We start from the raw sequence: 57,671 nt of genomic DNA on the forward strand, positions 1-57,671 counted from the left end.
AAACAGAAATAATCACACTTGATATTGACATGGCCAGATTATAGTAGTCTAGAAGCTTTTTGCTTCTTTCTTGATCTTCCATATTAAGTTTATCATATTTCCTTTTTTTGTTTTCCCTTATTTCATAAAAGAAATCTAAAAATAACCTCAAGATATTTGTGTCACCATGTTTAAAAGCATAATCTAAAGCTGTTTTTTTTGCATTATCCTTTATATCAAAATTTATCTTTTCATTTAAAGTTTTCTCTCCGGTGCTGATTGTTAGGTAGAATAAGGCTTTAATAGCTTTTTCCCTTAAGTGCTCATTTTGTTTACGCTTTTCTAAAACTAACTTTTTCAAAAATTGACCTTGCTTAAAATCCTCATTTATAGTTTTTTCAAAATCATTATCACTCATTACAAGATAGTGTAATGCTGTTCTTCCAGATTTAGATACAACATTTAACATTTTCTTATTATAGGGGTAATGATTATCTTTCATAAAATATTCTATTAACTCAGCATTAAGGCTCATGGCAGCTAAATGTAGAGGTATAAGCCCTTGACTGTTTGTGTTAAAAAGTGGTACTGTGTTCCTAATAGTTGACTTAGCAATACTTTCAATAACATACTGAGAGAATTCTATGTCGTTGGCAAGAGCAGCCATGTGTAACGGTGTATTGTCATTTTCATCATATAACACTTTGATGCTAGCAGCCACCTTTTTACCTACAAGTTCTTTTGACACAAATTCAAGACATTCCTTATTGCCGCTCAAAATAGCTGCAAATAACAACTTTTTTTGTGTATTTTGTTCTAAAAAAATACCCTTTGGGCTTTTTTTTACCAAATACTTAACGCATTCTACTCTTCCACTGAGGATAGATAAGTGTAGTAAAGTTTGTCCATCCTTATTTTTCTTACTTAATATTTCTCCCACTCTCTCTTTTTTAAAAAGGTGCTCAAGGCATGATTTATTACCAACACGTGCTGCCATATGAAAGACGGTGTCACCGTTGCTATTCTCACGCAAAACCTCTTGATAAACGTCAAATTTCTTCTCTTCCAACTTTTTTTCTATCATGCTTAAAAACGATAAATCAAGTTGGGCAGCAAAATGTAAAGGGGTGTTTCCTTCATTATTACTCTTATTTACTTGCATGCTTCTGTCTATTAATAGACTCACACATTTTTTTCTTAGTTCTGTTTCTGTATTACTCGATAGAGCTAAGTGTAGGGCCATATTTCCTTTGTGTGTTTCTGTGCTTAAATCGTAATCAGGAAATTTCTTGAGTAAAGATGTTAGACAATCATACTTCCCGTACATTGCAGCTAAATGTACAAGATCTCTTCCATAATCACCTTTGGATTGAAGTATGCTATTTCCTATATTTTCATAAAATAGGTCTATACAATATGAATTACCATGTATAATAGCAATATGTAAGGGGGTGTTACCTTGTTTATTCTGAACAATTTTTGCACCTGATTGAGTAAACAATTTCATTAGCTGGTTATTTCCATGTTTTGCAGCTATATGCAATGGGGTGTTACCATCTACATTTTCTTGATTAATTTCACTTTTTAGTCTACCTAAAAATTTTAGATGCTCTATAAGAAAATTTATGGCATTTTCTTGAGTTTCTGAGTTACCTACAATCTTATGAAAAGGATTCTCATTATATTTATTTTTTAAAAATTGTACTTGATTATCAATGAAGAATTTTATGCACTCAGCATTTCCAGATTGCACAGCATAGTGTAATGCGTTATTTCCATATTTATCTGTTTTAATTTTCTCCCTATCAAAAATTCCTTTTGCTGTCAATATTTCTTTTAAATATTCTAGGAGGTTAGGACTTCCGCTTCTGGCAGCATAGTGTAACTCGGTTTTATTATTGGTAGTGCAACTAAAATCTGTTTCATTTTCTATGAGAATTTTCAAGCATTCTTTATTGCCAGATTTAGCCGCATAGTGTAGTGGTGTTTTACCATCTCTATCTTTATTCCTTACTGCTTCTTTAATGTCAAAATTAGAATTTTCTATCACAAAACATAAAATATCTTCTTTACCCGACTCAGCTAAATAATGTAGAAGTGTTTTATCATTACTATCTGCAAAATTCTCCAATTTTATAATCAATTCTCTGCCCATACTAAGAATTAGAGATACAGCTATTTCAACATGAATATCATAATTCCTATTTTTCTTTTGTTCTTTCCTAATTCTTTCAATAGCCACTGTTAATAGCGAAGAACCATCATTACTTATTATATTCCATCCATCTTGACGAAATTTTTCAGCTAATGAATCACTTATATTTTCTGCTAAAATCCTGCTTTTTATACAATCAAGATTATTAGTACATATATTATAGTTTTCTTCTTGAGTTACTTTATTAATATAATCATATATGATTATTAGGTCTTGCTTATTGACTTTATCTTCTGAATTGCCTTGTAATGAAGAGAGGTCTATCTCACTAATTGCTCTGGCCATAACAACGTTTCCCGCAACAAATAAACCTGAACTGAGTGTCTTTGCGCTTGTACTAGATTTAGCTTTGAAAACACTAATAACTGTGTCAAATTTATTTTTGAACATACTGTACCTCATAAATAATAATGCCGGTAAGGCTTTAGTAGATACCACTGTAATTTTTAAGCCTACAAAAATTCACCAGCGGCCGCATTATATAGTAGATAATTTTTTGTGCTAGTAATATTTTTCTAATTCCCACTTTGGCCTTGGTGCAAAGTCAAGAGAGTCTACATAGCTTCTCTGTAACCTTTCAATTCCTGTCCATCCAACCATCACTGCATTGTCTGTACATAAATTGCTTGGAGGAGAAAGCACGTTCAAGTCTATGTGCTTTTTTAATCTCTCTTTCAGGAAATTATTTGCTGCAACTCCACCAGTAATTACAAAATCATTGATTTTAATATTTAAAGATACAGCGATACCAATAGCATTTCTGACTCTATCGAGTAATATGTCGCTAATACACTCTTGAAACGAAGCACACATATCACACACATCCTGTTCACTCATTACAAATTCTCGTGCTAAGTTTTTTACCGCTGTTTTAATTCCAGAAAATGAAAGGTCACATCCAGAACGTTTTATCATTGCTCTTGGCAGCTTAAATCTCATACCATCACCTTTTTTAGCTAACTCTTCAATTAATGGACCTCCCGGATAGCTTAGACCCAGCGTTTTAGCGACTTTGTCAAATGCTTCTCCTAATGAGTCATCAAGCGTTTCTCCAAGTTTGATGTATTTACCTACATCCTGTGCAATTAAAAATTGGCAGTGACCACCTGATATCAGCAGGACTAAAAACGGAAATTCAACCTCATATAGTAGCCTAACAACTAACGCATGTGCTTCTAAGTGATTAACTGCAATAAACGGTTTTTGTGTTACGTGTGCAATTGCTTTAGCCATCATTGTACCAATTATTAATCCACCTATGAGTCCTGGTCCTGATGTTGCTGCAATTGCATCTAGATCACAAAAGTTAAGGTTAGATTTTTCCATAGCACTTTTTATTAAACCACTTAAATGCTTCATATGAGCACGTGATGCTATTTCAGGAATCACTCCACCGCACTTTTTGTGCTCTACCTGAGAAAGAATTTCGTTAGCAAGCACTTGCTTATCACTATTTACAATCGCAACTGCAGTTTCATCGCAACTTGTTTCAATCGCTAAAATGGTTTTCATATATATTTGAACTCTTTAAATTGCGAGAACTATAACTTGAAATGTTGAAGAAGTGAACTTTGTTCTGCTGAGCTAATTATCATCTTCAAATATAGAACCAATTTTTTTGCTTCCAGGAGAAAATTTATTAGTCCAACTGCTTTGTACTTTGTTTATATCTTTAAAAGCAGTTTTATCGCTATATTCCTTTACTTCTTTATCTATTCTCTCCATTATTTGTAGATCCAGGTAGCTCTTTTTCCATTGGTTAGTAGCAAGAAATACTCTGTTTAAATCTTGAGTGCGAATTAGATATTCTTTATCTTTAGGATAAACTTCCTGAGCCCAAGCAAACAGCTCAAAATAGCGTGCGAATAACTCAGACGCACGTGATTTTGGAGTTTGGTAAACTTGTATCTCCTTAAATATAATTTGACCAATAATTTTTTGTACCAGAATATTTGACTGCTTTAAGTTCTGCTCAATATCCTGATAAACTTTATAGAGAAATTCTTGCTCTAAGCTTAAGTTCAGTTCATTTTCAACCATATGTGAAAGTTCATGTACTATGATGTAAGGATTTGACCTTCTTAGCACAATAACATACTTATTTAAACCAGAAGAACGAATTGTCTTACACACTCCCTCTTCCATATCCACTAATCCTTCTTGATATATTTCAAACGAGAGTCTAGTTTGCTTTATTATTGACAAAGTGAGGTTTAATGTATTTCTAAACTTCTCAAATTGATAGAGATATTTGACATATTGTATTACGTTTTCACTATTTCCTACTTGAGTTGCTTGTTTTATTAAGTTCCTGATTAGCATGCTTCATTATTAAAGGAATTTTCTTTATGCTCAAGAATTATAAAGTGTTTTCAGGAAGTATAGCTAAAAAAGTTTAATTTACTTACATTCCGCTACTTATTATTAGCCAAGAGGTATCACGTCAGTATGACTTAGGAATGTACTAGATATAAAAGTGCAATATCAAATATATTTTACTAAAAATCAATCAACTTTTCACATGTTTGCTCTTCATAAAAGAAGCTCAATGTTATCGTAGTACCAAGTTTTGCTTCACTTTGAATGTTGAAAGTCCCACCCATTAACTCTACTAATTTCTTGCTTAGAGGTAATCCGATACCTGTGCCTTCGTTTCTATATCCCGAATCTGCTTGGCCAAAAACGGACATAACTTTATATATGTCCTGCTGCATTATCCCTATTCCATTATCATGAAACTCAATAGTTAATAAATTTTTTTCTATATTCTCTTTAATAATCATTCTTATTAAACCACCTTGAGGAGTGAACTTGATTGCATTTGATAACAAATTTATTATAACTTGCTTCATTCTTTTGGGATCGGCGATAACTAATAATTGTTTATCAGATATCTCTTTCTTTAAACTAATCCCTGTTTCTTTTAGTTTAGGTGATAACATTTTTAAGCACGAATCTATTATCTTATTCAGATTAAACTTCACTTTCTCTACTGTTAAACTACTTGATTCAGCTTTAGAAAAATCGAGCACATCATTAATCAAAGCAAGTAAATGTGTACCAGCATTATATATATCGTCTACGTATTCCTTGTATTTAGAGTGATCTACCGAACCTAAAGTTTCATTTTTGATCAACTTTGCAAATCCAATAATAGCATTAAGAGGTGTACGCAACTCATGTGTAACACTTGCAAAAAATTTTATCTTATTTGCATTTTCTTGCTCTAATGCCTCTTTAACCCTTTGTAATTCAATATTAGTTTTATGCTGCTTGGCTAGCATTTGGGTATTGGAAAAGTGCAAATAAAGCATTATTAGTATTAAGATAACCAGTAATAAGCCCATTAATATTGAAAATAGACTATATACCATAATATAAGAGTCATTATAGCTTTGAATGATCTTCAAAAAAAATGAAGGCTTAATGTCATCTTCATGAAATATAGGGAAAGTAGAAGTTAATGTATTTCCTGTAGCGTAAAATATTTCTTGATTGCTTAGCAATTTATCAATTTCATCATTTGTAAGCAACTGCTCATAGTCATGACCTTGAGTATTAAAATTACTGAAAATTACTCTGGCATTTTGATCATACAGTATTAAGCTAAAATTTCTTACTTTGCTTACTGATTGTAACAATTCAGCACGCAATTTTACCAACTGGTTTATGTAATCAAAACTGTTATATTTAATATGATGTTTTTCTATTAGTAAATAATGATATTTTTTTATTATACTATTTTCCAATAGATCTTTTAAGTTTGCATTTGAATTACGGTAAAAAGAAAGAAAATTATTCTTTAATGAATAACTGCGGTATATTGTGCCCAATAAAACCACAAAAATTAATAAGAATAGCGAGATAATTTTTGTATATCTATTTGTTTTTAGTGTAGTAAAAATTAATTTACTTAATTTATACATATTCTTCTCATTGTGAAATAACGTCTTTTATGGTATTAATAAAAAATTAGCATATCATACTTTTATGACAATTTCTCCTATCTTGCCAGTTTATTCTCCTGTTAACATAAATTTTTCTTATGGCAAAGGTATTTACTTGTATGATATCGATAATAAGCGCTATATAGATTTTCACTCTGGAATAGCTGTTAGCAGTTTAGGTCATGCCAACCCACGATTAACTGATGTCCTAAAATTACAAGGAGAAAAACTATGGCATATATCAAATACCTATAATATATCTACTACCAACAAATTTGCAGAAAATTTAATAAACAACAGCTTTGCTAATACTGTATTTTTTGCAAATTCTGGATCAGAAGCAGTGGAATGTGGACTTAAAATCGCTAGGGCCTATCAAAATGGAAAAGGTAATAAAAATCGCTATAGAATTCTAACATTTCATGGTGCATTTCATGGAAGGACATTTTTAACTTGTGCAACAAACGATAGACAGAAATTTTCTGAATTACTGAATCCTTATATTGACTGGTGTGATAACATAGAGCCCAATATTGAGAGTGTAAAGAAAGCAATTTCTAATGGCATAGGTGTTATATTAATAGAACCAATACAGGGACAAGGTGGTATTAAAGTAATGAGTGAAGTCTTCATGAAAGAGCTAAGAGAACTATGTAACGAAAACGACATACTGCTATTTTTTGATTGCGTTCAGTGCGGTGCTGGCAGGACAGGAAAGTTATTTGCATCTGAACACATAGGAATTAAGCCTGACATATGTGCTCTTGCAAAAGGAATAGGAGGAGGTTTCCCTCTGGGGGCTTGTCTTGCAACTGAAAAGGTTGCTAAGTACATGGCGGTCGGTATGCATGGTTCTACTTTTGGTGGTAATCCACTTGCAACTTCAGTAGGTAATGCTGTATTGGATGAATTGCTCAGCCCTGGCTTCTTAGAAAATGTTGAAGTTAGAGGTAAGTCTTTAAAAAACAAACTAGAGGACTTAGCAAGCAAGTTTCCAATGATAGAAGAAGTGAGAGGAAAAGGGTTGATGCTAGGAATAAAAGTAAAAATGAATAACCAAAAATTTGCAGAAGAGCTAAGTCACCGTGGTTTACTCACTGTTGGAGTAACATCAGATAACGTTGTAAGAATCTTGCCTCCACTCATTATCACTGAAAAAGAGATTGATGAAGGCATTGAAATCCTCACTCAGTATTTATCTGAAAAGTTCTAGTTAAAAACTAAACCTTCCTGCTCACTAGTTGTTGGCTGTATCAAAATTGCAGATAAAGCAGTAGATACAACTTTATCAGCTACTTCATTTGTACACTTTGCCTTTTCCTGTTCTCTTATCAGTGTAAGCTCATTTATATCACTTAGTGAGTCAAATTTTGTTATATCCTCAAATATAAACGATTGCACGGTGCTTTTCTCAACAATAAAGAGAAAAAAATCCCTACCATTTATCAATATTGTACCTAATAAACTCTGCATTAGACCTTTTCTAAAAACGCATTCGGACAATTTCTCTAGCAAAGGTTGCATTCCATACAAAAAGAATAATCCCCTTGTTAAATAGGTCGTTATTTCACATAACAATGCACCACACAAAAGTGCTAGTGGTCCAAATACTATAAAACCACAAAGTAAAGGCAATGGCATGTTCTCGCCTAATGATATTTTACCTATAAGGATCATAGAAGCCCAAAACCCAACGAATAGCATAGCTCCACCTAAGTATATCCTTTCTTTAGAGCGTTTGCTAAAGTTTTCATTACATAACTTACGAAGATCATTATTAACCCTTGCTCTAAAAATAGTATGGCTATTTTCTAACTGTGGTACCGACTTCACCTTTGTAAGCAAGGGAGTTGGATCATAGCGCTTTACTCCATGACGCCACTTATGGCACCTTACAATTTCATTAATTACCATACTAATTCGATCATTGATCTTGCATAATTTGCTTTCTTGATATAAATCTCCTTGATAATACTTTTCTCTAAATTTCACACAGTCTAATTTCTTTAAATCAGATAAAAAATCTTTAATTTCTTGTGCTATTTTATCAGTATCACCTCTGTAGCCTACAGCTTTCAAAATTGCTGCTAAGTGTTCATTTTCAATTTGAGCAATTGTTCTATCTAATGCACGTATATATTGCTTGGATTGAAAATATGAGATGATTTTTTCTTTACATCTATCCTCATTGCCTTCGTACAAACTATTTCTTTTGAAACTGCTGTCATGTTCTTTGGCAATTTCTAATGCATGAACCAATACATTTTGCGCCTTCACACTACTTTCACAGTGACAGTTTCTGATTATGTGTACATACGCTCTTGCACTGGTATCTCCAGATTTATCTATATTGTACGCTTTAGCCAAAAAGACTAAATAGTCAAACCCTGCCCAAAGATAATACATTACCTTTGTTATAGCACTCCCCACAGAAAATAAAGCTGAGCGTGTGCAAGATAATTTACCGTTGTTTTTAATTCTGTTCTCATATGAACGAAGGTATGCCTCTGTACTTTTTAAAATCCTATGTAAATCTTGTTCTGTCTTTTTGACATCAAAATCATTTATATCATGAACTTTTTCATACGTTTCTTTTATCAAATCACTAGAAAACTTCTTCAGAGCTGAATCATCAATATTTCCTAATGCATCAATATTTTTACTAATATAGATTTCTATTTTTCTTCCAAGTTCTTCTCCCATTCTATTTTTTAGCAACTTATTGTATTTATTAGTAGCTGGAAACAAAACTTTCTGACAAAATTTCTGTGGTTCCTTTTTAAAATTTGCTAAGATCTTATTCACAAATAGCTCAACTTCTTCACCTGCAGCAGCGAAAAACCATGATTGTCTGCTCTCATTACGCTCTCTATTTCTTCCAAGATTCTGTAGGGCTTCAGATGGATTATTGAACTGACTAACCGAATCTGCAAATATTGATGCAACATGATTATATTCACTATCAAATCCACGACCTTTCGATCCATCTATAACCGTTGTCAACGCATATTTAGCCAATGAATCAAAATCTCTTTTTTCATAATCACAATAAATAGTTCGATATTTACCTATTTGATTACGTATTATCGCTGAAAAGGGTCTATTTTCTCCAATACCAAGATCATTTTTCCCAATTCCTGCAAAGATACATTTATTTTGTTTGCAGAAATCAATGAGACTATGTAGTATACCTTCCTCTCTTTCCATGAGGTCATGGAGCTCTTTGCTTAAGCGCCAATTATCAACTATTAAGCTGCATTGCTCATTATCACTTTTACTCAGTGCTTCAATTACTGTCTTTATTTGCAGTAAGAGCTCATCTCTAGCAAATTGCTCACTAAAGCCTTTTCTCTCTAGGTAGCTTATAATATTGTTATCATTAGTGGTGCTAACATTCTTTTTAACATCTTCTATCAATTCACTCAAACCTTCTCTTCTTTTTTTATCTAAAGTAATATTATCACACTTCATTAAATATGAGAGAGTAAGATCGATCATTGAATGCATTACTCTATATTTTAGATATTCAGCAGTACTACTGAAATCCACCTTTTCTTTTAATTCAGATATCTGCTCTTCTGTCAGACTAGGATATTGCTTTTTAACGCAGCTTATAAAGTTCGCTTCGCGTAACTTGAGCCTATAGTCTTGATAAGATATCCCTTCAGGCTGAAATTTATTATACACTTCATAACGTGTACTACCTTCATATACTAAATTATCTCTACCCTGCAACGCAAAGTTAAGATTAACTATACTATTTACATCATCAGCTAAAAGCAGAGCACTTTCTCCAATTGGGCTTTGCACATTCCATCTTATAGAAGTTAATAAATCATCGGTATCAACAAGCTTATTGTAATTAAAAACTTCTTCGCTCTCTTCAACATATTCATGAGCTGGGCTCGATTTTTCTCTAGTAAATAAGCTACGCACGTTAGCAAGAAATCTAGAAAGCAGTTCTTTTGACTCTACACCAGTTGCTTTAGTTAGTACCCACCAAATTGGCAACATTACTATACCAAATATAAACATAGAAATTGTATAATATAAGTTTCCAATCAAAGCAGAATACAGCCAATAATCTGAAGTTAGACCAATTACAGCAGCAACATTACTATTTATAACAGGAAATAATGTAATCATAGGTATTATAGTAACAGCAATATTCACTACAAATGCTAGAGTGAAATTTGTTCTCCTATTGGTTTTTGCAATAACACTTGCTGTTTCGATGGCGTTTGCAATACAACGTCTACTCAATCTTGTCGGGCTGATAACTTTTCCGCATCTATTTAAAATCCTTCTCTTTGGTGTTGCAGTGAGGTAAGTCGTAGGATATTTCTCATCAAGCTTGCACATGTTCTCAAAATCCTGCTGCTTATTAATACTGTCTGCTTCATCAACACTAATCCACAACTTGGTATTTTGGTCTTTTAATTTCCGATCATTTTCTTGCTGTAATAGCAGGTCATGTGTTATTATAATTATTGTAGGTTCAGTTTCCTGCAGTGCATTTTTAATTTCCTCAGCAGTTTTGGGTGTCCTAATGTTTACAGTAAATGCACTACTCATCATTTTTTTAGCTTGGTTTACTAGATCACTGTTTGGTACTGCAACCAGATGATGAAACCCTGCTTGGGCTAGTACATGGCTCCACATTCCAATATCGTAAGTCTTGCCAAACCCAGTTTCTGCATCGATCAGAACATTACAGTTAGTAGTAGAAGGGTTGCGTAAATGTTCTAATGCCTCTTCAACAACAGGTTTACGACGTGCTACTATTATAGATTCCTTTGTATCATCAAGTTTTATAGATTCACCTTTTAGCTTGCAGTTGATTTTTTCTAAGCTACTTATAATACTTTGCTTTTCTTGATTGCTGATAGAACTCACACATTACCCGCTATAATTATTACAATATTAATTGTATGTTAATTCAGTAAATTGTCAATTCTATGGACAAAAAGCTGATTTCAACTATCATATTAATATGAATATATGCCTCGGAATAATTACTTCTCCTCATGGAATCAAAGGAGCTGTCAAAATAAAAACCTTTACTGAAAAGCCCGAAAATATTTTCCTATATGGTGAACTAATAATCGGAAGTGAAAATTATAAAATAAGCTTGGTGTCTGTTGTCAGTAATAATTTAGTAATAGCAACAATTAGCGGTGTGAATTCCCGTAATGAAGCAGAGCTTTTAAGAAATAAAAAGTTATATATAGAAAGAGATAAGCTACCACAGTTAAATGATGAGGATGAATTTTACCAAGATGATCTTGTGAATATGGAAGTAAGACTAGAGAGTAATGAATTATATGGCTATGTGAAGTCTGTGAATAATTTCGGCTCAGGGGATATATTAGAAATTTTGGTTATCAGCACAAAAAAAAACATTATGTTATCTTTTACTAAAGAAGTATTTCCATACATCAACATGAAGGAAAGGTATATAGTAATCAACATGCCAGAATTCATTGGCCAATAAAAATTTTGATATTTGTATAAAGTTATTTATAATAATCAGACCAAATTAAAAGTGTAATTATGGCAGAAAGGGCTAATGATATCAGGCCAGGTCAGGTACTAGAACATAACGGTGGATTGTTTTTGGTTGTAAGTATTATGCATACTCAACCTGGTAAAGGTGGTGCATATATACAAGCTGAAATGAAAAATATCCAAACAGGAGCAAAGTACTATGAGAGGTTTCGCTCTGATGCAACAATCAGAAGGGCAATTTTAGATGAAGAGGAATATGTTTATCTCTTTACTGAAGGGAATATCGTAAATCTTATGCATCCAAGTAGTTACGAGCAGATTGTTATAAATTTAGACTTATTAGGGGAAAAGAAGGCTTATTTGCAAGATAATATGAAAATTAAAGTAGTAACTTATCAAGATAAAATAATTTCTGCACATGTGCCTGATCACGTTACACTAACTGTAAAAGAGACAGAGTCTGTTATCAAAGGTCAGACTGTTACTGCTTCTTATAAGCCTGCAATTTTGGAAAACGGAATACGTGTTAACGTGCCTCAATTTATAAAAGAAGGGGATAAAATTGTATTACATACTCCTGATAACAGCTATTACGAAAGAGTAAAAGAGTAAATGGCCATTTCATCACCACGAATCAATGTGATGCTTGATTCTGTACGCAGTGCCTCCAAGCAGCTTATACGTGATTTTAATGAATTGCAAATTTCAAGCGTTAAGTCAGCAGACTTTATCAATAAAACTTATTCAAAATCCAAGCAACTTATATACGATTGCTTGAAAAACTACAACCAGAACTATGACTTTATTTTTGAAGACGATTTAGGCCAAGATCTAAAAGAAGGCAGTTATACTTGGTTTATTATGCCTATAGAAGGCAAGGAAAACCTTTTTAGTTGTATGGTTTATTTTGCAGTATCAGTTTGTCTCATTCATAAAAACAGAGTTGTAGCAGCTGTGATTGATGCTCCAGCCCTTAGAGAAACTTTCTGGGCAGAGGAAAAGAAAGGAGCTTTTCTTGAAGATTTCAAATCTCGCCATGTAAAAATGCGGATGAAAGCTCGTGAAGGGGGAATAATAGACATAAGTGGTAATTTGTTAAATAAATTACCACTTGACAATAATAATCTGCGCTCCCTTGGCTCAACGGTACTAGGTTTTGCATATCTTGCTGCCGGAAGATACAATGGAATAATTTACTCTGGAATTAATAAATATAAAACTTCACTCGGTAGGCTTTTTTTGCAAGAAAGCGGTGGGAGATTAAAGGAAGATAACGCGCTTGTCATTGCTGGAGATATAAACTAAAGTTCATTCAAAAGAGCAAAAGTCACGTAGTGAAAATAATAAATGGTCTTACCTACCCCTCATTGCAGCAGGGTGGCAAAATAAGATAGACGAGAAAAGACAACTATAGGAACAAATAGTCAGTGTGTGACAATGGCATCTAGTCCTTTTGCACAAAAAATGTTGTAAAGTAACTTAGTTGGATCCCAGTGTTAGCTACTTTCATGACAAGAAATAAAGCACTGATTTTGTACATTAACCATGCTTTTAAATAGATACCTTATTCTTGGCAACTTTAAACTCAACAACAGACACAAACAGATAATTTCTCAAAAACTTTTACAAGAGATTTTGTTAAATGCTCTATCATTTCATTTGTATGGTAAGGCGTAGGAGTAATACGGAAGCGCTCAGTCCCCTTTGAAACTGTTGGGTAATTTATATGTTGTACATATATTCCATACTCATCAAATAACAATTTTGATGCTTTTTTGGACAACTCAGGATCGCCAATTATGATTGGAATTATATGAGTTTCTGTTTGCATAAAATTCACTCCTGCATTTCTCAGTGAGTCTTTTACCTTTTCAACAGACTGCTTTTGCTTCTCTCTTTCAACATTGCTCGATTTTAAATGCTCAACGCTTGCCTTTGCTGCTGCTGCTAAAACGGGTGACATAGCAGTAGTAAAAATAAATCCTGGGGCTGAACTTCTTATTACATCCACCAAGCTCTTTGAAGACGCTATATATCCACCCATCACTCCAAAAGCCTTTGATAATGTACCTTGAATAACAGTTATTCTATCCATCAAACCTTCTCTTTCTGCAATTCCGCCACCGCGCGGTCCATACATGCCAACTGCGTGTACCTCATCCAAATAGGTAATTGCATTATACTGATCTGCTAGATCACATATCGCTTCAAGCGGTGCTACATCACCATCCATTGAGTATACAGATTCAAGTGCTATTATTTTCGGCGTTTTTATATCTATAGACTTTAGCAACTGCTCTAAGTGATCAACATCATTATGCCTAAATATGTGCTTCGGTCTTTTGCCTGACTTTATACCTTCTATCATTGAAGAGTGATTTTTCTCATCTGAAAAAATTACCACACCCGGAATAACAGACGACAAAGTGCTAAGCGTAGTTTGGTTGGCAAGGTAGCCACAAGCAAAAGTTAAAGCAGCTTCTTTTTGATGCAAGTCAGCCAAAGACTTCTCGAGCTCAACAACTTCCTTTGTTGTACCTGATATATTTCTTGTTCCTCCAGCACCAACAGATGAATTTTGAATAGCAGCAATGACACTATCGTTTTGTGACATTCCCAGATAATTATTACTGCACCAGACAATAACCTCTCTATTTCTTTCATAATCCATAATATAGGGAAGTTTGCCAGGTAATGACGCAAAATGCGTAAATTCACGATAGCGCCCTTCTTCTTTTATATCTTTGATTTTATTTAAGAATATTTCTTCGTAGTCTACCAAGTTTTTATCTATTAACAATCAATATAATTATAATAAATTATTAAATGATAGACTACTATATTTATTCATTATCAGCCACAACAAGGTGTACTTTTTTGTGTATCATCAACCTTTTTAACCTCATTATCCTCAACTAAGCTTTTAGGCCTATAGCAGTACGTAATTGTAGCTGCAATAAGACAACAAGCTGCAACTGCTACTCCTATTGCTAACATCTCTAAGTAAACTGCAACAGCTACTCCTAAGGCAATACCAGTTATTGCAAGCGCAGAAGCAGCTACAATATACTTTTTTGTGTTTTGTGGATTATTCTTTGAATTGCTTGGTACGGTTGCTGAATAGCCTAAAGATGACATAAATTCCAAAAATCCCTTATTTCCTCGTTTTTTTGCCATATCTAAAGAGCTTTCTTTCAAAAGAGTATCTGATGGTTTATTAATAATTGGATCGTTTTCTAAATACGGGCTTGTACCATTGTCTATTAGCAATTTTGCAGATTTTTTATGCCCTTCATTTATTTTTCGATTATAAGCTATAACATGCAACGCAGTACCAACATTATTGCTTTGCATATTAACATACCTTTCTTTATCTTCTGCTGCACTTATTAAGATGGCAACTACATCAGAATGACCATTATCAGCAGCTAAGTGCAATGCAGTTTCACCATTATTATTCTGTAAATAAAGATCTTCATTGTTTTGTAAAAGTAATTCCACCATTGCCGAGTTACCTTCTGCAGAAGCGTACATCAGAGGAGTAAAGTTATGCCGATCTTTAGCATCAACTGTTGCACCATGCTCTATTAACAATTTTGCAACATCTAAATGTCCACTATATGCTGCTTCATGTAAAGGAGTTACTCTGCTGCCTGTACTGCTCACTGAGTTAACATTTGCACCGCTATCAAGTAAAAGCTTCACAAAATCTTTATGACCATTTCTAGCAGCTAAATGAAGTGCAGTGTCACCACCTACTTTTGTTTTTGATTTAATCTCAATATTTGCACCACATTCTAGTAAACGCCTGCCAAGCTCAACATCACCTTTTTGTGCTGCAACGTGTAAACGAATAAATCCATCATTATCATAATCTGTGAAACGTTCATTAATATCGTCTAGTAAACTTTCCCTACCAGCTTTTAATTCCTCAGGAATGATAAGTGTTACTTTACCATTTTCATACTCTACTTCACCATTATGAAATTTAAGTGTGAATCTAAGTAAACTGTCTAATTCACATATCTCCTTCTCTGGCTCATCAGAATTGCGTGCCACCATTGATGACTTATAGTTAATGCGTACATAATTCTCATCAGAACAATCGATGTACATGATCTTCTTGTAAGAATCGCTAGAAAGTACCTGATATTTTATTAATATACTATGTATTCGGATAGCAAGGAAAGCCATATACCCCGCTTGATTACAACTTGTGGTTAATTCCTCTATGAGGGAATCATTCGGAACCTCTGCTTTAGCATGTTTAAAAATTTCCGTAAAAACATACTTTGCAAACAGACGTTTATCATCTCCCTCATTATATTTATCATATAACCCTTTAATGAAACTATTATCTATAGTGCGATCATTGATTACAAAAAAATCCGTTCTATATAGGTCTTGATAAGCTGTGTTACCAGACTTTACATCTTCATTATTCTCATTTGCCTTTACTTGACCCAGCAGAGATTGTGTTAGCTGAAATTCTAACGTAGTTACTTCACTAGATTGAGTATCAGAATTATTAACGCCAGATTCCTCTTGACTTTCATTACCTGAATCCTCAGAACGACGGCGCTCTTTTTCCTCTCGTTCTAAAATTTCAAACCCTTCTTCAGTTCCTGAATCCCTAGAATCTGATTTCTTTAAAATTTTGTTTGATTCCTGTGATACAAAATCTGAACCTAACATGTTTTTCCTCACTAATTAGTAGCTAAGCTAAGTGTAGCATTAAATGGCAATTTTGTCAACTTAGCAAGCATCTCTTCGTAGTCTACCAAGTTTTTATCTATTAACAATCAATATAATTATAATAAATTATTAAATGATAGACTACTATATTTAGTATACAGACCTTTCCTTGAACACAATCTCTGCAGGCTCACCATTCTCAATTAAGCTTTTAGGTCTACAGCAGTATGTAACTGTAGCTGCAATAAGACAACAAGCTGCAACTGCTATTCCTACCGCTAACATTTCCAAGTAAACTGCAACAGCCACCCCTGAAACAATACCGGCTATCGCAAGCGCAGAAGCAGCTACAACATACTTCTTTGTATTTTGTGGATTTTTTTTGAGGCCACTTTTGCTGCTTTGCTCATTAATTCTTGGCAATTCTGTTTTTGGCTGTCCATTTCCGTTAGCAACTTGTTCTACATGCTCAGTAGGTTGATTAACGTTAATATCATTATTAATATCTTCAATTTCAATCGAAAGAAATTCATCTTCATCATCACTTGTTAATTCTACTCTTAAAGTACAAGGAACAGAATTACTAGAAACAGTACCATTAGCTGTTGCTTCAGCTTCCACTGTGTCAATTACAGATATTCTTGTTTCATGACCTTCTTCACTAATTTTTTCAAATGGAGAATTACTATTAGAGTCTGAGGAAGTTCCGGCAGAGCAATCACTTTTATTACCTTCAAGTTTAGAAAAATCATCCTCCTCAGAACTCAGTGATGGTGAGCTTTCTTTAGACTCTACCAAAGGAGCTTCTTGGCTACTTGCAGCAGCTTCTACATTGTTGTCTACTGGTAATGTAGTAGCAGTGTGCTTGAGCTTATGTTCAAGAAATAGTATTATTTGTTCAAGAGCCTCTTTTTGCTCACCCTCTTCCAAATTTGTAATTTTGTCATTTGCTTGACTCAAGAGCTTCTGTAAAGTGGATTTATATACACTATCATCTAATTTCTTTAATAAATCTATCATAGTATCACGATTGATTCTATCGACAGCATCAGACAATTTTTCTCCTATAATGTTTTCATTTCCAGGCATTTTACCCTCCTCACAATTATTACCTATAGCTTCTTCTATTGAAGCCTCTTCATTATTCATAATATTCTCTACTTTATCAACAATGTTTCTTTGCGGCTGTTGATTATCAATATTTTTGGATTCTGGATCTTTTTTAATATTTAAATGCAAAGGTGTTTTATCATCTAAACCTTCAAGAAATTTTGTGATTTTTGATTCACTAGAAGATTTTTCCCTGTTTTCTTCCCTTACCAAATATAAACTTTTCGTTCCTACCAGATCTAAAGCTGTTTTGCCATCTCTATCTTGAATGTTCCAATCAGCTCCCTTGTTTACAAGTAATTTTACTATTTCAAATTTATCATGGTAAGCAGCCCAATGTAAAGCTGTTCTGCCATGCCTCTCATCTTGAACATCAACATTAGCACCATTTTCAATAAGTAAGCTTATTAGTTTAAAATTATCACGTGCTACAGCATAATGCAAAGGTGCAATTCCAGAATTATCTATACTATTAATATCAACAACTTTACGATTAACAATTACCTCTGCCGCTTTACTTTCAGGAGCTAAGTGTATAGCATAGTGCAAAAGTTTAGATGAAAAAATAATTCTACCTTCAGCCTCAGTATTCTTAAACCTATTTAGTATCACTTCTACGCATTTCTGATTACCAACAAAAGATGCCCTTTCAAGTTTTTTACATATACCATCCAAAAACATAGTATGATTCGGCTTATCCAAATGCTCTAATAAAAACTTAATATAGCATTGTCCACCAACACCAATAAGTAGCCTATCGAGCTCTTCATCTTGCGTAAATAATATACTTTTATGCGTTTCTGCATATCTTTCCACAAGCGTATCATTAGCTGCAATGGCTAGTAGTGAAAGCTCTTTTACTGAATGATTATAATAACCATTTGTTTCATCATAACTATTATTCAACAGCACATTGTGCGTATGATCAGTCAAATTAAGCTGTTGAGAGCAAAAATCCTTCAAATTACCACAATTTAAATCAGTAATAAATCTATCGCTTTCCTCTATATTATTTATAGTTTTATCTAAATCTGCATAATCACCATAATTTTTTGCTTTATTTATAACGTCTATTAATCCATCAAAGGTTAAATTTTTAGGGGTAATGGTAAATTCTTCTTCATTATGCCTTGGTTCTATATTAACCTGATCTTGAGGCCAAAATAACTCTGTTGCTACAACTGCTGTAACTTCTGCAACACCTACCAATACATTCGCAACATTACCTAAAATGCCTGGATCAGTAACTACTTTGTTTGCTACTTCACTACTATCAGATGAACTCTCAGTAATAGACAAGTCTTCAGCAGCAAATGACTTAGGTCCTTCATTCATATTTTTCTCAAGAGTCTCTGTAATTCTATTATCCTCATCTTCGAAATGCCTATTTATTTCATCTAACAAACTTTTGCCATCAACTTTGTAATTCTCTAATTGTTCAGGAATAGCAAGTGTTACTTTGCCGTTTTCATACTCTACCTTACTATCTCGAAACTTAAGGGTGAACTCTAAAATAGCATCAACCCTGCATATTTCCTTATTTGTATCAAGTTCTCTAACAGGCATACTTGGACAATACTGAATATTGAGAGAACCTTGGCTATTATATACAATACTTATCTTTCTATCGTTGGCATGAGGCAAGCTTAGTTTATGCTTAGAGAATATAGGAGAGAGCTGCATTAACAAAGAGCCATCATACCCAGCCTGATTGCAATTAGTAATTAACTCTTCTAATATATTGTCATTTGGAGTTTCTGCCTTAGCATATTTAAACATTTCTGTGAAAACTTGCTTAGCAAACAGGCGGTAATTTGCATTTTCACTCGAAATTAAGTGATTGTGCTGGCAATATGACTCGTGAACATACGCTTTGCTTATTGTTTGCCCATTAATTACAAAATCCATTCTTTCCAAATCAAGTTGTGCTTGCTTGCCAGAATTTGCATTCCTATTATTCTCACCTGCCTTTACTTGACTTAGCAAAGATTGTGTTAGCTGAAATTCCAATTCAATTGCTCTGTTAGTATTTTGTCCTTCCTCAACCTCTGAACAATTGCCTGAATCTCCAGAATGACGATGCTCCTTAATTTCTTCTTGTTCTAAAACTTCAAATTCTTCTTCAGCACCTGAATCTCTGGAATGGCGACGCTCCCTTTCTTCTGCAGTATCTACTGCTGGCGGCATGAGCCCACCAAGTAAATTCCACCCCATGTTTTACCCCCTAATTATTAGCTAAACTAAGTATAGCATTAAATAGAAATTTTGCCAAGCAAGTTATTGAGCCTTTTAGCAAATAGACTTACGTCTTCCATCTCTTCACCTTCCACTATACAAGCTTGATAGAACAATAAGTAAATCATATCTCCAAGTGTTGGATTTTCACCATTTTTAGCGTGAGATTCCATTATGTTTCTTATCAAAGGATGCTTAATGTTAATTTCAAGTACTTTTGGCGTGCGGTAATTTAGCTGCTTCTGTTCACGTAAAAAACGCTCCATACGGAGATCCATAGTTCCTTCATCAACTGCTAGACACACAGGACTATCGGTTAATTTCTTAGAGATCTTTACACTTTTTACTAAGCTTCCAAGAACCTTGGTGAAGTATTCGAGTATAGAATCCGCGTTTTCTTCGCTTTTGTTTTCATCTGATTTATTTTCTTCATCTTTCTTGCCTTCTTCTGAAGAAAATTTTTCTAAATCAACATCAGCGCGGGTCACAGACTTAAATTTTTGATCTTTATATTCATGAATCACGCTAGTCCAGAAATCATCAACTGGATCAACAAATAGAAGCACTTCCAATCCTTTGCTGACGAATCCTTCAAGTTGTGGACTGTTTTTTACTGAATCGAGACTATTACCTGTGAGATAGTAGATATGTTCCTGTTCAGGCTTCATTCTGCTTATATAATCATCAATGCTAACTAGCTTACCATCACTGGTGCTATGAAATCTGCAAATGGAAAGCAATGCTTCTCTTTCATCAGTTGGCATAGCTTCGCAAAGACCTTCTTTTAACACCGCACCAAAATTGCCCCAGAATTTTGTATATTCCTCTAAATTCTCTTTTGCTTTTTTGCCGAGCTCTGATATTATGCGCTTAGTTAAAGATTTCCTAATCTGCTCAACAACGCGATTGTTCTGCAGTGTTTCTCTGCTGATATTGAGAGGCAAATCCGGTGAATCAACCACACCTTTCAAAAAACGCAAGTACTGCGGTATAATCTGCACATTATCTTCAGTGATAAACACTTTATTTACATACAATTTTACAGAGCAGCGTCTATCTGGATGAAATAAATCAAAAGGCTTGATAGAAGGAACATAAAGCAAGTTCGTATACTCTATTGCACCTTCATTTTTATTATGAAATATCATCCAAGGCTCACCGCCCACATGTGCAACACCACGGAAGAAGTCGTTGTGCTCTTCTGGAGTAACGTCATTTTTTGGCTTAGTCCAAATTGCAGCTTTGCTATTTAATTTTTCACTTTTTCCTTCTTCATTTACAAACTCAACGGGAAAATTTATGTGGTCAGAGTAAGTAGTAACGATGTTTTCAATACGGAATTTGTCTAAAAATTCGCTTTCTTCAGGACGCATGATGAGCGTAATTTTTGTGCCACGAGAGATTTGACCATCTAATTTGCTGATTGAATACTCTCCATCTCCTTTAGATTTCCACACCCAAGACTCTTCTTCTCCGGCTTTCCTTGATTCTACTATAACTTCTGAAGCAACCATGAAGCTTGAATAAAAACCAACACCAAACTTTCCAATCAGCTCTACAGCTTGGCTCGAATCTTTATTATTCTTAATTGCATCCAAGAATTTTTGCGTACCAGAATTTGCAATCGTGCCAAGATTATCTATTAAATCTTGCCTGTTCATGCCAATTCCATTGTCGGTTATATACAGCTCATTCTTATCTTTACTGGAGCTAATAGTAATCTTCAACTCATCACTTGAATCTAATAAATCAGCATTTAATTGTGATTCATAGCGCAATTTATCACATGCATCTGATGCATTTGATATTAACTCACGCAAGAAAATATCCTTATTAGTATAAAGTGAATGAATTACTATATTTAGTACTTTGCCTACTTCAGCGTCAAATTTTAAACTTTCAGTTTCTTGTATGTTGTGCATTTTGAGCTCCATTATTAGCCTACTACTCTAATAATTTAAGTATTGCACTGCGATCTTTCAAGGTCACACATGCTAAAATTTATGTGGGCCAACTTATGGTTCCAATGCTAAACTGGAATAAGTACAACCATTGTGTCATGCAAATTAAGAAGAAAGTGCTAGAATATAATATCTCTTATTTGCTTCAAAGATTTGTTAGTCTTTGATTCTTTTTTTTTAAAAGTAGTCTCAAGAGAGATTTTAAGCTTTTTCCATTCTTCTTGACCATTTGGCATTAAATCACTCTCAATCTTCTCCAGTACTTTCTGAGGTGATGAATATAATTCCTCGTACAAATCAGTGTTTACTGACTGTAGTATTACTAAAAATGTAAATAAATTCGGATCAAGTAATTCTTCTTTTGCATGGTTCAAAAAACATAGCTTTATTCTTCTTATACAGTATTGTATTGCCTGCAGTGATAATGAGAAGCTTTCTGCATAAAATATAAAGCTATCTATAATTAAGCTCTTTGATTTTTTCGGTAATTCAGAACTTTCAAACAGTTTTCTTATAAACTGCTCTGTTGGCTGTTTTGGCAAATGCAAAGAGAGATCAGTAAAAGATTTTAGGCTAAAATTTGGTCCAAGTATTGTGCTAATTGCTCTTTGCACATTACTCTTATCTTGGCTAACAGAGATAATGAAAACCAGTCCCTCAACATCAAGCATGTACTTTATGGATTCTAAAAAATCGACAATGAATTTAGGGCGACATATATCAAGATCATCCACCATTATATAAATGTTTTTGTCTTTCCTGATTTTATTAACCACATCTGCTAGTTGTATTTTAAAATCTCTAATGTTCTCTTTTCTCCTTTGGAGAAGATTTAACTCACCCAAGACAAAACCAATGTCTTTCTTATCAGCCTCTTTTGCAGCATCGAGAAATACTGAAAGCATAGCAAGTGGAGATTTACTGATCAGCTTTCCTAATGTATTGAGAGAAAAGAGTTCTTGGTTTATGTTTTTGAACTGCTGTATAACACTCCTTTTTACTTTGTATGATGCGAATAGATCCTCAAACAAGAAATGCAAAAAAGAAGGCAATGGTTGATCTAGCGCACTAATATCCCATGCGCTGTAATAAGCTGCAATTTCATTTTGCTGCTCTAGATCCTTTACCCATTCTTTCAAAAAAAATGTCTTACCCCACTTATCATATCCTTCTAAGGATACGATCGAAAAAAACTGATCAATTGTCTTAATTATATTACTAAATCTACTTGCAACTTGTTTATAGCCTAAGCAATCATTCTCCCAAGTTGTTACCTTAGGCAATTGCTCCTCTTCTTTTTTTTTAAATGTTATTAGCGATATAAGTTTTTTTAAGCACATACCTTCTTTTGTATTTACTCATACTCTTGTCTTGAAGTAAGCGCTATCTTCAGAGTCCCTTCATCTAGGTAGTCAATTTCTCCACCTATCGGTATACCACAAGCAAGGCGCGATATTTTTACATTCGAATTCTTTAGCAATTCAATTATATATTGCGCAGTAACTTGGCCTTCTAATGTCGGATTGATTGCAATAATGACCTCTTCAATTTTAAATTCTGTAACTCTTTTGGGAATGTTATCAAGATTCAGTTCTTTTGGACCTATGCCATTTATTGCTGATAGCCTTCCACCCAAAACATGATACATACCTGAATATATATTCCCTTTTTCAAATGCCCATAGATCACCCAATTCTTCTACTACACACATTAACTTGGTGTCACGCTTTGGGTTAGTACAAATAGAACACGGCGATTTAGTATCTAGGTTTCCACAAATTTTGCACTCTATTATAAGATCCGCTAGCTCTCTAATCAAAGATGCAAGCGGTAGCATGACTTTCTCTTTATTTTGGAGCAAATGTATAACTAATCTTCGTGATGATGATGGACCTAAACTTGGCAATTTAGAAAAAGCATGAACTAAATTCTTTATATTAATGTTCATTTAACAAATTCAGGATATAGTTTATAAAATGATAACATCAAACCTTTCGTAAAGAAAGCTTAGTTTGATTGGCTATGAAAAAGATTTCCCACTTTTTTTAGAACTGTCTTGAAAAAATTAATGTAATCACAATCTACTGTAACCTAACTCTGATTCAGGTATAACTGAAATTATCTCACACATTTGCGTAGTTACTACGGTACTTCTTTTTTGAAAATGACGTAATTTATTTTTCAACATATTTCTTTCTTCTACATAACTGTCTGACTCTTTATTCAAACTAGAATTTTTTTCTTCATACTTGGAAAGTATTGTATCGATCAAATAATTAAAAAATAATATTAGACCTGTAGTGTTGGCAAGCAATGCAAGAGAATAATATAACATATCTTCACTCACTTCTTCATTTATTATGTCATGGGAATTTCTATACATTCTAAAACAAGAGCCGAAGGCTGCTAAGCATACACAAGTAAGTTTTGTTTTGTTTAGGACGCACTTAATTCGTGCTAGTTTTTTATTATTATCTTCTAATTTTATACGCAACTCACTAATTTTACTACTATAGTGCTGAATAAACAATTCTATGGCCTCTTTGTTATTAGCATAATTATATGCTTTGTAAGATTCCTTATCTATGAGTTCAGTATCTATATCCTTTGATTTGAGAAGCTCTTTGATTGCTTCATTTTTGTTAAGAAGCATAGCTTCGTGTAGAGGTGTGTACTCATTTTCAACATCTTTTCTTCTGTTAATATTTTCACGAGTTAAGTAGTTAAAAAGAGCTGAAATGCATTCTGAATTATTGCTTTCAATAGCCAGAGTAATTGCATCTTTTCCATCCTTGTTATTAGTATTAATAACTTTGAAAAGCGGCTTTTCATTCTCTTGCTTATGTTCAAAATATTTGCGTTTGTAAAACTCACTTGAACAGTATGGTTCCTTAAGAATACACAAAAGTTTTTCTACAAAACAAGTACGATTTCTTTTTATAGCTACATGTAAAGGTGTGTCATGATTCTCCTCGTCTTGCAACAATAAGACATCATACAAATAACCCTCTTTATATAAAAAATTAATCTCTTGATCAAAAGAGATATCTTCTTCTCCTTTACAGATATTTAGTAGCCGTAACCCTATACTTTCTGTAGTACTGTAATCAATTGCAGAGCTACGTTGCACTTTAGATTGATAAAGGGTTACGTCCATACTATTCCTACCTTTAAACAACCCAGCTATACCTCTAAATATTACAGCTATACCTGATTCACTCCGAGCAGCACAAGGTGTTTCATCTGGAATGTTAATCTCAACATTTTCACTAGAAAAAAGTTCTAAAACATGCGAGTTGCTTTTTCTACTGGAAAAAGGCACATCGTTCCTTTTATCTTTAATCTCAGCACTCTTTGCATTCAAAGAATTTAGAGAGTTAGCTAAACAATCAAGATCTGTAGCATTTTTAGACTCAAGGTCTTCTGCTTGAAAATTTGCTGCAGTGTTTATTTCACCTTTCATATTTCTTTATTTTACAGGGATTGCATTTCAGGTAGGGTATCTCATCTTTAAAATTTTTCAACTCTATTTAAATTTTTTTAAAATAGTTTTTGATAAAAATACTTATGAAACTAACTTCTGTGTTAATTTTTTAGAAGATTTTATAGCTAAAAAATTACTTCCGCATATTTTAAATCTGATTACAATTACAGTTAGAGATATTTATTGAGCTCAAAAATCTATCTTCGGTCTGCAGACTTTTAAATCACACTCACTAAAAATGTAGCGTATCCTCTTCAGAGCATATCTGTCGTATGTGCACTGCATTTTTTCTAATCTTTTTTATACAGGGGGATCTTATGTTCAGAATTCCAGATACTTGACCTTTAATTTAGCTAATAAAAACCAACTGGTACCTGCGGTTTTTATAGCTACGTTTTCTCAAATAAGTTTTAAATGAATAGATTTCTTGCATAATAAGATGTCATCCCAGTGCTTGACACTGGGATCCAATAAGAAAAATGCGCTGGAACTTTCGAATTCCAGTTATGCAAGAAATCTAATGTTAAAAAACTCACAGTTATCCTAGTACTGCTTTATTATCTACAGTCTTTTCATACTTGACAGAAGAGAGTTGAGGATTAACAGCTTCTTCTATTGATTTAGCCTGTTTATAGTCTTGACTTAGGAAATATATAGCCACTCCAACTGCTATTCCAGCAACAAGAGCAGATACTGCGAGTGTGCATAATATAATAGTCATTGAAGGGACTAAAGCACTACCAACACCGAGTCCAATGCCAAGAAAAACGCCAGGTATAATGCCAATCAAACTATTACATCTAGCACTTTCTTTTTTCGATTTAGCTTGGTCTTTCATACATTCGATGAGTACTTTTTTTGTATTTCCATGAGCTAAATCTAGTGAAATGTTACCTTCTTCATTCTTTATCAAAGGATTTGCACCATATTTTAAAAGGGCTTCTATTGCCTCAGTGTTATTACTTATAACAGCTTGGTGTAATAATGTATTTTTACTACTTTGATCTTGAAAATTTATCAATTTGTAGAAATACTGAGGAGTAATAAACCTATTCACAGTTTCATCTAAAATCTTCATCACGTCTTGAAATGATAATTTCTCTTTTTTCTCAGATATTACACTATCGTGTTCAATACAGTGGTGCAAGATAGGGTATACTATCTTTCCTCCTTCCTTATTGATAAGATCTCCATTTACAGGGATTTTATTTAAAATAGCCAGTGCGAATAACCGCTTGTTAATCACAATTTCGCTATTATCATTAAGATATTCTTGTAACTCTTTAATTTTTTCTGTAAATTTCTTTTCTCCATCATTAATGATTTTAAGTAAATCAGTCATATTATCTCCCTATTCTAATTATATAAATAATATAATAAATTCTAATAAAAGTCAAGTTTTTTAATTAAAAAATTAATAGAACTTATTAGCAATTCCTACAAATGTCAAATAAATTCAAAAGAAACTCACAGGATCAACATCTATTGTTACTTCAATATTTGAACTCAAGTTACAGCAATGTTTCAGCTTTTTCTTTATAGACAGACTGTATTTATTGTGTATTTTGAGTAACACTCTATACCGATATTTATTATTTAAGAAATTTATTGCTGCTGGTGATGGGCCAAAAATTTCAAATTCTTTCAATGTCAAGTGCTGAGAGGTAGTTGAAAATTGATTATGTAAAAAGCTTGTTAACTCACTTGCTGCTTTCTGCGTTGCAAATTGATCCTTACCACAAACTATAAGCGCTATTAGCCTACTAAATGGGGGCATTTTAGCTTTGCGTCTTGACTCAAGTTCAATTTCATAAAACAAATCCCTTTTTTGCTGCTGCAATGCTTTTATTATCAAACTTTCAGGATTATTAGTTTGCACTATTACCGTTCCTTTTTCGTTGAACCTCCCAGATCTACCGGCAACTTGATGCAATAATTGATACGTCTTTTCTGCTGCCCTGAGGTCAGAATTTTCAAGGCCTAAATCTGCGTTTATCACTCCAACCAAAGTTAACTTAGGGAAATTATGCCCTTTAGCAATCACTTGTGTACCGATTATAATATTCACTTCTTCTTTGAGCACTGAGTCAATTACGCTACCAAGCGACTTCTGGTCGCTGCTAATAATCGCAGTCTTTGCGTTTGGTAATAGTTTTACTATCTCTTCAAGTAACCTCTCAATTCCTATACCACAAAGGGATAATGACTGCTCACTTTGACAATTCGAGCATTTTTCTGGAAGTTTTGATTGGTAAGAACAATGGTGACACAAAAGGACGTTCTTTTTCTTGTGGTACGTAAGCCATACAGTGCAATTTGAGCAGGAAATTTTATATCCACATTTTTTACAAACTGCAAGTTGCGCATACCCCCTGCGGTTTAGAAAGAGCATAACTTGCTGTTTTTTCTCTATGGTTTGTTTTATCCCTTCGAAAAGCTCATTTGAAATCCATTGTTTATTATTCACTACTTTTATGTGCGGCAACTCTGCACCACCGAATCGTTCGGTTAGCTTTACATGGTTGTAATTCCCTTTTTTAACATGATAAATTGTTTCAAGCAGCGGAGTAGCGGATGATAAAATAATCGGAATATTTTCGAGTTTGGCTAAGATAATTGCCATATCTCGAGCATTATATATAATTCCTTGTTCCTGTTTAAAGGATGAGTCATGCTCTTCATCAACGATGATCAATTTTAGGTTCTTATAAGGCAAAAAAAGTGATGACCTTGCCCCAATAATTATCTGCGCACTTCCATTTGCGATACTGAGCCAATTATTTCGGCGAGCTTTGGGAGTAAGTCCTGAATGCCACTCAGCTATATTTCCAGATATCTGATTGTGAACACGATTTACTAATTGTGAAGTTAGGACAATTTCTGGCAGAAGGATCAGGACTTGTGCATCGTTTACGATTTCAATTAACCTTGCAATCACAGAGAGATAAACTTCCGTTTTTCCAGACCCGGTTTCACCGTCAAGCAAAGTCACTGAATACTCATTCAAATTACTTATTATCTTATCGCGAGCTGCTTGCTGCTCAGGGCTTAATTGGTAATCTATTTCACTTATTTCTTGCTTTTGCTTAGTGCAAACTAACTTATCTATTTGATTTACCTTTAATACTCCTCCCATTATCACTTTGGCAAGCATACCGATAGGTATTACATTATACTGTGCAACCCACTCTGCAAATTCGATCAGTTTTGGTCTGATGCTCGGCAAATCGATCTTTTGCTCAATAAATTTTAATTCTCGATCGCTTTTGCTACTTTCTCTCCAAACTATTCCAATCAAACGCTTTCTGCCAAACGGCACCACTACGTAATCTCCAATTGAAACTTCAGTATCTTCCTCAACTGCATATGAAAATAACTGATCAATTGGAAGCGGTAGTAATACGTCAACTGTTTTTGTCATAAGTTAGCGCTGTTTTTAGATACATAGAGAAGCCTTAATGCTTTTTTCATAGTACACAATTTATAATCATAAATATTAGAAATGTGAGGAAATTCTGTATGTTTAGCGATAAAATAGTCCTAGACTTTGAAATAGAAAAAGGTGACCGAATAGATCGGTGTTACTTCTCTACACGCATCAAACTTACAGATAAGAGCAAGAGTTTTCTATGTGAAAAGCTCGGTAAACCTAACAATTTAGATGATTACTTTAATCTTAATCCTGAAAATTTTTATATTTATTACAACAAATATAGTGGTCACTATGGTATAAATGAGCTATATGTCAGAGATGATAATGGTAGATATTTAGCTACTAAACTTCCACTTGATCAGAGCGGATTTTCAATAGAGTTATCACCTGGTGAGACAAATTATGGTTTTTATCCTCTGTATGCAATCTATAACCCCACTCAATATGACAAAAAGCAGGAAAAGAGCTTTGAAGATAATGGTGAATTGCAGCCACTTGTGTCAAGTGTATTGGATTACTTTCTAAATGGCTTAACCGTTCAAGATATGTTTTTGCAAATACAAAATGAGCTTGTTGAAAAAGAAACAAAATTAGAAGAAGACAGAAGAAAAGCAGAGGAAGAATTAAATAAAAAGAATGAAAAGTTAAGGGAACTCATAGAAAATGATGAGATTAAAGTACTTAAAGTAATAAAAGGCCATAGTATTGGGAATGGACGTTCAGCGGCAATTTTGCAGCTTGATGGTGATCTTGATGCAAGTAAGTACTACATAGCAGAGTATGAAGGCAATGAATACTTACATTGCACGAGCTCTGGTTATGACATACTGCTTGACCAGAGCGATTTATTTTTTGTTCTCAATAGCAGCTCTTATCTTGAACTTGAAAGCGGTTTCTACTCAATACCTGCTGGCAACTATGCTAAATATCTCGATACTAAGAATCTGCTTTTTCGCGATGATCAACTATCTAAGCAGTTGTGTAAAAACAAGGTAAAGGCTGAATCTACAGTTAACGCATTTTTCTCAAGACTTATTTATAGTGAAAATTTTTAAGAGGTGAATATGAAATTTAAAACAAATTCTGAATATGATAAATCACAAACTTTGATTAAAAAATTATTTCCAAATAAAGAAAGTATAGTAATAAACGATCAGCTTACAATAGAAGTAAAATATGGGGGATTAGCTAGTTATACCCCTGAGTATATAAAACAAACTGTAAAAGATGCTTACGGAGCCTGGTCTGATAATTTCTATTCACAAAAAAGCGTTCATTCTGGTCCAGTAAAATTGCAGCTTTATGTGCTGAAAAATTACGATGATTACAAAGCTCACATCAAGGAACTTTCAGGTGGTAAGGACCATAGAGAATTATGGGGTGGTGGAACGGTCAGAGCACACGAAGCTGACGGCACGATAGCAAAGACTTTTATTGTTGGAGATGTAAATGGTTTACTTTGCGCAAAATCTAAAATTTTAATGGAGAAAATGAGCGATGCATTTCTTGAGTACTCTACCGGTAATATGGATACAGTACCTGAAGTTTTACGTACCGGTATGAAGCTTTTCATGTGGAGCTATGATGCAGCTAAAAAAGAAAGCACTCGCGATATGCATTATACAAAAGAAGCATACAATAAAATGCATGAATCTGGGCATGATACACCATATAAAATAGCAAGTATGTCTAACGACTATAGAATATCAGATTGCTTAGTGACATTCCTACAAGAAAAACATCCTCAATTCATAAAGCAATTGCTTACTGAAATGTCCTTCGATAGAGTACAAGCGATATCAAAATTCAAACATCTTTTGAATAACTCAGAAGTTGAAAAAGAATTTAAGCAGTGGATGGATGTAAAAAGTGGCGATAAAATTGTGGCAGATCTTGTGCCAGATAGTGAAGTTATGACTTTTGGCGAACACAAGCTTCAAATAAATATAAAATATGATGATGAGGAATTAACTCAGAGCAAATTGAGTAGTGTAAAAAATGCCATCGAGAGTACTATAAAAGATTTTGATTCAGCATTTGGCATTAATAATTCTCAGCCTTGGCACAACATACCAAATAAAGTTAATGTTTTCGTATTTAATACAAAGAGTGACTACGAAAATTATCTTAAGGAGTTGAACGTTAACTATAAAGGCGCTTCTGGCTTAACAGTTCAAGGGCGTGGCTCAGAAGTTCATGTTTATTTTTATCTACAAGACCAATTTGATGATTCGTGTAAAACTTTAAAACACGAATTGGGGCACGCCTTAACTATCATTAATTCCTATTATGGTACAGGTGATGTCTTATCTAAGGCCATGCATGAAGGGGTTGCTAACTATATGGCAAGTTTAGAAGATGGTCGGCATGTCAATGACCACGGAGATAAAGAGGCCTTGATTGCAATAAGAAATAAAGATCTCAAACCAGATGAAATATTGCGCAATAATATTTGGAGTAATAAAGGGGAACATTATCATTCGGATGCTGAACAAGTGATCAAATTTCTTGAAGATAAACACCCAGATATGATTGATAATTTGCTCAAGGGCCTTTCTAAATCTGGTGCAAATAGGTCTCAAGGTAATAAATTATTTGAGGATTTTTTGGCTGAGCTGAAAGGTTATGATCAAGAATTTAAACAATGGGTTAAGGCTGAGCTGAGTGGTGAACAACATATGGAATATAATGTTGTTGAATCTAACAGTGTTGAAAGTTCAACAAGCCAACAAAGTGCAGGCAAGGGTCTATATGGTTATAGCCCAGTACATAATGTAAGTGGTGATAAAACCAAGATAGAAAGTGTCAGTAGAGAAGATTCTATGCAACCTGCTAAAAAAGCGAGTGAAGACGAACAAGGAAAAGCTGTTACAACAAAAGTTATGAAGTATAATAAACAGCCTTTCTTAAAGGTGAATATTGATGACAATAATGTAGAAAATACTATAGGAAAAGTAAACGAGATAAATAAGGTAACAGGTGCGACTAGTTTACATTTTGCTGCTTCATTGGGAGATTTAAGCAAAGTAGCAACGCTACTAAAACACAATTCATATATTGATACAAGAGACCATAATGGACAAACGCCACTACATTATGCCATTCAGTCAGGAAATACGGAAGTAGCAAAATATCTTATTGATCATGGAGCAAATCTTAATGTTCATGACAATTATTATCAGAAAACTAATACTAAATATGTGTATTATAAGACACCTTTACACTATGCTATTGAGTCTGGAAATATAGAGATAGCTAAATACTTAATAGATCGTGGTGCAAATCCTAATATTCAAGATGCTTATTCCCAAACACCATTATACAGTGCTATTTATTCAGGTAATACAGAAATAGTGAAGTATCTATTAGATCATAACGCAGATCCTAACAGTAAGGGTTTTTATACTTTTCCATTGCTTGCTGCTATTAAGCTAGGGAATTCGGAAATAGTTAAGAGTTTAATTGAGTATGGCGCAGATCTTGGTATAAAGAACACGTCAGCTCAAACACTGCTGCACTATGCAATTGAGCTAAAACATACGGAAATTGCTAAATACTTAATAGATCGTGGTATAGATGTTGATACCCGTGATATTAGCTCTGGTAAATCTCCACTACATTTTGCCATGCACATGAAAAATATGGAAGTAGTTAAATATCTCATAGAGCACAATGCGGATATTGATATTCAGGATAGCTACGGCTTAACACCTTTGCACCTTGCTGTTGATCTTGGAAATAAGGAAATAATAGAACATTTAGTTGAAAAAGGTGCGAATGTTAATGTGCAGGATAATGATGGTTGGACACCTTTAGTTCATGCAGTGAGGCATGGAAAGTTAGATACAATAGAATATCTAATAAAAAACAAAGCTGACGTTGATGTTGTGGGCAAAGATGGCAGGACACTTATTGAACATGCTGAGTTATGGGCAGAAGGGAAAGGTATAGAAAGAGATGTAATAGATAGCAAAGGCGGTAATGATTCTTATTATCGTGAGCTTTCAAAAGAAGCTGCAACTTGGGAAAAAGCTGGAAAGGATATGCTTAGCTATCTCAAAAAAATTACTATGCAAGAAGAAGAATCTAACGATATAGACCAAATGCCAGCAGATCAACCTGCGAGTGAAGAAAGGAGTAAAAGGTCGCTAGTAGAAGATGAAGAGAAGCAAGAGGAAATAACTGTTATAGATAATGTGAAACAACATCCTTTAAAAATCAAAGTAGGTGAAGCTATTGGAGATGGTAAATATAAGGCGGTGCTGCAAGCTCAAAATCAAGACATAGATAATTTTTATCAGAACTTAAGCAGTCAGTATACTGCTGGGAAATACAATTATAATCAAATGATAGCTCTGTATAATAAAGTTTATGTGCAAGATTCCAATCTTGATGGAAAGCCGATCACTCTTTCTGAAGCTTATGTTACAAATGATCATCTATTTATTAAAAATCAAGATTTTGGAATTTTGAATGATTTTAATGAGATGTTCTATAAAAGTGATGAGTTTATGTAACATAAAAGGTGGATGACAATTAATTGATATAAGGAATTAGATCTTCCACTGTCATCCCAGTGTTTCTTTCTCCTGCCATTCCGGCATTTCCTTCTCCTGTCATCCCAGTGCCCCGACACTGGGATGGCTTTGTTGCACCACTCAAGGAAAGAACAGGCAGTTACTGATGGAATTTGTTATAAAATAGATATTTAGCCGACAAAGGAAAAATATGCCAATAAGAATGAAAGTCAGTAACTGCAATGAATATAACAAATTTCTTCAAGAAAGGGGAAATGTTTTTCATTATATCAACGATGCCATTGAAAATTGGTACGAAAATAGTCCAAAAGTAGCAGGTGGCAACAATGTCTACAGCGACAAAGTAGTGATTCTAATTCACATAATAACCTATCTATTCAGGATTGGTCTTAGGCAAACAGTGGGATTTATAGAGAAATATCTTGAGCAAATAGGGAAAATTTTGCAAATTATCAGCTATTCGCAGGCTTCAAGAAGGTTTAAAAAGCTTAATATCAAAATCAACGACTGCAGAGTTGATAAGAACGATATGGAAGATATTGAAATTGCTATAGATAGTACAGGTATCAGCATCTACAATAATATTCCAGGCCATAGTAAGGCAAATGGTACAGATAGAAAGTATCGCCGCTATGAGCAAACAAGAAAGCTACATGTAATGCTAGAGATAGGTAGTAAAAAAGTTATAGCTGCAAAATACAGTAGTGGAGTTTATTCCGACCACTATGGAGCCTGTGATCTTATTGAAAGAGTGGATACCAAGTATAACATAAGCACGATATATGCAGATAGGGCATATAATCGAAAGAAGTTATACAAACTGTGCGATGAGCTTGACATAAAGACAAGGATTCCTCCGCAAAATAATGCAGTAGAGCATCCAAAGTTGGATTATATGAATGAGAGAAATTCTACAATCAAGCTCATAAAGTCATATGATGAAGATGGTATGAAGAGGTGGAAAAAAGAGATAAATTATTGGAAGAGATCTTATATAGAAAGTTTTTTCTCGCGACTGAAGCAAATATTTGGATTTAGTTTTAGGAATAAATCTGAGATTAATCGTGAGAAGGAACTGCTACTCAAGTGTTATTTGCTTAACAAATTTACTGAAATAGGCATGGCTAAGTTTGATATAGCTTCATGAATTTATTATACATTACCCACTATCCGAAGAGCTGTGCAACAAAGCCCACTGGGATCCAGAACAGGTAATAAGAAGCACTGAAATGACATCTCTATAGAACTCCTAACCAATCAAAAATATTAAGAAATTTACCAAGCAAAAAAAGGCAAAAGAATCCCCCAGTAGTGAGTTTTAACCCTATAATAATGTAAATCGGCATTGTAATAATGTGCTAACGCTTATTTAAAGCGCGTTTTGGCTGAATGTAGAAAAAATAAAAAAGACATGCAGCCGCTATAATTTTATGTAATCTGCCAATATATACCTGAGTTTTTTACTGAATTTTTGTTGTTAAATCTGCAGAGATTAAAAACAAGGATAAATACTCTTATTGTCATGATAAGAAGACTGATGAGGTTTGTCAAGTTGACTCTATTGCATATCCTTATAAGTAAATTAATGTTATCCTTAACTATTGCTAATCTAAAATTTTTTATGTTCATACACTTACGTGTTCATAGCGTTTATTCTCTGCTTGAGAGTTCGGTTAAAATTGAGGAGCTGATTGGTCTTTGTTTGCAGAACAAAATGCCGGCAGTTGCAGTTACTGATTCAGGCAACTTATTTGGCTCACTTGAATTTGCAGAATATGCAGCAAATAAGGGAATACAGCTAATAGTAGGATGCAATATTATAGTTAAACATTCAGAACAAAATTTACCAATATTGCTACTTGCAAAAAATGAACAAGGGTACACTAATTTAGTCACTTTGGTGAGTGAGTCTTTTAAAAAGCGCAAAAATAGCAGCGATATTCCCTACGTTGATTTTGATGAGCTATTAAGTTTTAATACAGGTCTAATCGCCTTAACTGGTGGATGTTTGGCTCAACTGTTATTGGAGCAAGACAAAGAAACGGTTGAAAAACTGCTTTCAGCATTCGATGGTCATTTATATGTTGAATTGCAGCGTCATGGGCTGAATAAAGAGCTAGAGCTTGAAGAAGCTTTAATAGATTTTGCTTATCAGCGCAATATACCACTAGTGGCAACGAATGATGTGTTTTTTTCAAATAGATCTGATTATGAAGCTTATGATATATTAACGTGCATATCGGAGGGCAGTTATGCCCTGGAGAATAACAGAAAGAAGTTAACTACCGAGCATTACTTCAAATCTGTGGCAGAAATGGAGGAACTGTTCAGCGACATTCCCGAAGCAATTTATAACACTTTAGTGATAGCTAAGCGGTGCTCTTACATGCCAAGAAGCAGGCAGCCTATCTTGCCTAAATTTCCTTGTCGAGAAAATAAAACTGAGAATGAAGAACTGAGGGAGCAGGCAGTTGCAGGATTAGAATTCCGCATTGCAAATGAAACGGACATAGACCTTAAACAATACTACGATCGGCTGAATTACGAACTAAGCGTAATAACTTCGATGAACTACGCTGGCTACTTTTTGATAGTTTCTGATTTTATTCGTTGGAGCAAAGCAAATGGCATTCCAGTTGGACCGGGAAGAGGTTCTGGTGCTGGATCAATTGTTGCTTGGAGCTTGCAGATTACAGATCTTGATCCAATAAAATTTGGTCTGATCTTTGAAAGATTTTTAAATCCTGATCGTGTATCGATGCCTGACTTTGATATCGATTTCTGCCAAGAGAAAAGGGACCTGGTTATTGATTATGTTCAGAAAAAGTACGGTTATGTTGCTCAAATAATCACTTTTGGAAAATTGCAAGCAAGGGCAGTATTGCGTGATGTTGGTAGAGTATTGCAAATGCCTTACTCTCAAGTGGATAAAATATCTAAAATGGTTCCATTTAATCCAGTAAATCCTGTAACTTTATCGCAAGCGATAGAGTTTGATCAAAATCTTCAGAAAGAAAGGGATAGTGATGAAGTAATTGCCAAACTTCTTGATATATCTCTAAAGCTCGAAGGAATATATCGTCACGTTTCAACTCATGCTGCTGGAATTGTAATATGCGATCAAAAATTAGAAAATTTTGTTCCCGTCTATTATGATCCAAATTCGGCTCTGCCAATCACTCAATACAGCATGAAATATGTAGAGAAAGCTGGGTTAATAAAATTTGATTTTCTTGGACTTGGTACGCTAACACTAATAGATCATGTATGTCGTTTAATTAATCGTGATAAAAAAAAATTTGATATTTCCTCAGTTTCTTTGATTGATCAAAGAACCTATGAAATGCTCTCAAGAGGTGATTCAATCGGAGTGTTTCAGCTTGAAAGTTCGGGAATGAGAGAAGCTTTAATAAAACTAAAGCCAGACTGCATTGAAGATATCATCGCTTTAATTTCTCTTTATCGCCCAGGGCCTATGGATAACATTCCAACTTATGTTGCAAGAAAGCATGGACTTGAAAAGCCAGATTACATTCATCCATTGCTTGAGGAGGTGTTAAAAGAAACATTCGGAGTAATAATCTACCAAGAACAGGTAATGGAAATAGCGCGTATTCTCTCTGGATATAGCTTAGCAGAGGCGGATTTACTCAGACGTGCCATGGGTAAGAAAATTAAGGCAGAGATGGATAAACAACGTGAACTTTTTGTTCAAGGAGCAACAAAAAACGGTGTTGATTACGACAGGGCAAGTTATATTTTTGATCTTGTTGCAAAATTTGCTGGTTATGGATTTAATAAATCCCACGCTGCAGCATATGCGATTATATCTTACCAAACAGCTTACCTTAAGGCTAACTACCCGCTAGAATTTTTTACGGCCTTGATGAATCTCAACATTGATGATAGAGACAAACTGAATTTGTTTTATCATGCTGCAAAATTCAGTGGAGTTGCTGTTCTTTCGCCTGATATCAGCAAATCTAAGGCTGAATTTTCAATAGAGGGTGAGCACATACGCTACGGAATTGCTGCTTTGCGTAATGTTGGTTTTGCTATAGCAGAAGGAATAGTAAATGCACGCTCAAGTTCTTATAAGGACATATGGGAATTCATTCAAAATTTGGGGCATATAATAAATAAAAGGGCATTAGAAAGTTTAATTAAATCTGGAACATTCGATAGTGTGCACAAAAATAGAAAGCAGTTATACGAGTCAATAGACACATTGATTTACTTTGCAAATAAAAATAGGCAGTCAAATCAAGCTGCTTTATTTGGTCATCTTGATATTCTGAAGCCAAAACTTGAGAACGTGGAAGATTTTAATGAAGAGGAAAAATTAGAGCATGAGTTATTTTCATTGGGATTTTACTTAACTAATCATCCACTTGAAAAGTTTAGAACTCTCTTGAAAAAATTAAATATTGGGTTTATCGGAGAGAGTAAAACGATAAAAACTGCTGGTGTAATATTAAATGTGCGTATGAGAACCTCAGAACGTGGAAGATTTGTTATACTAACACTTTCTGATCCCCACAATGTTTCTGAAATAGCATTCTACAATAATGAAATAATAGAAGAAAAAAGGAATCTATTTTCACCTGGAGCATTTGTGATAATTGATCTTGAAATTTCAGAAAACACAACGAGACTATCAGGAAAGGACATATCTGAATTTACAGAAAAGGTTACTTCTCTAATGAAAGGATTAGTTTTAACTGCTGTATGTTCAGACTCGCAAAAAGTTGCTGAGGAGTTGAATGCAGTGTTGAAAAATGGAGGCAAAACCAAAATAATGCTAAAGTTTCTTCTCGAAAAACATAAAGTCAGCATCTTGTTGCCAGGTACATATTCAATCACCCCCAAAGCTATTTATGAAATATCTCACTTAAGTTGGATTGAAGACGTAGAAATTAATACAAATAACTTGCTTATATAAAAAAGTTTTATATAATTAAAGTGTTTAATTGATATTAAAGGAAGATATAGTGAATCTCTATGAATTTACTTTTATAGCACAACCGAACTTATTGCAGCAAGAAGTAGAAGAAATGGTCCAAGAATTGGCTATTTTGTTGAAAAATATTAAAGCAGATGTTATTTCTCAGGAGGTTAAAGGTCTCATAGAAAGAGAACATAGCACAGTTACAAAACAAGAGCTAGAGGCAAGTACCGAAAGCATTAAAAAAAGTCTGATTGTTTACTCTGATTTTTTGGAAACTCTGACAAAAATTTTGTGGGTTGAATTGGAAGAAGATTTTTCAAATTTAAAAGAAATAAAGTCAAGAATCGATAAAGAATTGAAAAATGAACTAAGTGATACGGGAATAAAACAAAATTTTATGGACCTTCCAGGAGCTAACACTAAAAGTGCATTTATCTATAATGTAGTAAATGCTTTTAAGGAAAATATTTCACAACATCTAATAAAGCCCCTTCAAGAGGTTTTAAAAAGTTTTAAAATAGTAGACTCAAATCAATTGAATAAAACGCTGGAAGTGCTTTTGAAAAATATTGAAGCTTCAGGATTGATAAAATATGAATATTGGGGTCTATTGGATTTTGCATACCCAATAAATAAGATGAAAAGTGGTCATTACTGTATGATGTGTATAAGTTTTACTTCAAGCATTATGGATGAATTTGAGCGTAGAGTAAAACTGAATGAGAATATTATTCGCCACTTGTCTGTACGGGTTAATGAGTTTTTTAAAGGTAAATCTTACATGATGGATAAACAAATTGAGGAGAAAAGTGCATAATGATGAAAAGACGAAATAGTTTTAATAATTCTTACGTGTCTGTAAATAACAGAACTGGCTTTAGGCGTCCTAAGGTCTGTCCTCTTGCTGCATCTAAAGATGAGGACATAGACTATAAGAATATAGATTTATTGTCCAAATTCACCTCTGACTATGGTAGAATATTACCTAGAAGGTTAACAGGTGTGTGCGCAAGAAAACAAAGAAAGTTGCGCTTAGCAATTATAAGAGCACGCTTTTTAGCTCTTGCTCCTTACTGTACTAAAAAAGTTAGGTAATTTATGTTAATAATTTTAAAGGAAAATATAACAACTTTAGGTAAGCTTGGTGAAGTTGTCAAAGTTAAGCCAGGTTATGCACGTAATTTTCTTTTTCCACAAAAAAAGGCGATGAAAGCCACTAAGGAAAATTTAATAAAGTTAGAGGAACAGCGTTTATTATTGGAAGAAGAAAATACCAAAAAATTAAATGCAGCAAAAGTGCTTGCATCATCACTGCATGATAAATTTATTATATTAATAAAGCAAGCTTCAGAGGATGGAAAGATTTTTGGCTCTGTAACCACACGTGAAATTGCAAAAACTTTATTACAAGAAGGATATGATATAAGTCATCATAGTTTATCTTTGGGTGGAATAAGCATCAAAAATTTGGGCGAGTATCAAGTGAATATAGAATTACATAGTAAAGTGATAGTGCCAATTACTATATACGTTGTCAGATCTGAGAAAGATGCACATGAATTAAGGCAAGCAAAGTTGCAAAATCAGAAATCTGAGCAACAAGAGGCAGAGCAAGATGCGAGTAAAGAAGCTACTGATGCTGATGATAGCTGATCAAAGATGATCCCTTGTTATAGTCGTAAAGAAATGTCTTCCATTGCTAAGCCGGTATCATCCCAGTGCTCCCCTCATGTCATTCCAGTGCATGACACTGGAATGACACCATTATTGGAATAAATCAAAAATGATTCCACGCTATAGCCGCAAAGAAATCTCTTCTATTTGGGAAGAAAAAAATAAGTTCAACATATGGCTCAAAATAGAAAAATTAGCATGTGAAGCTCAAGCAAAATTAAAAGTTATTCCAAATGATGTTGCTGAAAAGCTCTCTGGTGCTATTGAATTTGATATTGAGCGTATTAACGAAATTGAATCCATTGTAAAACATGATGTTATAGCCTTTTTGACATATATTGCTGAAAAAGCGGGAGTTGATGTTCGTTATCTCCATTACGGAATGACAAGTTCTGATGTTTTAGATACATGCTTTGCAGTGCAGTTGAAAGAGTCATGTGATATTTTACTCAAGAATCTAAAAAATTTACTTATAGTATTGAAAAAAAAAGCTGAGGACTATAAAGATATTGTTTGTGTTGGGCGCAGTCATGGAATGCATGCAGAACCAATAACTCTTGGATTAAAATTTGCTAGATTTTATGCTGAATTTAAACGCAATTATCAGAGATTAATTAGCGCGCAAAAAGAGATCTCAATTTGTAAAATATCAGGTGCAGTAGGTAATTTTACAAATATTAATCCATTTGTTGAAGAGTATGTAGCGAAAGAAATGGGACTCATACCTGAAACCATATCGTCTCAAGTCATCCCTCGTGATAGACATGCCATGTTCTTTTCAATTTTGGGAGTAATTGCAAGCTCAATAGAAAATATTGCAATTGAGATTCGTCATTTGCAAAGAACTGAAGTCGGCGAAATCTCTGAATATTTTTCCACTGGACAGAAGGGAAGTTCTGCTATGCCGCATAAGTGTAATCCTATTTTAAGTGAGAATTTGACTGGGCTCTCACGCTTAGTACGCAGCTACGTTTTTCCTGCATTAGAAAATGTTGCATTATGGCACGAACGAGATATATCGCACTCGTCTGTGGAAAGGTGCATTGCTCCTGATGCTTGTATAGCAATGGATTTTGCTTTAGTACGATTAACAGATTTGATAGATAAATTGGTGATCAATAAGGAAAATATTGAAAAGAACTTAAATTCTTCAAAAGGCTTGGTTTTTTCACAACGAGTATTACTCGAGTTGGTAAATAGTGGTTTGGCGAGGGAAGAGGCGTATAAAATTGTTCAGAGCAATGCAATGAAAGTGAAACAAAACAATAGTGATTTTCTGGCCGAACTGAAACAAGATAAATCCTTACTTGAAGTTATTAACTCTAAAAAACTTGAATCTTTGTTTGATTTGAAGTATTATACGAAGCATGTAGATCATATATATAGCAAGGTTTTTAATGAGGCTGAGTAGCTCAGTGGTAGAGCAGGAGGATCATAATCTCTTGGTCGGGGGTTCAAATCCCTCCTCAGCCACTCAAGCTAAGCTATGGTTTGGCGATAGCAGCGCATTTGACAAAATAACGTGATTCATTGTCAATTAACTGAAGTCTTTTTTCAGTTGTTCATATAGTATATGGAATAATGTATGTGAAGTGATAAAGATACAACATTTGTTGTATCTATTCAGGGGAATGGCTAATGGTATCCGTTCAAGAAAGTGGTAAGGTAGATGAGAAAAGACAACTAAATGAATTTCATCCGAGTAGCTGACACTGACATCTATATAAAGACAATCTAATGCACTCATTTAAAGTGAAGTTTTCTGGATCCCAGTGTCTAGGCACTGGGATGAAAAGAGTTGACTTGAATGACACCGAATAGGCACTGGGACAGAGGCTACTTGAATAATATTTCACCATGTCATTCCAGCACTTGATGCTGGAATGGCTTTGTTGCACCACTCAAGGAAAGAACAGGCAGTTACTGATGGAATTTGTTATAAAATAGATATTTAGCCGACAAAGGAAAAATATGCCAATAAGAATGAAAGTCAGTAACTGCAATGAATATAACAAATTTCTTCAAGAAAGGGGAAATGTTTTTCATTATATCAACGATGCCATTGAAAATTGGTACGAAAATAGTCCAAAAGTAGCAGGTGGCAACAATGTCTACAGCGACAAAGTAGTGATTCTAATTCACATAATAACCTATCTATTCAGGATTGGTCTTAGGCAAACAGTGGGATTTATAGAGAAATATCTTGAGCAAATAGGGAAAATTTTGCAAATTATCAGCTATTCGCAGGCTTCAAGAAGGTTTAAAAAGCTTAATATCAAAATCAACGACTGCAGAGTTGATAAGAACGATATGGAAGATATTGAAATTGCTATAGATAGTACAGGTATCAGCATCTACAATAATATTCCAGGCCATAGTAAGGCAAATGGTACAGATAGAAAGTATCGCCGCTATGAGCAAACAAGAAAGCTACATGTAATGCTAGAGATAGGTAGTAAAAAAGTTATAGCTGCAAAATACAGTAGTGGAGTTTATTCCGACCACTATGGAGCCTGTGATCTTATTGAAAGAGTGGATACCAAGTATAACATAAGCACGATATATGCAGATAGGGCATATAATCGAAAGAAGTTATACAAACTGTGCGATGAGCTTGACATAAAGACAAGGATTCCTCCGCAAAATAATGCAGTAGAGCATCCAAAGTTGGATTATATGAATGAGAGAAATTCTACAATCAAGCTCATAAAGTCATATGATGAAGATGGTATGAAGAGGTGGAAAAAAGAGATAAATTATTGGAAGAGATCTTATATAGAAAGTTTTTTCTCGCGACTGAAGCAAATATTTGGATTTAGTTTTAGGAATAAATCTGAGATTAATCGTGAGAAGGAACTGCTACTCAAGTGTTATTTGCTTAACAAATTTACTGAAATAGGCATGGCTAAGTTTGATATAGCTTCATGAATTTATTATACATTACCCACTATCCGAAGAGCTGTGCAACAAAGCCAACTGGAATCCAGATCAAGTACGGCTATTATCCAAATAACCCTTCGTTGTTATTCAAGCAGCCCCTTCATTGTCATCCCAGTGCCCAGACACTGGGATCCAGGAACCTGCGTCACGCGCTCTAATATGAAGGAATGCCAGTAACTCCCTGCTGTTCATTTATTGAGTTGACAATTGGTTTTTCTGCTCCATCAACTTTAGTACTAGGCTTTAGTAATTCATATGTAGCACAACCAACTACCAGTGCTGCTGCTGTAACTGCAACCACTGCTATAACGATAGGTATCAACTGAGCTGTAATTGTTCCAGTTGTAAAAAGTGCCACTGCTATAGCAGTGCCTAATAATGTATTCACTCCACCAGCAATCATTGCCTTATTACGTGCTTTCACAAAAGAACCTCCTCTTGCGTCTAATAGAGCTTTTACTACGTCTTGATTCTTAGCATAACCTTCAGCATAAATTTCACCATACCCTTTAGCACGCTCTTTAGCATGCCATTTAATACGCATTTCAGCATAATCTAAAGGAGTCTTTCCATATCGATCTACTGCGTTAACATTTGCTCCTTCTTGGATTAAAACCTCTACTGTCTTTTCGTGACCATTCTCAGCAGCGAAATGCAAAGGAGTAATATCAACCAAATTTTTCCGATTAACATCTGCTCCTTTTTCGAGTAAAACCTTTACTACATCTACGTGACCATTCTTAGCAGCTAAATGCAAAACAGTATTACCCGAATGATATCTCTCATCAACAACTACTCCTTTTTCTAGTAAAAGGTTTACTATATCTACGTGACCATTCCCAGCAGCTAAATGCAAAGGAGTCATATCATACCAATTTTTCCGATTAACATCTGCTCCTTTTTCTAGTAAAACATTTACTATATTTGTGTAACCATTCTCAGCAGCTATCGTTAATAACGTACACTCACAGAAGAAGAGAGAAAATACATAATTTACATCAAATTTACCTTCCTCCCAATTTTTATATAGACCTTGATCCTGTTCCTCTAGTTCTGTTTTTATTTTCTCAATTATATTATTGAGATTTAAATCTTTCTCAGCCTCAATCGTCCTCAGTACTTTTTCCAGTGACTCATATTCTCCTGTCATAATTCTACCTTCAATATTAAACAATATGTTTAATTATTACATAATTATGATGAAAAGTCAACTCAAATAAGCTAATAACCGGGATTGTGAATAGTAAATTAGATTCAAATAGCCTCTTTGGTGTCATCCGAGTAGCTTGACACTGGAATCTAACTAAGTTGGTAAACACGAAAGCGCTTTTTTTGACGGAATTGCACAAAAAAACTGGATGCCAGTGGGCTTTGTTGCACCACTCAAGGAAAGAACAGGCAGTTACTGATGGAATTTGTTATAAAATAGATATTTAGCCGACAAAGGAAAAATATGCCAATAAGAATGAAAGTCAGTAACTGCAATGAATATAACAAATTTCTTCAAGAAAGGGGAAATGTTTTTCATTATATCAACGATGCCATTGAAAATTGGTACGAAAATAGTCCAAAAGTAGCAGGTGGCAACAATGTCTACAGCGACAAAGTAGTGATTCTAATTCACATAATAACCTATCTATTCAGGATTGGTCTTAGGCAAACAGTGGGATTTATAGAGAAATATCTTGAGCAAATAGGGAAAATTTTGCAAATTATCAGCTATTCGCAGGCTTCAAGAAGGTTTAAAAAGCTTAATATCAAAATCAACGACTGCAGAGTTGATAAGAACGATATGGAAGATATTGAAATTGCTATAGATAGTACAGGTATCAGCATCTACAATAATATTCCAGGCCATAGTAAGGCAAATGGTACAGATAGAAAGTATCGCCGCTATGAGCAAACAAGAAAGCTACATGTAATGCTAGAGATAGGTAGTAAAAAAGTTATAGCTGCAAAATACAGTAGTGGAGTTTATTCCGACCACTATGGAGCCTGTGATCTTATTGAAAGAGTGGATACCAAGTATAACATAAGCACGATATATGCAGATAGGGCATATAATCGAAAGAAGTTATACAAACTGTGCGATGAGCTTGACATAAAGACAAGGATTCCTCCGCAAAATAATGCAGTAGAGCATCCAAAGTTGGATTATATGAATGAGAGAAATTCTACAATCAAGCTCATAAAGTCATATGATGAAGATGGTATGAAGAGGTGGAAAAAAGAGATAAATTATTGGAAGAGATCTTATATAGAAAGTTTTTTCTCGCGACTGAAGCAAATATTTGGATTTAGTTTTAGGAATAAATCTGAGATTAATCGTGAGAAGGAACTGCTACTCAAGTGTTATTTGCTTAACAAATTTACTGAAATAGGCATGGCTAAGTTTGATATAGCTTCATGAATTTATTATACATTACCCACTATCCGAAGAGCTGTGCAACAAAGCCCACTGGGATCCAGTGTTCATATAATCTCATCACAAACGTTTATTTTAATTTTAGACCAATACCCAATTTAGAATCAAAATTCCTAGGTTCCAGTGTCAAGCACTGGAATCTACTATGCAATTTACTTTTTTATATAACAAATAATATTAATTTATTAATTGACAGGTGGCGTGGGTTATACTATTATTAAGATATATAGTTAATATCTTAATAATTAATATGCCAAAATATGTTAATCGCATTGCTCAATCTATTGTATTAAAAGTCTATACTGATAAGGAACATCCTAGAGTTAAAGTGTTTTGTAAAACTGAAGATAGAGAAGATGGACAAGTTGAAACAAGACTCTCAAAACAGGAAATTGCGGATTTTTTAAATCAATTTGCCAATAAAGGAAAGCACCAAATTTCTATCAGTAAAAATGTAGAACAAGGTATAATTAAAGATATAGAAGGTATACGTAGAGAAAATGGTAGATATGTATATAAAGCGCCAGATTTATCAGCTGAAGAACAATATAATAAATTGTTTGAAAGTGAGCAAGCCATTCAATTTGATTTGAATACTTTTATGTCAAGTAGTATATCTGAAATTGCACAACTGAAAGATAGATTTGAAGAAATTTTAGGTTTTGATCCCGAAGAAGGGTTATGTCACTCATTAAATTACCTTATTACTTTTATGAAATTAGAGAATAGGCAAGATTTTGTTCAATTCCTCGAGTCTGATAATATTATATCTGAACAAGATTTTATGGATTATATTGATGGAAGAAAAGAACAAACTACAAAGTTATTAATGATGCAGTTTTTATCGCAATTCTTACCTATTATTAATGTTCAGAGCATTGAAAAGCGAGAAGGAGATCCATTTTATTGTCATGAAAAAATATATGAGCAATTGTATAAAGCTTTATCTTTAACAGAAGTATGGATCTATACTTATCAGGAGCAAATCAAACGTGCGTTAAATGATGTGGAGATAGAATGCTACTTAGAATTTGGTTGTTTTGGTTATGCTTGTAATAAAGCAGGTAACAAAGATAATAAGAGTATGGCGCATTCTATGTTGGTGTATAAAGCAAGGAATGATAAATACGTATTTTTTGATCCTGATAAAGGAGCAGTTGGCGTTTGTCCTAATACAGGAGTTGCCAATTTTACATTAGAGGAAGTTTGTAGAACAATAGAACTTGCTGTAAGAAATTATTCATATGATATGTTTGAAAATTCTCCAGATTATTGCAAAGTTCATATTGTACTTAGAAATGCAACACTGATTTCAAAGAAAGCTGAAAAACTTTATGAAACAACAGAAAGAACAAATTCAAAAATAATTGATATATCAGTTGATAAAGGAATTAATAAATTGTTGCTCACACCTGCAAGTCTGTGAAAGGACATAACTCGATCTTTTTGGCTATTTACCAAGTATAGACATCAGCTCATTCCATTCTCTTTTACCAATGCCACTTTCTTCTCTCGTAACATTTTCTCCTTTTATTAGCTTGCGAATTATCTCAAGACCAGTTTTTGAAATGCAGGCTGATTTTAGCGAGTATTCAACAAAAGCATTATAGGCCAGCGGGACCCATTTCTTCACTATGTCCAACATAACTTCTGCATAGACTCTAATTTCATATTGGGCGTGCTTATCAGCTCTAAGCCTTAAAAAGTGAAGAAGGTTGTGTAAATCTATTTTCCAATAAAACTGAGTATAGTAATTAAGTGTTAGATTAGTTCGGGCAATTTCCCTCGCAAGGCCCTGCTCAATAAATTTCTCATAATGAGAATATACTAAATTAGAATCATTTATTAGAGAATCTATTATTTCTTTGGAAGTATTTGAATCAAAAGCTTCACCGCTGCCTTGTTTATTATTATCAGATTGTTTTGCAACCTGTTTTGGTTCTGGTATATAAAATTCATTATCAAGTATCGAATACCTTCCAGAATATTCATTCACATTTGCAGTTCTGTGTCTTATCCACTGTCTTGCAATAAAAATTGGAAGTTTCACGTGAAACTTAATTTCACACATTTCAAATGGAGTTGTATGATGATGCCTCATCAAATACTTTATAAGCGCTTCATCTTGATTTATCTGTTTCGTTCCTTTTCCATAAGAAACACGAGCAGCTTGAACTATGGCGCTATCAGAGCCCATATAATCAATTACTCGAACAAATCCATGATCTAACACCTTATGTTCTTCGTATAGAATTTCATCTATTTCTTTTACTGTAGTTCGCTTATTCATAACATGTCCTCAAGGAAATATCGGCTCCACACGAATTGAGTTTTTCGTCCATCGCTTCATAGCCTCTCCATAAATGATGTGAGTTATTTATTGTAGTTTCTCCTTTAGCTACCAAAGAAGCAAGAATTAAAGCTGCTGTTGACCTTAAGTCATTAGCATGCAGATTAGCTCCAGATAAGCTCTTTATTCCACTTATAGTAGCTTTACTTTTTTCGATGCTAATGTTAGCACCTAATTTTCTTAACTCATTTGCATGTGCAAATCTACTTTCAAAAACATTCTCTTCAATGATTGATATTCCATCTGCAATGCACATAGCAGACATTAGTTGTGGTTGCATATCGCTGGGAAAGTCGGGATATGGATTTGTTGTAACGTGAGCAGATTTAATAGAGCCATTTTTTCTAGAAATAATAATAATACCATCATCATGTAACTCAACTCTGGCTCCTATAGTCTTCAATTCATTTGCAATACATTCTATATCAGACAAACTTACTCCTTCTAACTTTAGCTCGCCGTCGGTAATGATAGCAGCCAAAGCATAAGTACCGGCCTCTATGCGATCTGGTATTATTTTATGCTCACACCCATTCAATGCTTCAACACCTTCTATTGTGATTTTTGTGTTATTAACTTCAATATTGGCACCCATACTCTTCAGAAACTCTATTAAATCAACAACTTCCGGCTCGATTGCAGCATTGTTTATTATTGTTACTCCCTCTGCAAGTGTTGCTGCCATTATTATGTTTTCCGTTGCACCAACACTCACTTTTTCAAATGTTATTTCTTTTCCTTGCAATTTCCCCTTTATTGTTGCAGTCATATTACAGCCATCAATTTGAATTTTAGCTCCCATTTCTTCGAGCGCCTTGATATGCATGTCAACAGGACGTTTTCCAATATTACACCCACCAGGAAACACTGTTGCAATTTTACCAAATCTACTGAGCATTGGACCTAGCATTAAAAAAGATGCTCGCAGTCTGCTTGCAATTTCATGTGATATTAAATAGTTATTGATATTGCTACAGTCAATTTCCAAAGTGTGATTTGCTTTATAGTCTTTATTGCATATAAAATTTACTTCTGCACCAAGACTCTTAAGCAGCTCAGACATCAAATGCACGTCAATTAAATCAGGTACGTTATGCAAAGTTATTGAAGAATTACTAAACAAGCTTGCCGCCATTATTGGCAAGACGGCATTCTTTGAACCATTAATCTTGATTTTTCCAATCAAGGGCTTATGGTTACTTCTTACTAATATTTTATGCATTTAATCAAGCGATAGAACTTATCAAGTAAGTATAATAGGTTAGCGGTAAAAGGCAAAATTTTGCTTTTTCTTCTTCTGTCATTCGAGTAGCTGACACTAGGATCCATTTCTTCATCATCATCAAAATGTTATATTTCAACATTACTTTTATGCTGACCAATTTAACTGGATTCTAGTTTCAGCTACTCGAATAACATTTTCGTAGTCGATTCAAAATAGCATAATTAACTACACCTTTCCAAAGATGAGAGACGCGTTGGTACCACCAAAACCAAATGAATTAGAAAGCGCATATTGAATTTTATGCTCTTGAGCTTTAAGTGGTACAAAATTTAAATCACACCCTTCTGAAGGTTTGTGTAGATTTAAAGTTGGTGGAACAATTCCATTGTTTAATGCAAGGATACTAAATATTGCTTCAACACTTCCTGCGGCACCAAGTAAATGTCCTATAGAAGATTTAGTCGAGGAAACAGGTATTTTATAGGCATAGTCACCGAATAACTGCTTCATTGCTATTACTTCAACTTTATCCCCAAGTGTTGTTGAAGTCCCATGTGCATTGATATACCCAATTTGACTTGGGCTTACTTGTGCACTCCTTAAAGCAAGTTCCATTGCCTTAAGTGCGCCTCTTCCTTCTGGATGTGGTGCTGTGATGTGGTGCGCATCTCCTGTGAGTCCATATCCAGTGAGTTCCGCATATATTTTTGCTTTTCTTTTTTTTGCATGTTCATACTCTTCCAGCACTAATATACCTGCTCCTTCGCCCATGACAAATCCATCACGTTCTTCATCCCATGGCCTTGAGGCCTCTTCAGGCTTATCATTGAATTTAGTTGATAGCGCCTTCATCGATGCAAAACCTGCAATTCCAACTCTGCATAACGCGCTTTCTGCTCCGCCTGCAATCATAATGTCAGCTTCACCGAGTTTTATAGCTCTTGCTGAGTTTATAATCGCATGCGCACCTGTTGCACATGCAGTTACCGCTGAGTCATTTGGACCTATAAATTCGTATTTAATAGAAATATGACCAGATATCAAATTTATTAGACTTGCAGGAACAAAAAATGGGCTAACACGTCTAAGCCCCTTCTCCTGCATGGTAATTACATTTTCCTGAATTGACGGAAGACCACCTATACCAGAACCAATAGCTACACCTATTCGCTCTTTATTAATATTTTTATTTTCCAAAATTAGTGAATCTTCTACTGCCTGAACAGCTGCTGCAATTCCGTAGTGAATAAAACGATCTGTTCTTTTTAGGTCTTTTTCAGAAATATAATCTGGTGGATTAAAATAATGCTCAATGTTATCGGATTGCATAGGCACCTGCCCTGCAACCTGACAAGCAAGATCAGAAGAGTCGAACCTATCTGTATTGATTGCTTTGATGCCAGATTTACCTTCTTTCAGCTTTGACCAGGTGTTATTAACATCTGCTGCTAGTGGAGTAATTAAGCCAACACCGGTAACTACTACTCTTCTGCTCATTCAACATCAATTGTTTGCTTTGTTTACTACATATTCAACTATCTGTTCCATAGTTTCCATTTTTTGCGCATCTTCATCAGGAATCTCTATACCAAATTCTTCTTCAGCTGCCATGATTATTTCAACTGCATCTAAACTATCTGTGCCATGGTCTGAAAGCTTTGAAGAACTACCAAATCCCTCTACATCCTTACTGATGTGCTCTAGTATAATCTTCTTTACTTTTTCTTCTATATCTTCCCTAGTGCTTTTTGCCAATTCGCTCATTTCTTACTAAAAAATAACCTATTCTCTGATGTTATAAGAAATTTTGATGTTTGCAATAGCTTTTATGATTATATAAACTATTAAAAACTTCCTATCTCTTAGCACTCGATAGTTAATAAATTTAAAAATGCTAGACGAAACAACAAAAAATTTGCTTGTTGTAGAAGTGAATAAGCTCTTACCTGAAAATAGCGAGAATAAACTTATATCAGCTATGCGTTATGTGCTTCTTGCTCCTGCAAAACATATACGTTCTTTTTTAGTTATAGCATCTTCGTCGATATTCAACATAAAGGTTGAAAAAGCAATAACAGCAGCAGCAGCAATTGAATTTATTCATGCTTACTCCCTAATTCACGATGATCTGCCATGTATGGATAACAGTGACACCCGCAGAGGCCAGCCAAGCTGCCACAAAAAATTTGGTGAAGCAACAGCAGTACTGGCCGGAGATGCATTACTTACCCTGGCTTTTGAGGTATTATCTTTGTTAAATTGTGAGATCATAAAAGTGCTCTCTCAAGCAATAGGAATGAAGGGAATGGTGGGAGGGCAGATTTTAGATATAGGTGCAGATTTTGACAAAATAAAAGAAATTCATTTGATGAAAACTGCAAAACTATTTGCAGCTTCATGTGAAATAGGGGCTATAATAGGCGGCGCTACAGACAAGGAGCGGGAAGCATTATATAACTATGGAATAAATCTAGGGCTTATTTTTCAGTCCAAGGATGATATCGAAGACTATGAGCAAGATAAAACAAACAATTTAATGTCCGTGCTTGGCAAAAATGAAATGGAAAACTATATAGATAGTCTCTTTAAACAGGCCTCAGATAATTTAAGTACGCTTTCAGGGAATACTAATGACTTATATGATTTATTGAATCAAGTAAAAAAAGATGGTTAAAAAAATTATATTACAAATATTTATCTTTCTAGTAATGGTTCTCACTTTAGCTTCTGTTTTTATAATCACTATTGTTTATATAAATAAAGATAAACCGGAAAAAGAGGACAAGCTTTACGAGATAAATGCCACACATGATGGTTTAACACAGACGATAGCACGTTATCTAGTAAAGCCCATACTTGAATCAGCACTTGATCGCTATATTGAAAAGCATGGGCTAGCAGAATATTTAGAAGAAATAACACAGCAAAAGGAAGAAGAGACGATAAAATTTTATGAAATTACTGAAGGCAGCGGCAGTAAGGCTTTCTGTGGCCAAGAAGTCCTGCTACAAATGTACAAAATATCCAACAATCTGGCAGCATTACCAAGTCAAGTCTCTGATATTACTCTGAGAATAGGTGAAAAAGAAGTGAGTTTAGGGGTAATAGGTATGAAAGAAGGTGGAGAGCGTGTAGTTACTATTGCCGCTGATGACAACAAAATGAGTTTTAACTCTTATTACATCAAACTGATTGAAGTAAAAGATAAATATCCTGATTCAGTAAATAACCTAATGATTTTTAATGACTTAATTAACAAAACTAGAAAACAAGTAAAGTGTGGTGATGAGATATCGGCTCAATATAGCATAAAGAGATATAATGGTGAGTATATAGTCAAAGATCAAACAGTGCAGTTTAAAGTTGGTGACAGAAAAATGCCGCTTGCTATAGAACTTGGAGTTGTGGGAATGAGAGCTGGTAATAAAAGAACAGTTCTTTCTCCACCTGATCTTTTAACTGATGTGTTAACAAAAGGCATAGATTGTGATATTGCAATAATTGATTTAAGCTTGAATTCTACTATTGAAAAATAGCTTAAAGAATTACGAAGTAAGAAAAAATAAAACTTCTTGAGTGCTATATATTACTTAAAGAAAAAGTTTCTTCTAAAGTATAAACTTAGATAAATCAAGCTGCTTTGAAATTGATTCAAGCTTATCTCTTACGTGCTTGCTATCTATAACAAATTTCTCATTATTTTTTTCAGAAGCGATAAAACTTATTTCATCTAAAAGCTTCTCCATGACAGTATGAAGTCTTCTTGCACCTATATTTTCTACTTCTCTATTAACTGTAAATGCTATTTCAGCTATAGTCTCTATACCATCATCAGTAAACTCAAGTGTTACATTTTCCGTTTTCATTAACGCTATATACTGTTTTAACAAACTAGATTCTGGTTCCTTTAATATTTTTATTAGATCCTCTTGAGTAAGCGCCTTAAGTTCCACTCTAATTGGCAATCTACCCTGTAATTCTGGTAAAAGATCAGATGGCTTAGATAAATGAAAGGCACCAGATGCAATAAATAATATATAGTCTGTTTTTACGGGGCCATACTTAGTTGAAACAGTTGTTCCCTCAAGTAATGGTAACAGATCGCGCTGCACTCCTTCTCTGTTGACTTCACCTTTTATTTCTGTACGTGCTGCAATTTTATCTATTTCATCTAAAAACACTATGCCTTCATTGCTAACAAGATCAATCGCTTCTTTGATTATCTTGTCTTCATCCATTAACCTTTCGCTTTCTTCATTAATCAATATTTCACGTGCTTCTTTCACTTTAACTGTAATAGTTTTTGTTTTTTTGCTCCCATTAAACATCTTGCCCACGATTTCTGTTACGTTCATCACACCAATTTGCCCACCTGGCATGCCAGGTATATCAAAAGTGGGTAGCATACCCTTGCTCTCCCTGACGTTAATAGAAACTTCTCCATCTTCAAATTCCTTATTTCTCAGTCTTTCTCTGAAAACTTTTTTGCTTTCCTCGGTTGCATCTTCACCAACCATGGAGTTGACTATTATCTTTTCAGCCAAACCTAAAGCTTTTTTAGTTAAGGCTTTACGTGCTTTTTCCTTAACTAAAACTATTGCTGCATCAACTAAATCACGTATTATCGAGTCAACATCACGTCCAACATATCCTATTTCAGTAAATTTCGTTGCTTCAACTTTTATAAAAGGTGCACCAGCAAGCTTTGCTAAACGGCGAGCTATTTCAGTTTTACCAACTCCCGTATGGCCTATCATGAGTATATTCTTAGGTATAATCTCTTCACGTAGTGGAAGTGGGACTTTATTTCGACGCCAACGATTCCTGAGTGCAATAGCAACAGCGCGCTTTGCGTCATTCTGTCCGATTATAAATCTATCCAACTCTTTAACTATCTTCTGTGGTGGTAGATCATCTAATAAAGCTTGTGAGCTTTGGATGCTGCTACTTTCTGTACCTTCATTTTCATAGAGGCCGTTTTTTTTATTGCAGTCATCATTATTATCAGATTGACCTACTACAGGTTGACCAGAAGAATTGGTACACAAAGTTCTTGACATATTACTCCTTTATTTTTTCAATAATTAGATTATGGTTTGTATAAACACATATATCGGCAGCTATCTTCATAGCCTTTTTTGCAATCTCCTCTATTGATATTCCTTCAACGTCAATCAAAGCTTTTGCTGCAGATAAAGCAAAATTTCCTCCAGAGCCAATGGCTGCAATGCCATCTTCAGGTTCAAGAACATCACCCGTTCCTGTAATGACCAATGAAATGGACTTGTCTGCCACGATCATCATAGCTTCTAATTTTCTTAGATATTTATCCATTCTCCAGTCTTTTGCAAGTTCAACACATGCCCTCATTAACTGTCCTGGGTGCTTATCAAGTTTAGATTCTAGCCTTTCGAAGAGAGTAAATGCATCAGCTGTTGCTCCAGCAAAACCGGCAATTACGGAATCACCAGAAAGACGCCTAACTTTTTTTGCTCCAGATTTTATAACGGTATGGCCTAGCGAGACTTGCCCATCACCTATTACTACTACATTTTTGTCTCTTCTAATTGATAGTATAGTAGTACCATACATTTTACTGCTGTCATGATGAATCATTTTTTTGTTATTTTAATTCGTTATATTATATTAAGATTATAACTTATAATATAGTACTTTTCTTATAACATTTAAAGTGTAGATGCAAAACATAATTCGCCCAGATTTGGAAAAAAGTATAAATAATTGGTTTGAGGCAAAATTTAACGGCCTTACATTGCCATTTTATAGCTCTATAGATCTTAGAAACTCCAGCTACAAAATTGCCCCAGTGGACGCTAATTTATTTCCTGCAGGGTTCAACAATCTAAGTGAGACATCAAGAGCAACAGCAGCAAAACTAATAAAAAGTTATTTTGAAACAAAACAATATAAAAAGACTCTTATAATACCGGAGAATTACACACGAAATAAAATGTATATAGAAAACGTATTTGTTATAGAGAAAGTACTGCAACTCGCAGGTTTTGAAACTAGAATTGGCCTCTTTCATAATGAAACGTACAATTTAATAGAACAGTATGAAACTGTTGTGAAAGAAAACTCTTTGCTGAAGACAACTTCAGGATTTGTGCCTGATGTTATTATACTGAACCGTGATATGACTAGCCACATTCCAGACACGCTAGAAAACGTAAAACAAGAGATAGTGCCAAGTCCATTATATGGCTGGCACAGTAGGCAGAAATTTCAATATTTTGAAATCTATCAAAAATTAGTGTCCGAATTTTGTGGCGAATTTAAAATGGACCCATGGCTTATTTCTGTGCTTACAGAAAGCTGTAATGGAGTTGACTTTAATGATGATTCATCACTAGGAGCAGTAGCGACTAAAGTTGACCAAATATTATCTCTAGTGCAAAAAAAATATGAGGAATATGAAATAAAAACACAACCTTACGTTTTTATCAAAGCAAGCAATGGCACATATGGAATGGGCATTATAACAGCAACAAGTGGAAAGGAAATATTAAATCTCAATAAAAAAAAGCGTCATAAAATGAAAAAGATAAAAGAAGGAATAGCAATCAATAGTGTTATTATACAAGAAGGTGTACCAACTATTGACATATTTAAAAGTAGTTCTGCAGAACCGCTAATATACTATATAGGAGATACTCCAACATGTTACTTATACCGATGTAATAGCAGGAAAGATGTATATTCTAGCTTGAATTCCACTGACTGTGAATTTTATGATATCAGCCAAGAAAATAAAACTTTGCCACTTTGGAATATTGTTAGCAAATTAGCAGTGCTAGCATTGGCAGTAGAAATTAAGTCTTTTCATCTCTAATAATTAATTTCTACAATGCTGCCATTATGCTGAATATGGTGAGCGTCATCAAGTCCAGTAGAAGGATCAGTACCATTATTAGGTTGATTGACAAACTTATCGATGTTTGATACTAGATATGCTATACTTAGTATCAAACTAACCGTAACAGTTAAGTTGAAATTATAGATTATGCCACCACCCAAGTCTATTGGTATGGTTGGAAGTTCCATTCTTTTTAATATGAAGCTTAACAAGCCCAATGACAAAGTGAATGTGCTAAAAATAACTTCTTTGCCATATTTAGCAGACTTTTCAGAATCCTTATTATCTAGATACTTCTTCCATGTATAATAATAGTTTATGCATTCTGAAAATAGAAATAGAACTGCTGATGTTAAGCTAATATAACTTATTACATCCTTGTTGTTTCTAGCTAAGAAATGAATGATTTTTGTCTGCATCAATATTCCTATGACACAGTTTGCCAAGAAGGCTAAGCTACCCACAACCTGTATTGGTTTTTCAGGTTCATTTCCCCCTTTACCATTCTGAAGTTTTTTAGATTTATATCCAGCTAAATTGAGACCAAAATGAAGAGCAAATATTATTGATGTTGGTAGTTTTATGAACTTAGAAATATCTAATATAGTACAAATATTGGATCTGTTGTTATCAATAAACTCGCAACAGAATTGCAATGAAATTTTACACAATATGCCTGTTAAACCTACTGCAATACAATACATCTTTCTAATATCATGATTGTGAGCATCATGTATACTTTCTATAAATGTATTTGGCTTACCTTTTGGCATAAGTAGATAATAAAATAATAACTTTTTAATATTATACTATAAAAATCTAAAAAGAAAAGTGCTATAAATCAGTACTTTGAGAGTGATCTAAACATAAATCGGCCAAGCACTTGATAAATAAGAGATCAGTACTGAGAGTTGGTACGCGAAAGTAATATCCGTCTTTAATAATTGCTTTATACTCTATATCAAGTTCAACCAGTGTTTCAGAATGCTCAGAAACAAAAGATATAGGTGATAAAACTACAGGTATATTATCGTCTTTTGCGCGTGATAGCTCACTTTCAGTGCTAGGCTCCAACCATTTTACAGGGCCAACCTTACTCTGATAACATATTCCCCAATCAAGATCTTCAATATTCAATTTTTTTACTATTAATTTTACTGTTTTTTCTATCTGTGAAGCGTAAGGGTCGCCTTTTTTAATGATACTAAGAGGTAAGCTATGAGCCGAGAATAGGACTCTTGGCTTACCGATTTTGCTAGCTAATTTATAATATTTAGACGTCAGATTAACATGAGCTTCAATAAAGTCTTCATTGTCATAATAATGGTGAATTGTTTTTGTGTTACATTCCAGTTTGGCATTTTTTTGCCAATTCTCGATGGATGATAGAGTTGTGGTGGTTGAATATTGCGGATATAGTGGTAACAGAATGATTTCGTCAGGGTCGAATTGCTTTACGCTTTTAACAACTTCATCAGCAAATGGATGCCAATAACGCATGCAGATGAATATCTTATATACATGGTTTCCATTTTCATTTAATTTTAGTTCTAAAGCATCAGCTTGTGCTTTCGTATTCTCCAAGATTGGCGATTTACCTCCAATGTGCTCGTATATTTCTTGTGCAGTACTTTCTCGCCTTTTGGAGATAAACTTTGCTAAAAGAAAGCGGAAAGGATTGGGTAGATTGACTATTCTTCTATCATAAAATAGATTAAACAAGAAAGGACGTACTGCACTTAGTGAATCAGGTCCACCAAGGTTAAATAAGATTACTGCCTTCTTCACTGACAGCACCTTTCTTCAGGTTTGCCTATAAAATTAGCTACACACTCATCAAGTTTAGTTACAGGCACTAAATTTCTCACACTAGCATACAATAGATGGCCAGATCTCTTCACGTTACTCTGTGTAGATACAAAGTTTCTATCAAAAACCACATCAACACAAAAACTTGGCACTGCTTCAAAAAGTTCAACAGCAGCCAAAGATATCATTATGCAGCTTTGTAGAGCCTTCAGAAAAATCGTAAGGGGAAAAAGTAAAACCCTAACAAAGAGATAGGGAGGGCTTTCATTCATTAGTTGTCCTTGATTAGGAGAATTATACTCAATATGCTGTCTGTTT

General features: G+C 34.2%; 43 protein-coding genes and 1 tRNA gene (2 of these 44 cut by a window edge). 19 read left to right on the forward strand and 25 right to left on the reverse strand.

Going from position 1 to position 57,671, the window contains the following annotated elements; all coding sequences use genetic code 11:
• The 4 genes from OPR29_RS00285 to OPR29_RS00300 form a co-directional block, all read right to left on the reverse strand.
• Nucleotides 1-2,584 carry the 5' portion of an ankyrin repeat domain-containing protein gene (locus tag OPR29_RS00285; RefSeq protein WP_265025248.1) on the reverse strand. 1,043 nt of this gene lie to the left of the window's left edge, so 2,584 of the gene's 3,627 nt are visible here — the first part of the coding sequence; the start codon lies at nucleotides 2,582-2,584; the stop codon falls past the left edge of the window.
• A gap of 111 nt (nucleotides 2,585-2,695) precedes the next feature.
• On the reverse strand, nucleotides 2,696-3,706 hold the full coding sequence (tsaD, locus tag OPR29_RS00290; protein WP_007302199.1) for a tRNA (adenosine(37)-N6)-threonylcarbamoyltransferase complex transferase subunit TsaD: 1,011 nt from the start codon (nucleotides 3,704-3,706) through the stop codon (nucleotides 2,696-2,698).
• A gap of 72 nt (nucleotides 3,707-3,778) precedes the next feature.
• Nucleotides 3,779-4,516 (reverse strand): WD_0702 family putative metalloprotease, encoded by a 738-nt coding sequence (locus tag OPR29_RS00295; RefSeq protein ID WP_012481913.1) that lies wholly within the window; start codon nucleotides 4,514-4,516, stop codon nucleotides 3,779-3,781.
• Nucleotides 4,517-4,692: 176 nt separating this feature from the next.
• Nucleotides 4,693-6,120: a sensor histidine kinase gene (locus OPR29_RS00300; protein ID WP_010403276.1), complete on the reverse strand. Its 1,428-nt coding sequence runs from the start codon at nucleotides 6,118-6,120 to the stop codon at nucleotides 4,693-4,695.
• Between the two features lie 64 nt (nucleotides 6,121-6,184).
• Here OPR29_RS00300 and OPR29_RS00305 point away from each other — a divergent pair, with 64 nt between their 5' ends.
• Nucleotides 6,185-7,354 (forward strand): aspartate aminotransferase family protein, encoded by a 1,170-nt coding sequence (locus OPR29_RS00305; RefSeq protein WP_265025249.1) that lies wholly within the window; start codon nucleotides 6,185-6,187, stop codon nucleotides 7,352-7,354.
• Here the strand turns inward: OPR29_RS00305 and OPR29_RS00310 are convergent.
• On the reverse strand, nucleotides 7,351-11,037 hold the full coding sequence (locus OPR29_RS00310; protein WP_265025250.1) for a DEAD/DEAH box helicase: 3,687 nt from the start codon (nucleotides 11,035-11,037) through the stop codon (nucleotides 7,351-7,353). The genes OPR29_RS00305 and OPR29_RS00310 overlap by 4 nt on opposite strands.
• A gap of 97 nt (nucleotides 11,038-11,134) precedes the next feature.
• On the opposite strand from OPR29_RS00310, the gene rimM reads away from it, so the two are divergent.
• The 3 genes from rimM to OPR29_RS00325 are packed head-to-tail and all read left to right on the forward strand — an operon-like array spanning nucleotide 11,135 to nucleotide 12,954.
• The gene (gene rimM, locus OPR29_RS00315) at nucleotides 11,135-11,635 is read left to right on the forward strand and encodes a ribosome maturation factor RimM (RefSeq protein ID WP_006014540.1); all 501 of its coding nucleotides are present in this window, start codon (nucleotides 11,135-11,137) and stop codon (nucleotides 11,633-11,635) included.
• 59 nt (nucleotides 11,636-11,694) lie between these two features.
• Entirely contained in the window at nucleotides 11,695-12,261 is a 567-nt protein-coding gene (gene efp / locus OPR29_RS00320; RefSeq protein ID WP_017532253.1) for an elongation factor P, read from the forward strand.
• Nucleotides 12,262-12,954, forward strand: a complete 693-nt coding sequence (locus tag OPR29_RS00325) for an inositol monophosphatase family protein (RefSeq protein ID WP_213863819.1) — start codon at nucleotides 12,262-12,264, stop codon at nucleotides 12,952-12,954.
• Between the two features lie 280 nt (nucleotides 12,955-13,234).
• On the opposite strand, the gene hemA is transcribed toward OPR29_RS00325, so the two are convergent.
• The 9 genes from hemA to priA form a co-directional block, all read right to left on the reverse strand.
• Nucleotides 13,235-14,431: a 5-aminolevulinate synthase gene (gene hemA / locus OPR29_RS00330; protein WP_211908736.1), complete on the reverse strand. Its 1,197-nt coding sequence runs from the start codon at nucleotides 14,429-14,431 to the stop codon at nucleotides 13,235-13,237.
• Between the two features lie 71 nt (nucleotides 14,432-14,502).
• A complete protein-coding gene (locus OPR29_RS00335; protein WP_265025251.1) occupies nucleotides 14,503-16,344 on the reverse strand; it encodes an ankyrin repeat domain-containing protein in 1,842 nt (613 codons plus the stop codon).
• A gap of 150 nt (nucleotides 16,345-16,494) precedes the next feature.
• Nucleotides 16,495-19,668, reverse strand: coding sequence for an ankyrin repeat domain-containing protein (locus OPR29_RS00340; protein ID WP_265025252.1), 3,174 nt, complete (start codon nucleotides 19,666-19,668; stop codon nucleotides 16,495-16,497).
• Between the two features lie 38 nt (nucleotides 19,669-19,706).
• On the reverse strand, nucleotides 19,707-21,611 hold the full coding sequence (gene htpG / locus OPR29_RS00345; protein ID WP_265025442.1) for a molecular chaperone HtpG: 1,905 nt from the start codon (nucleotides 21,609-21,611) through the stop codon (nucleotides 19,707-19,709).
• 158 nt (nucleotides 21,612-21,769) lie between these two features.
• Nucleotides 21,770-22,990 carry a KAP family P-loop NTPase fold protein gene (locus OPR29_RS00350; protein ID WP_265025253.1) on the reverse strand — a complete coding sequence of 407 codons (1,221 nt, stop codon included), beginning with the start codon at nucleotides 22,988-22,990 and terminating at the stop codon, nucleotides 21,770-21,772.
• A gap of 14 nt (nucleotides 22,991-23,004) precedes the next feature.
• Nucleotides 23,005-23,592 (reverse strand): recombination mediator RecR, encoded by a 588-nt coding sequence (recR, locus tag OPR29_RS00355; RefSeq protein WP_180708353.1) that lies wholly within the window; start codon nucleotides 23,590-23,592, stop codon nucleotides 23,005-23,007.
• Nucleotides 23,593-23,724: 132 nt separating this feature from the next.
• Nucleotides 23,725-25,113: an ankyrin repeat domain-containing protein gene (locus tag OPR29_RS00360; protein WP_007302183.1), complete on the reverse strand. Its 1,389-nt coding sequence runs from the start codon at nucleotides 25,111-25,113 to the stop codon at nucleotides 23,725-23,727.
• 559 nt (nucleotides 25,114-25,672) lie between these two features.
• Nucleotides 25,673-26,476, reverse strand: coding sequence for an ankyrin repeat domain-containing protein (locus OPR29_RS00365; RefSeq protein WP_265025254.1), 804 nt, complete (start codon nucleotides 26,474-26,476; stop codon nucleotides 25,673-25,675).
• Nucleotides 26,477-26,590: 114 nt separating this feature from the next.
• Nucleotides 26,591-28,555, reverse strand: coding sequence for a replication restart helicase PriA (gene priA / locus OPR29_RS00370; RefSeq protein WP_265025255.1), 1,965 nt, complete (start codon nucleotides 28,553-28,555; stop codon nucleotides 26,591-26,593).
• Between the two features lie 98 nt (nucleotides 28,556-28,653).
• Here priA and OPR29_RS00375 point away from each other — a divergent pair, with 98 nt between their 5' ends.
• Nucleotides 28,654-29,622, forward strand: coding sequence for a hypothetical protein (locus OPR29_RS00375; protein ID WP_265025256.1), 969 nt, complete (start codon nucleotides 28,654-28,656; stop codon nucleotides 29,620-29,622).
• Between the two features lie 9 nt (nucleotides 29,623-29,631).
• Entirely contained in the window at nucleotides 29,632-33,084 is a 3,453-nt protein-coding gene (locus tag OPR29_RS00380; RefSeq protein ID WP_265025257.1) for an ankyrin repeat domain-containing protein, read from the forward strand.
• A gap of 19 nt (nucleotides 33,085-33,103) precedes the next feature.
• Here OPR29_RS00380 and OPR29_RS00385 read toward each other — a convergent pair whose 3' ends face one another.
• On the reverse strand, nucleotides 33,104-33,229 hold the full coding sequence (locus OPR29_RS00385; RefSeq protein WP_265025258.1) for a hypothetical protein: 126 nt from the start codon (nucleotides 33,227-33,229) through the stop codon (nucleotides 33,104-33,106).
• A 66-nt stretch (nucleotides 33,230-33,295) separates the two neighbouring features.
• Between OPR29_RS00385 and OPR29_RS00390 the strand changes: the two genes are divergently transcribed.
• The 8 genes from OPR29_RS00390 (at nucleotide 33,296) to OPR29_RS00425 (ending at nucleotide 42,655) form a co-directional block, all read left to right on the forward strand.
• Nucleotides 33,296-34,252, forward strand: coding sequence for an IS5 family transposase (locus OPR29_RS00390; protein WP_213863789.1), 957 nt, complete (start codon nucleotides 33,296-33,298; stop codon nucleotides 34,250-34,252).
• A gap of 474 nt (nucleotides 34,253-34,726) precedes the next feature.
• Nucleotides 34,727-38,047 carry a DNA polymerase III subunit alpha gene (dnaE, locus tag OPR29_RS00395; RefSeq protein WP_265025259.1) on the forward strand — a complete coding sequence of 1,107 codons (3,321 nt, stop codon included), beginning with the start codon at nucleotides 34,727-34,729 and terminating at the stop codon, nucleotides 38,045-38,047.
• A gap of 49 nt (nucleotides 38,048-38,096) precedes the next feature.
• On the forward strand, nucleotides 38,097-38,870 hold the full coding sequence (gene rpsF, locus OPR29_RS00400) for a 30S ribosomal protein S6 (RefSeq protein ID WP_211908633.1): 774 nt from the start codon (nucleotides 38,097-38,099) through the stop codon (nucleotides 38,868-38,870).
• Nucleotides 38,870-39,148 (forward strand): 30S ribosomal protein S18, encoded by a 279-nt coding sequence (gene rpsR / locus OPR29_RS00405; RefSeq protein WP_015587948.1) that lies wholly within the window; start codon nucleotides 38,870-38,872, stop codon nucleotides 39,146-39,148. The genes rpsF and rpsR overlap by 1 nt, the downstream gene beginning before the upstream one ends.
• Before the next feature lie 3 nt (nucleotides 39,149-39,151).
• The gene (rplI, locus tag OPR29_RS00410) at nucleotides 39,152-39,706 is read left to right on the forward strand and encodes a 50S ribosomal protein L9 (protein WP_019236699.1); all 555 of its coding nucleotides are present in this window, start codon (nucleotides 39,152-39,154) and stop codon (nucleotides 39,704-39,706) included.
• A 130-nt stretch (nucleotides 39,707-39,836) separates the two neighbouring features.
• A complete protein-coding gene (purB, locus tag OPR29_RS00415) occupies nucleotides 39,837-41,138 on the forward strand; it encodes an adenylosuccinate lyase (RefSeq protein ID WP_007302075.1) in 1,302 nt (433 codons plus the stop codon).
• A tRNA-Met gene (locus OPR29_RS00420) sits at nucleotides 41,129-41,200 on the forward strand. The genes purB and OPR29_RS00420 overlap by 10 nt, the downstream gene beginning before the upstream one ends.
• 498 nt (nucleotides 41,201-41,698) lie before the next feature.
• On the forward strand, nucleotides 41,699-42,655 hold the full coding sequence (locus OPR29_RS00425; RefSeq protein ID WP_213863789.1) for an IS5 family transposase: 957 nt from the start codon (nucleotides 41,699-41,701) through the stop codon (nucleotides 42,653-42,655).
• Between the two features lie 166 nt (nucleotides 42,656-42,821).
• Here the strand turns inward: OPR29_RS00425 and OPR29_RS00430 are convergent, their stop codons facing one another.
• On the reverse strand, nucleotides 42,822-43,817 hold the full coding sequence (locus OPR29_RS00430; protein WP_265025261.1) for an ankyrin repeat domain-containing protein: 996 nt from the start codon (nucleotides 43,815-43,817) through the stop codon (nucleotides 42,822-42,824).
• 303 nt (nucleotides 43,818-44,120) lie between these two features.
• Between OPR29_RS00430 and OPR29_RS00435 the strand changes: the two genes are divergently transcribed.
• Nucleotides 44,121-45,077, forward strand: coding sequence for an IS5 family transposase (locus OPR29_RS00435; protein WP_213863789.1), 957 nt, complete (start codon nucleotides 44,121-44,123; stop codon nucleotides 45,075-45,077).
• A 265-nt stretch (nucleotides 45,078-45,342) separates the two neighbouring features.
• Entirely contained in the window at nucleotides 45,343-46,518 is a 1,176-nt protein-coding gene (locus OPR29_RS00440) for a hypothetical protein (RefSeq protein WP_265025262.1), read from the forward strand.
• 24 nt (nucleotides 46,519-46,542) lie between these two features.
• Here OPR29_RS00440 and thyX read toward each other — a convergent pair whose 3' ends face one another.
• The 4 genes from thyX to acpP form a co-directional block, all read right to left on the reverse strand.
• Nucleotides 46,543-47,382, reverse strand: coding sequence for an FAD-dependent thymidylate synthase (gene thyX, locus OPR29_RS00445; protein ID WP_265025263.1), 840 nt, complete (start codon nucleotides 47,380-47,382; stop codon nucleotides 46,543-46,545).
• Nucleotides 47,375-48,664, reverse strand: coding sequence for a UDP-N-acetylglucosamine 1-carboxyvinyltransferase (gene murA, locus OPR29_RS00450; RefSeq protein ID WP_265025264.1), 1,290 nt, complete (start codon nucleotides 48,662-48,664; stop codon nucleotides 47,375-47,377). The genes thyX and murA overlap by 8 nt, the downstream gene beginning before the upstream one ends.
• Nucleotides 48,665-48,892: 228 nt before the next feature.
• The gene (gene fabF / locus OPR29_RS00455; RefSeq protein WP_265025265.1) at nucleotides 48,893-50,164 is read right to left on the reverse strand and encodes a beta-ketoacyl-ACP synthase II; all 1,272 of its coding nucleotides are present in this window, start codon (nucleotides 50,162-50,164) and stop codon (nucleotides 48,893-48,895) included.
• Nucleotides 50,165-50,170: 6 nt separating this feature from the next.
• Complete coding sequence (gene acpP / locus OPR29_RS00460; protein WP_010406451.1) at nucleotides 50,171-50,431, reverse strand: acyl carrier protein; 261 nt, start codon at nucleotides 50,429-50,431, stop codon at nucleotides 50,171-50,173.
• 127 nt (nucleotides 50,432-50,558) lie between these two features.
• Here acpP and OPR29_RS00465 point away from each other — a divergent pair, with 127 nt between their 5' ends.
• Nucleotides 50,559-51,341 carry a polyprenyl synthetase family protein gene (locus tag OPR29_RS00465; protein WP_213863810.1) on the forward strand — a complete coding sequence of 261 codons (783 nt, stop codon included), beginning with the start codon at nucleotides 50,559-50,561 and terminating at the stop codon, nucleotides 51,339-51,341.
• Nucleotides 51,334-52,203: an FKBP-type peptidyl-prolyl cis-trans isomerase gene (locus tag OPR29_RS00470; RefSeq protein ID WP_264375137.1), complete on the forward strand. Its 870-nt coding sequence runs from the start codon at nucleotides 51,334-51,336 to the stop codon at nucleotides 52,201-52,203. Before OPR29_RS00465 ends, OPR29_RS00470 begins: the two co-directional genes overlap by 8 nt.
• A 72-nt stretch (nucleotides 52,204-52,275) precedes the next feature.
• Here OPR29_RS00470 and hslU read toward each other — a convergent pair whose 3' ends face one another.
• Together hslU and hslV are read right to left on the reverse strand one after the other, a co-directional pair.
• The gene (gene hslU / locus OPR29_RS00475; RefSeq protein WP_265025266.1) at nucleotides 52,276-53,727 is read right to left on the reverse strand and encodes an ATP-dependent protease ATPase subunit HslU; all 1,452 of its coding nucleotides are present in this window, start codon (nucleotides 53,725-53,727) and stop codon (nucleotides 52,276-52,278) included.
• Nucleotide 53,728: 1 nt separating this feature from the next.
• On the reverse strand, nucleotides 53,729-54,283 hold the full coding sequence (gene hslV, locus OPR29_RS00480; protein ID WP_026092657.1) for an ATP-dependent protease subunit HslV: 555 nt from the start codon (nucleotides 54,281-54,283) through the stop codon (nucleotides 53,729-53,731).
• A gap of 82 nt (nucleotides 54,284-54,365) precedes the next feature.
• Here hslV and gshA point away from each other — a divergent pair, with 82 nt between their 5' ends.
• Nucleotides 54,366-55,520 carry a glutamate--cysteine ligase gene (gene gshA, locus OPR29_RS00485; protein WP_264336348.1) on the forward strand — a complete coding sequence of 385 codons (1,155 nt, stop codon included), beginning with the start codon at nucleotides 54,366-54,368 and terminating at the stop codon, nucleotides 55,518-55,520.
• On the opposite strand, the gene OPR29_RS00490 is transcribed toward gshA, so the two are convergent.
• The 3 genes from OPR29_RS00490 to OPR29_RS00500 all read right to left on the reverse strand — a co-directional run.
• Entirely contained in the window at nucleotides 55,517-56,317 is an 801-nt protein-coding gene (locus OPR29_RS00490; protein ID WP_265025267.1) for a hypothetical protein, read from the reverse strand. The two genes, gshA and OPR29_RS00490, sit on opposite strands and share 4 nt — an antisense overlap.
• A gap of 61 nt (nucleotides 56,318-56,378) precedes the next feature.
• Nucleotides 56,379-57,332 (reverse strand): ferrochelatase, encoded by a 954-nt coding sequence (hemH, locus tag OPR29_RS00495; protein WP_264682856.1) that lies wholly within the window; start codon nucleotides 57,330-57,332, stop codon nucleotides 56,379-56,381.
• On the reverse strand, nucleotides 57,329-57,671 hold the 3' end of the coding sequence (locus OPR29_RS00500; RefSeq protein ID WP_265025268.1) for a hypothetical protein. It continues 482 nt past the right edge of the window; the window shows 343 of its 825 coding nt (coding positions 483-825); its start codon lies off the right edge, out of view — the gene reads right to left on this strand; the stop codon is at nucleotides 57,329-57,331. The genes hemH and OPR29_RS00500 overlap by 4 nt, the downstream gene beginning before the upstream one ends.

The sequence above is a fragment of the Wolbachia endosymbiont (group B) of Pammene fasciana genome, assembly GCF_947251495.1.
GTDB lineage: Bacteria > Pseudomonadota > Alphaproteobacteria > Rickettsiales > Anaplasmataceae > Wolbachia.

Coding starts and splice junctions, on each gene's coding strand:
- tsaD (WP_007302199.1), bottom strand. CDS start 3,706: ATGAAAACCATTTTAGCGATTGAAACAAGTTGCGATGAAACTGCAGTT.
- OPR29_RS00295 (WP_012481913.1), bottom strand. CDS start 4,516: ATGCTAATCAGGAACTTAATAAAACAAGCAACTCAAGTAGGAAATAGT.
- OPR29_RS00300 (WP_010403276.1), bottom strand. CDS start 6,120: ATGTATAAATTAAGTAAATTAATTTTTACTACACTAAAAACAAATAGA.
- OPR29_RS00305 (WP_265025249.1), top strand. CDS start 6,185: ATGACAATTTCTCCTATCTTGCCAGTTTATTCTCCTGTTAACATAAAT.
- rimM (WP_006014540.1), top strand. CDS start 11,135: ATGAATATATGCCTCGGAATAATTACTTCTCCTCATGGAATCAAAGGA.
- efp (WP_017532253.1), top strand. CDS start 11,695: ATGGCAGAAAGGGCTAATGATATCAGGCCAGGTCAGGTACTAGAACAT.
- OPR29_RS00325 (WP_213863819.1), top strand. CDS start 12,262: ATGGCCATTTCATCACCACGAATCAATGTGATGCTTGATTCTGTACGC.
- OPR29_RS00335 (WP_265025251.1), bottom strand. CDS start 16,344: ATGTTAGGTTCAGATTTTGTATCACAGGAATCAAACAAAATTTTAAAG.
- OPR29_RS00340 (WP_265025252.1), bottom strand. CDS start 19,668: ATGGGGTGGAATTTACTTGGTGGGCTCATGCCGCCAGCAGTAGATACT.
- htpG (WP_265025442.1), bottom strand. CDS start 21,611: ATGCACAACATACAAGAAACTGAAAGTTTAAAATTTGACGCTGAAGTA.
- OPR29_RS00350 (WP_265025253.1), bottom strand. CDS start 22,990: ATGTGCTTAAAAAAACTTATATCGCTAATAACATTTAAAAAAAAAGAA.
- OPR29_RS00360 (WP_007302183.1), bottom strand. CDS start 25,113: ATGAAAGGTGAAATAAACACTGCAGCAAATTTTCAAGCAGAAGACCTT.
- OPR29_RS00365 (WP_265025254.1), bottom strand. CDS start 26,476: ATGACTGATTTACTTAAAATCATTAATGATGGAGAAAAGAAATTTACA.
- priA (WP_265025255.1), bottom strand. CDS start 28,555: ATGACAAAAACAGTTGACGTATTACTACCGCTTCCAATTGATCAGTTA.
- OPR29_RS00375 (WP_265025256.1), top strand. CDS start 28,654: ATGTTTAGCGATAAAATAGTCCTAGACTTTGAAATAGAAAAAGGTGAC.
- OPR29_RS00380 (WP_265025257.1), top strand. CDS start 29,632: ATGAAATTTAAAACAAATTCTGAATATGATAAATCACAAACTTTGATT.
- OPR29_RS00390 (WP_213863789.1), top strand. CDS start 33,296: ATGCCAATAAGAATGAAAGTCAGTAACTGCAATGAATATAACAAATTT.
- dnaE (WP_265025259.1), top strand. CDS start 34,727: ATGTTCATACACTTACGTGTTCATAGCGTTTATTCTCTGCTTGAGAGT.
- rpsR (WP_015587948.1), top strand. CDS start 38,870: ATGATGAAAAGACGAAATAGTTTTAATAATTCTTACGTGTCTGTAAAT.
- rplI (WP_019236699.1), top strand. CDS start 39,152: ATGTTAATAATTTTAAAGGAAAATATAACAACTTTAGGTAAGCTTGGT.
- purB (WP_007302075.1), top strand. CDS start 39,837: ATGATTCCACGCTATAGCCGCAAAGAAATCTCTTCTATTTGGGAAGAA.
- OPR29_RS00425 (WP_213863789.1), top strand. CDS start 41,699: ATGCCAATAAGAATGAAAGTCAGTAACTGCAATGAATATAACAAATTT.
- OPR29_RS00430 (WP_265025261.1), bottom strand. CDS start 43,817: ATGACAGGAGAATATGAGTCACTGGAAAAAGTACTGAGGACGATTGAG.
- OPR29_RS00435 (WP_213863789.1), top strand. CDS start 44,121: ATGCCAATAAGAATGAAAGTCAGTAACTGCAATGAATATAACAAATTT.
- OPR29_RS00440 (WP_265025262.1), top strand. CDS start 45,343: ATGCCAAAATATGTTAATCGCATTGCTCAATCTATTGTATTAAAAGTC.
- thyX (WP_265025263.1), bottom strand. CDS start 47,382: ATGAATAAGCGAACTACAGTAAAAGAAATAGATGAAATTCTATACGAA.
- murA (WP_265025264.1), bottom strand. CDS start 48,664: ATGCATAAAATATTAGTAAGAAGTAACCATAAGCCCTTGATTGGAAAA.
- fabF (WP_265025265.1), bottom strand. CDS start 50,164: ATGAGCAGAAGAGTAGTAGTTACCGGTGTTGGCTTAATTACTCCACTA.
- acpP (WP_010406451.1), bottom strand. CDS start 50,431: ATGAGCGAATTGGCAAAAAGCACTAGGGAAGATATAGAAGAAAAAGTA.
- OPR29_RS00465 (WP_213863810.1), top strand. CDS start 50,559: ATGCTAGACGAAACAACAAAAAATTTGCTTGTTGTAGAAGTGAATAAG.
- OPR29_RS00470 (WP_264375137.1), top strand. CDS start 51,334: ATGGTTAAAAAAATTATATTACAAATATTTATCTTTCTAGTAATGGTT.
- hslU (WP_265025266.1), bottom strand. CDS start 53,727: ATGTCAAGAACTTTGTGTACCAATTCTTCTGGTCAACCTGTAGTAGGT.
- hslV (WP_026092657.1), bottom strand. CDS start 54,283: ATGATTCATCATGACAGCAGTAAAATGTATGGTACTACTATACTATCA.
- gshA (WP_264336348.1), top strand. CDS start 54,366: ATGCAAAACATAATTCGCCCAGATTTGGAAAAAAGTATAAATAATTGG.
- OPR29_RS00490 (WP_265025267.1), bottom strand. CDS start 56,317: ATGCCAAAAGGTAAGCCAAATACATTTATAGAAAGTATACATGATGCT.